Source organism: Lysobacter koreensis (assembly GCF_042677045.1).
Taxonomy (GTDB): domain Bacteria; phylum Pseudomonadota; class Gammaproteobacteria; order Xanthomonadales; family Xanthomonadaceae; genus Lysobacter_K; species Lysobacter_K koreensis.
Window position 1 is genome coordinate 1 of the sequence record NZ_JBHTIH010000003.1, and the last position, 56,200, is coordinate 56,200.

Sequence of the window (56,200 nt, forward strand, 5' to 3'; positions counted from 1 at the left end):
CTTCCTGCTGCGCAACGAGTTCTGGCGCGACGGCGAGCAACTGGCCGCACGCGTCACCAGCGCCGGCGGCTGGCTCGACCTCGCGCTGCGCAAACTGACGACACCGCCCGAAGCCCTGTTGGCAGCATTGCGCTCGCTACCGGTGACGGAAGATTTCCAGGCGTTGGCTTCGAGCATCAAGCCGGCGGTGTAGGGCGCAATAACCGAAGGGCATTGCGCCGGATGCGTGGCGCGGAGCGATTGAACTAGATGGCGGTGGTGCGATGCGCTTTGCTAATTGCGTCTCACGAGTTGACGCAGTCGGGTAGCCACCGGAACATCGATTGCATATCCCGTTTCGGGGTCTGTCAGGCGTTAGACCCGAGGAGTTTCTGCCGATGCCCCAAGATAAAAAGCATGATCTCTATGACTTCATGCAGCAGATTAGTTCTGAGATGGCAGCGGAGTACGACCGGATTCAAAAGCGTGCGACGGAAGATCCAGGGACTGCGGGCGATCAGGGCGAAGAGAATTGGGCAGAGTTGCTACGCGACTGGTTGCCTCAAACCTACGAGGTGGTGACCAAAGGCAGAATCATTAGCCAAGAGGGAGCAACGAGTCCTCAAATAGATGTGCTGGTCCTGCACGAAACCTATCCGAAGAAGCTTCTCAACAAGAAACTATATTTAGCTGCGGGTGTCGCTGCTGCGTTTGAGTGCAAGACTACCCTGAAGGCTGCACACATCTCCGAGGCGATGGAGAACTGCGCAAAAATAAAAAATCTGTATCCAGCGCGCGTTGGCACTCCTTACAAGGAGCTACATTCGCCCCTAGTTTATGGTTTGCTCGCTCATTCTCATTCGTGGAAAGGAGCAAATTCCACGCCGGAACAGAACATAGAGCAAAAGCTGCGCGAGGCTGATGCAGCTTATGTCACACACCCTCGGCTCCAACTAGATTTCCTATGCGTTGCAGACTTGGCGGCGTGGAGTTCTTCTTCGATGACTTTTATTGGCCCCCGTCAAGTGCCTGACTGGTCAAGCCTAGCCTCAGCGTATGGCCCCACCGGCTCAGCTACCACCGCCTACGTGGGTCACGCGCGCGTCAAAGATCAAGTTGATCAGTTCACTCCAATTGGCGTACTGATTTCTTACCTGTCCCAGAAGCTCGCCTGGGAGAATTCATCCTTACGGGGTCTTGCTGACTACTATCGGATAGCAAACATTGCCGGCTCTGGAAGCGGCGAAATGCGAAAGTGGCCAAGCTCAATCTATAGCGACGAAATCCGGGGCCGTGTAGAGGCTGGCCAACTCACCAATGGCAAGCCGTGGGACGAATGGCACCTTGCTTTTCAGTAGCGGATTGCAAATTCATTCAAGCCGAAACCGCTGCGTCGCTTCATTGGAATGTGCTGCAGTTCCATTGCATCAACCCGCCGGCTGACACGTTGCGGCTAGGCCTAGTTCAGGCGTTAGGCATTACACGGAATTTTCGCAGATGCTAAAAGCAACCATTCGCTGGCTCTTCGGTCCCCGGCACACGTGGGCATGCGTGCTAGTCATCGCCGCAGCTCTGGCTATCTGCCTTCGCCAAGACGCGTCGGAGCCGCTCGTGCGTCTTGCCGGGCTTGGTCTAGAGCTATTAGGTGTGTTCACGGTCGTATTGGGACTCGTAGACACGCGCAAGTTCTTTAAGTTGCCACCAATCGTCTCAAGGTTTCGAGACTGGCTTGGCGCAGCTCCTTTCCGCGGCCCTCACGTCGTCGAGGCCACCGGTCACGCTACCCTCGGAGGCGTCACATGCGAAGCGCGTGGCTACGCCACGCATGGTGCCGGCGACAGCCCTACAGCCGAAGGGCGCATAGAGGCACTTGAGCAGAATCTTGTAGCGGTCCACCAACGAATCAGCGGGCTAGAGCGCGAGTACGATGGCCAGCTACGTGGCTTGGCCGACCGCATCCACTCGGAATACAGTTCGCTTTCAAGTGCTCTAACGCAAGCGCAAGTTCGCTTCGAAAATTTCGGAACCGGGGGCATCGCAACTACTGCAATGGGTACTGCTTGGCTGCTGGTCGGGCTATCCTTAGCACCGCGAGCGTAGAGATTGCGGAGCTGCTGGGTAGCGTCTAACAATTCATTCAAGCCGAGCCGCTTCTCGGATCTACTTAATTCAGCGTCCTTCTGCTCTAGCCCGCATCCCGCAACCACGCCCCCGCATCCAGCGCGAAATACGTCAGCACGCCATCGGCGCCGGCGCGCTTGATGCTGGTCAACGCTTCCAACGCGCAAGCGCGTTCATCGATCCAGCCGTTGCCGGCGGCGGCCTTGAGCATCGCGTACTCGCCGCTGACCTGGTAGACGAAGGTCGGGGCGCCGAACTCGTCCTTGGCGCGGCGGACGATGTCGAGGTAGGGAAGGCCGGGCTTGACCATGATCATGTCAGCGCCCTCGTCGAGGTCGAGCGCGATTTCGCGCATCGCCTCGTCGCTGTTGGCCGGGTCCATCTGGTAGGTGTACTTGTTGCCCTTGCCGAGCGCGCCGGCGCTGCCGACGGCGTCGCGGAACGGGCCGTAGAACGCGCTGGCGTACTTGGCGCTGTAGGCCAGGATCTTGGTGTGCACGTGGCCGTCGAGTTCGAGCGCGTTGCGGATCTGCCCGATGCGGCCGTCCATCATGTCGCTGGGCGCGACGATGTCGGCGCCGGCGACGGCGTGCGACAGCGCCTGCTTGACCAGCGCTTCGACGGTGGCGTCGTTGACGACGTAGCCGCTGTCGTCGATCAGACCGTCCTGGCCGTGGGTGGTGTACGGGTCGAGCGCGACGTCGGTGATCACGCCCAAGTCGGGGAAGCGTTCCTTCAACGCGCGCACCGCGCGCTGGCACAGGCCGTCGTCCTGCCACGCCGCTTCGGCGGTCAGCGACTTGGCCTCGGGCGCGGTGACCGGGAACAGCGCGAGCGCCGGCACGCGCAGCTCGCTGGCGCGCTCGGCGACTTTCAGCAGCTCGTCGATCGACAGGCGCTCGATGCCGGGCATCGACGCGATCGCCTCGCGGCCTTTCAATTCGTGCACGAACACCGGGTAGATCAGGTCGTTCGCAGTGAGGACCGTCTCGCGCATCAGCCGGCGCGAGAACTCGTCGCGGCGCATCCGCCGCGGGCGTGTGTAGGGATAGCTCATGGCGGCGAATGATACGCCCCGACGCCATACGCCTCAGCCCAGCGGCTACGATTCACCGATGCGAACGCTGCGTTCCCTGCCCCCCGTCGCCCGCGCCTGCCTGATCGGGCTGGGCGCGCTCGCGTTGCTGTGCTGGCTCGGCCCGGCGCTGAGCCGCTTCGACCCGCACACGCCGGATTGGAGCGCGCTGTCGGTGGCGCCGGGCGTGGCCGGGCACTGGTTCGGTACCGACGCGATCGGCCGCGACGTGTTCGCGCGCACGCTCGCCGGCGGGCGGCTGTCGCTGACGATCGGGCTGCTGGCGAGCGTGGTCGCGCTGGGGATCGGGTTGGCGTACGGCGCGATCGCCGGCCTCGCCGGTGGCCGGGTCGAGCGCGCGCTGCTGCGGGTGCTGGACGTGTTCAGCGCGTTGCCGTTCCTGCTGGTGGTGATCCTGCTGCTGACCCTGTTCGAGCGCTCGCTCGGGCTGCTGCTGGCGGCGATCGGCGGCTACGTCTGGATCGACCTGGCGCGGGTCATGCGCGCCGAGGCCGCGCGCCTGCGCGAGGCGCCGTTCGTGCTCGCCGCGCAAGCCGCCGGTGCGAGCTTCCGCCAGCGCCTGCACTGGCACGTGCTGCCGAACCTGATGCCGCTCGCGTTCGTGTACCTGGGCCTGATCCTGCCGCAGGCGATCCTGGTCGAGAGCTTCCTCGGCTTCCTCGGCCTGAGCGTCGACGAGCCGTCGGCGAGCTGGGGCACGCTGCTCAGCGAGGGCGTGCAGGAACTCGACAGCGCGCCGTGGACGCTGCTGTTCCCGGCCGGCTTCCTGGTGGCGACGCTGGCGGTGTTCCAGTTCCTCGGCGATGGCCTGCGCGACTGGCTCGACGTGCATGGGCAGACCGAGGCGGCCGCGGCATGACGGCGCTGGTCGAACTGCGCGGGCTGCAGGTGGACAGCGGCGCGCGGCGGTTGCTCGGCCCGCTCGACCTGCAGCTGCAGGCAGGCGAATGCGTGGGCCTGGTCGGCGAGAGCGGCAGCGGCAAGAGCCTGAGCGCGTTGGCGCTGCTCGGGCTGGTGCCGCCGGCGTTGTCGACGCGCGGCGGCCTGGCGGTCGACGGCCACGATGTCGCGTTGAATTCGCGCGAGCACGTGGCCTTGCGCGGCCGCGTGCTCGGCTGGGTGCCGCAGGACCCGCTGGCGGCGTTGCATCCGCTGCGCAGCGTCGGCGTGCAGCTGACCGAGACCCTGCGCGTGCTGCGCGGCCTGTCGCGCGCGCAGGCGCAGGCCGAGGCGCTGTCGCTGTTCGCACGCGTGCAGCTGCCCGAGCCGGGCGCGGCGCTGCGCAAGTACCCGCACCAGTTTTCCGGCGGCCAGCGCCAGCGCATCGCGATTGCACTCGCGCTGGCGACGCGGCCGCGCGTGCTGATCGCCGACGAGCCGACTTCCGCGCTCGACGCGCGCATCGCCCGCGACATCCTCGACCTGCTCGACGCGCTGCGCCGCGAGGACGGCCTGGCGCTGCTGCTGATCAGCCACGACCTGCCGCTGGTCGGCGCCTACGCGCAGCAGCTGGTGGTGCTGCAGCGCGGCGCGGTGGTCGAACGCGGGGCGACCCGTGCGCTGTTCGCCGACCCGCAGGAAACCTATACGCGTGAACTGCTGGCGGCCGACACGCTCGCGCCGCTGCCGGCACCGCGCACCGATGCGCAACTACTGCTGCGCGGCGAGCGCCTGCGCGTGCGCTACCCGCGCGCAAGCCGCGACGCGCTCGACGATGTCACCGTCGAGCTGCGCCGCGGCGAAGGCTTGGCGCTGGTCGGCGAGAGCGGCAGCGGCAAGAGCACGCTCGGGCGCGCGTTGCTGCGATTGCTGCGCGGCGCGCACGGGCGGGTGCTGTTGTTCGGCGACGGGCCGGACGCCGTCGATCTGGCCGCCTTGCCGCGGCGCGAGTTGCGACGCCTGCGCGCGCGCATCGGGGTGGTGTTCCAGGACCCGTACGCGTCGCTCGACCCGCGCCTGCGCATCGCGCAGATCGTCGCCGAGCCGCTGCGCATCCACGGCCGCGGCGACGCGGCGTCACGCCGCAGCCGCGCCGCCGAACTGCTGCAGGCGGTCGGGCTCGACCGCGACATGCTCGACCGCTACCCGCACCAGTTCTCCGGCGGTCAGCGCCAGCGCATCGCGATCGCGCGCGCGCTGGCGACCGACCCCGAGCTGCTGGTCTGCGACGAGGCGGTGTCGGCGCTGGACGCGCACCACCGCGCCGCGATCCTCGCGCTGCTGGTGACGCTCAAGCGCGAGCGCGGGCTCGCCCTGCTGTTCGTGACCCACGACCTGGCCGCGGCCGCGGCGGTGGCCGAGCGCATCGCGGTGCTCGAGGACGGCCGGATCGTCGAGAGCGGCGTCACCTTGGAGGTGCTGCGCGCGCCGCGGCATGCGCATACGCGGGCGCTGCTGGCGGCGCGGCCGCAGGCGTAGGGCGGGCTCAAGCCCGCCGTTCTATTCGGCACGGACGCCATGCCATCCGCGTGGCGTGACATTTCCCGGTTTACGCAGCAGTGGGATATGGCGATGGCGGGCTTGAGCCCGCCCTACGCGACTCCGCGCCGCTTGCTCGCCGCACCTACCCGAAACAAAAAAACCGGCGCCACCAGGGCGCCGGTTCGGTCGATCATCAGCTGCGCCGGGTCAGGGCTTCAGGTTCTTCGCCGTGCACAGCAGGATCGTCGCCCCTTCCAGCGGTGTGACCAGCTGGGCCGATCGCAGCCGCTGCTGCAGGTCGACCATGCAGCGCACGTACTGGCCGGGACGCGGCGACGACACCTTGCACAGGTTGTTCCAGGCCTGCACGTTGGCGCCGACGATGAAGCCGCCGGGTTCGAGCACGTCCACCTCGGTGTTGCACTTGCCGATGCGGGCGTTGCCGCCGTTCACCTGCCAGCCCATGTCGCGGTACAGCGCCGGGGTGAGGTCGACGTTGTACTGCGCCTGCACTTCCGGGGTGTCGAACGGTTCCATCAGCGCGTTGGGCTGCAACGCGGTGTCGTAGTGCGAGAACGTGGAACCGGCAGCGACGACGGTCGGCGAGTACAGGCGCACGCGGCCGGCCTGGTCGGCGCCCTGGAACAGCGCCGGGTCGACGAACAGGTTGGCGGTGACCGGCGCGTTCGCCTTCAATGTCGCCCCGTCGGCCTGAGAGACCATCACGCTGGGAATGGTGATGGTGGGGTCCGCCCCGCCCATGTCGATCACGCCGGCGGCGTTGTTGGCGATGATCACGCCCACGGCGCCGTTGAGTTGCGCGTTCTTGGCCTTGACCACGAATCCGCAGGTGCCGCGATCGATCAGCGCGTACTTGCCGGCGACCGCCGCGGCGTTGACGAACGGGGTCTCGCAGCCGTCGCTGGTGCTGGCCGCGGCGACGCCGTCGTTGACCAGGACCGCCTGGTTGCTCGGGAAGTTCGCCGCCGACGCGAACGCCCCGAAGCTGGCGAAGCCGACCTCGTAGCTGCCCGCCGCCGCCGCCGGTGCGGTGACGAGCAGGGCGGTGCGGTTGTCGAGCACCAGCGGCGCCTCGTTGTTGACCCGGGTGCCGGTCCAGACCGTGCGACCGGGCGAACGCATCGCCAGCGCGCGCTGCGCCGGCGTCGAGGCGGGATCGTTGAAGCCGACGTTGGCGACGTTGTCGAACGCGTTCTGGGTGTAGGCGTCGGAACGCGGGCCGAAGCCGTCGAAGTTGCCGAACGCGCCGGTGCTCTTGCTGAGGAAACCCTGGAAGCCCAGGCCGTGGCCGATCTCGTGCATCACCACGTTGAGGAAGTTGATGCTGTTGGCGGGAGTGATGCCGTCCAGGCCGTAGTACCAGTCCAGGCCGGTCAGGCAGTTCGGGTTGACGCCCAGGTCGCCGTTGAAGCGCGAGACGATGTCGGCCGGGTCGGCCGGGTCCGGGTCCAGGTCGATGCCGGCCAGCGAATCGGCGAGCGCGGAGCTGTACCAGATGCCGGCGATCGGCGCGTTGGGGAAATCGCGGTCGATCCAGTTGGCGCCGGCCGAACCGAGCACGCCGCTGGTGGGCGTGCACGCCAGCGCCTGGAACGAGGCCCCGACCTTGATCGGCACGTCGCTCTTGAGCACCGCGCCCCACAGGTCCATCGCGAACAGGTAGGCGATGCGCCGCTGTTCGCCCAGGGTGGTGCCCGGGTTCAGGCCTTGCGGGGCCTTCGGGGTCGGGTCGTCGAGGCCGGTGCCGGTGCCGGCGTCACCGTTGAGCAGCACCAACTGCGCCGCGTTGGCATCGGTGAGGGCGAAGGCGCTGCTCAGCGCCAGCGCGCAGGCGAGGGTGAGCTTGCTCATTTCAGCTCCTCCCGCGCGGCCGCATTGGCGGCGTCGTCGCTGTGCTCGATGTGCAACTTGCCGGCGGCGTCGCGGCGCACGGACACCGTGCTCATCTGGTCTTCCGGCAGCTTCACCGAGACGCCGCCGTGGCCGTGCTGGCGCACGGTCGCGCGTGCGGCGGCCTCGTCGTCGGGCGCGTTGAACGTCCGCGCCATGCCTGGCGCGAACGTCGGCGCGCGGCCCTGGGTCAGCATCTGGTCGAGTTGCGCGCTTTCCTCGACGCTCAGCGGGCGCAGCCGGCCGGTCTTGGCATCGATGCCGACCTTGATGCCGCCAAAGGTGGTTTCAGCAGTGGTGGCTTGCGCCGCCGCTGCCGGCTGGGGCGAGGTTTTCGGCTCGACGGCGTGGGCGTTCATGCACGCGCCCAGGGCCAAGCCCGACAACAACACGCAGGTACCTGTCCGATTCATGGAGTTGGCTCCGGATCACAGTGAGGAACGCCCCCCAACGATGTCGCTGCATCGTGCTGTGTCGACCCGCGGGGGTGCCGTTGTTGGGCCCCCCCAAGCCCGCATCGAGTCTGCGCCCGATTCCGCCGCCAAAACACCCGCGCGCGGCCCTGAACAGGGCGCGCGCACGCATGAAATTCTGAACCGGTTAGCTCACCTGCCGCCCGATCGTCTCGCCGTCAGATCACCCCGCCGCCCAGGCTCAGGCGGGCGATGCCGACCACGATCACGATGCAGTTGAGGATCAGGCCGGCCTTGGCGCGGCCGCGGTTCTCGCTGCGCGTGATCGCGATGCCGATCGCGCCGATCACCGCGCCGATCGCCGCGAACGGGATCAGGAACCAGTTGCCCCAGCCGAGCAGCGGGATCAGCGCGACCACCATCCACAGCATCGCGGCGATGCCCCACAACAAGCTGATCAGTCCCATCGAAAGTCTCCGTGTCCGGTGGCAGATGCCGGCCATGGTGGCACGCGCCGGTGTCGCGCGACGATCGCCGGCGCGGCCATGGAGCTCAGGCGTGGCTGCCGTCGATCTCGACCCGCAGTTCGCGCCGGCACACGTTCGCGTGCAGCACGATGCGCGGCACGTCCGCGCCCAGGCGCGCGTCGAGCAAGGCCGCGACCGCGGCGAGTTCGTCGTGGTCGCGCACGTAGACCTTGAGCCGGGTGCCCGGGCCGAAGCGCGCCGGCAGCGACGGCCGCTGCAGGCGTGCCGCCGCGATCAGGCTGTCGAAGTTGGCCAGGGTCTCGTCGACCTGGGTGGCGACGCAGTCGGCGTGGCGCGACTCGTGGCCGACGATCGCGGCGGTGCCCGACAGCAGCAGCGGCATCGGCTCGGGCGGCAGCAGCGCGCGCGCGAAGCTCGGCGGCTGCGGGCCGTACACGCGCGGGTAGCGGTAGGCACTGAGCTGGCGCGGGTTTTCCAGCGGCGTGCCGGGCGTGCGCGAGGCCAGCCAGTAGACCTGCAGGCTGCCCGCTTGCGACGCGTCGGCGCTGTCGCGCGCCGGGGTGTCGGTGGGACGGCCGATCGCGGTGGCCGCGGGCAGGGTGCCGGCGGGGACATCGCCGAGGCCGCGCGCGCGGCCGACGCAGAAGCGCTTGTAACGCTCGGCGTCGCCGTCGCCGTCGGTGATCGCGTCGAAGTAGTTCCAGATCCGCAGCAGGTGCGGGTAGCCGCGCGCCGCGGTGAACGCGAGCAGGCGCCGGTAGGCCGCCTCGCCGATCCCGTCGATGCCGTCGCCGTCGGCTTCGTCGAGCTGCAGCGCGCCGAACTGCAGCGCGCCGTCCTCGGCCCAGGCGATGCCGTGCTCGCGGCCGCGCGCGACCGGGGCGCCACCGCGCCAGACCTCCAGCGGCGCGGCGCCGCCGTGCGGCTCCAGCGCGACGCGCAGGTAGCGCGGGTCGTCGGCGCGTGGCGCCGCGTGGCCGAAGCCGAACACCGCCAGCGTGTCGGGCGCGGCCAGCAGCGCGTCCAGGGTTTCGTCGCTGTAGTCGACCTGCAGCCGGGCGTGGGGCCCGGACGCGGGGATGGCGTCGCTCATCGGCAGCGCGCTCATGGCTGGCCAGGTTGCAGGGTGTCGCGGTCGCCGCCGAGGCCGACATCGACCCCGACCTGGCGGCGTCGGTGCAGCCAGCCGCGCAGCGCGGTCGGTGCCATGCGCAGCGCGGTCACCGTGTAGATCAGCCGGAACAGGCGCAGCCGGCGCAGCACCGCGCGGTTGTCGAACACGTCGCCGGCGAGCATCGAGATCACGGCCTGCTCGACCTGCCAGTCGTTGCGCGGGCTGTTGAACAGCTGGCGCATCACCGGCGTGTTGAAGCGGTAGATGAACCACTGGAAATGCTTGAGGCCGCGCTTGAGCCGGCGCTCCATAGCGCGCTGCAGCGGCGCCTCGCGCGCGCCGTCGCGCAGCGCGCCGTCGACGACCTGCGCGGCCTGCTCGGCGCTGTTCATGCCCAGGTACACGCCCGAGGAAAACACCGGGTCGACGAACGCGTACGCATCGCCGACCAGCACCCAGCCCGGGCCGGTCATGCGCGTGCAGGTGTAGGAGTAGTTGCCGGTGACGTGCACCGGCGCGACGCGCTGGGCGCCGGCCATGCGCGCGCGCACGGCGGGCTCGGATTCGAGCGACTGCATCAGGAACGCTTCGGTTTCGCCGCGGCGCTGCTTGAGGTACTCGGGGAAGCACACCGCGCCGACGCTCATCACGCCGTCGCGCAGCGGGATCAGCCACATCCAGCCGTGGTCGAAGCGCTGCACGGTGATGTTGCCTTCGTCCTCGCCGTCGCGGCGCTGCACGCCGCTGAAGTGGCTGAAGATCGCCGCCGACTGGTGGCGCGCGTTCTTGCGCTTGAGCTTGAGCTGGCTGCCGAAAAACGCATCGCGGCCGCTGGCATCGACCACGTAGCGCGGCGTCACCTGCAACGTGCCGCCGTCGGCGCTGCGCGCATGCACGCGTTGCGGGCGGCCGTCGGCGCCGAACTCGACGCGCTCGACCTTGGTGTTCTCGCGCGCATCGACGCCGTTGGCCTGGGCGTGGCGGAACAGCAGCTGGTCGAATTCCTCGCGCTTGACCTGGTAGGCGTAACCGAACTGCGGGTTGAGCGCGCGCTCGAAGCGGAAGGTGTTGTAGTCGCGGCCATCGGCATTGGTGCCGCTGCCGGTGATCGGGAACTCGGCACCGGGCTTGAACATGCCGATCGCCTTGACCTGCTCGAGCACGCCCAGCCGCTCCAGGATCGGCAGGTTCATCGGCAGCAGCGATTCGCCGATGTGGAAGCGTGGGTGCGCGGCCTTTTCCAGCACGGTCACGCGCCAGCCGCGGCGCGCGAGCAGGGTCGCCGCGGTGGTCCCGGCCGGGCCGCCGCCGATCACCAGCACGTCGGTGTCGAGCACTTCGGGCGGCGTCGCGGTGGTTGCCTGAACAGGGAAGGCGGATGCGTCGGCGGGGCGGGCAGCGGGCGCCGGCGCGGTGCCGGGCGTGTCGATCGATTGGCTCATCCACAAATCATAGCCCGGCGTCCGCGCCCCCCGCCGGACGCCGCCGCGGCGCGCCGCGGTTGCGCAGGCGCGCGCGATGCCGGATCGTGGCGCCCTCTTTCGCACGATCTGGAACCGCTGGATGTCATCGCCCATGCCCGAACAAACCCCCGCCGAACTCGCGCTCGCCCAGCTGCTGGTCGAGAGCTTGAACCTGGAGGGCGTGGCGCCCGGCGAGATCGACCCGGACGCGCCGCTGTTCGGCGCCGGCCTGGGGCTGGACTCGATCGACGCGCTCGAGCTGGCGCTGGCGATCAGCAAGCAGTACGGCTTCCAGCTGCGTTCGGACAGCGACGAGAACCGGCGCATCTTCGCCTCGTTGCGCGCGCTGTCGGCGCATATCGAACAGCACAAGACCGCGTGACCCGCCGCCGCGGCCCGGGCCTGCGGGCGTGAATCCCGCACCCGCGCGGCTGATGGCGGTCCGGATCGCGTTGGCGGTCGCCTACCCGCTGCTCGCGCATTGGGCCAGCCATCGCGGCGGCGCGCCGGTGGCGGCGCTGGCGTTGTTGGACCTGGCCTTGATCGTGCTGCTGCAGCCGCTTGCGCAGCGGCGCGGCTGGGCCTGGGCGCTGCTGGTGGCGGTCGGGCTGGCGCTGTGGCCGCTGGCGGCGACGCGGGTCCCGTTGCTGCTGTTGCTGGCGCCGCCGCCGCTGTTCACCGGCCTGCTGGCGTGGTGGTTCGGGCGCAGCCTGCGCGCGCCGCGCGAGCCGGTGATCACCCGCATTGTCGCCGCGCTCGAACGCGGCACGCCGGCGCAGCTGGCGCCGGAGCTGTACCGCTACACGCGCCGCCTGACCGGGGCCTGGGCCGCGCTGCTCGCGGGGCTGGCGCTGGCCAACACGGTGCTGGCGCTGGTCGCGGTGCCCGACGGCGTGCTCGCCCAGCTCGGCCACGCGCCCGTGCTGGCGGTGTCGCAGAGCACCTGGTCGTGGTTCGCCAACCTGCTCGACTACGGCATCGTCGCCGGCTTCTTCGTCGCCGAGTACCTGCTGCGCCAGCTGTGGTTCCCGAACCGCTACCGCAGCTTCCTCGACTTCCTGCAGCGCATGGGCGCGCTCGGTCCGGGGTTCTGGCGCCAGCTGTTCGACTGAGGCGCGGGCGGCGCGCAAGCCGCCATGCCCGCACTGCCTTATCCTGTGCCCCCGTGCCGTCGCAGTTCCCGCGCCCATGCGTTTCAGCATTGCCCCCGACCACCCCTGCCTGCCCGGGCATTTCCCGGGGCGCCCGCTGGTGCCCGGGGTGGTGCTGCTCGAGCAGGTGCTGGAGGCGATCGAGGCCGGGCACGGCCCGCTGGGCGCGCTGCGGCTGCCGCAGGTGAAGTTCCTGCAGCCGCTGCTGCCGGGCGAGCCGGCGCGGGTCGAGCTGCGGCCGTTGGCCACGCCCGGCGCCGCGCCGCGCTGGCGCTTCCAGGTGCTGCGCGACGACACCCTGCTGGCCAGCGGCGAAGTCGTCGCCGGAGACCCGGCTTGAGCGCGACCTCCAATTCCCCGGCGCACGCCACGCCGGCGAACGCCGACTGGAAGCAGCGCCCCGAAGGCGGCGGCTGGTTCGCGATCTGGCTGATCCGCACGATCGCCTGCCGCGGCGGCCGCGCGCTCGCGCGCGTGCTGCTGGTGCCGATCACCGCCTACTTCGTGCTGGTGCGCGGGCCCGAGCGCCGCGCCTCGCGCGACTACCTCGCCCGCGTGCTCGGCCGCCCGCCGCGGCTGCTCGACGTCGCCCGCCACGTGCACACGTTCGCGGCGACCATCCTCGACCGCGTGTTCCTGCTCAGCGGCCAGCTGCACCGTTTCGACATCCGCATCGAGGGTCTCGACGCAATCCATACCCAGATCGACCGCGGCCAGGGCCTGCTGATGTTCGGCTCGCACCTGGGCAGCTTCGAGGTGATGCGCGTGCTCGCGCGCCAGCGGCCCGACATCCAGGTGCGGGTGGTGCTCGACAAGGCCCACAACCCGGCGATGACCCAGTTGCTCGACGCGCTCAACCCGGAGATCGCGCGCACCGTGATCGACGCCGGTCAGGACGGTCCGTCGATCGTGCTGGCGATCAAGCAGGCCACCGACGCCGGCGCGCTGGTCGCGCTGCTGGTCGACCGCGCGCGCCCCGGCGAGGCGTGGCTGCCGGCGCCGTTCCTCGGCCGCACCGCGCCGTTCCCGATCGCGCCGTGGCTGATCGCGGCCACGCTCAAGGTGCCGGTCGCGCTCGCGTTCGGCCTGTACCGCGGCGGCAACCGCTACCAGCTCGCGTTCGAGGTGTTCAGCGAGGGGCTAAGCATGGAGCGGCATAACCGCATGCAGGTGATCGCCGCGCTGGTGCAGCGCTACGCCGCGCGGTTGCAGCACCATGCACGCAGCGCGCCGTACAACTGGTTCAACTTCTACGACTTCTGGCATGCCGACGATGCAGCTCAACATGGAACGGATCGACCGCGGGCAATGGACCGACCGCGGGACCAGGAGCCAGCGCCCGAAGCTGGCGTGGCTGTGCGCGCTGGCCCTGGCCAGCGCGCCGCTGTGCGCCGCAGCCACTGAGGCATCGCTGCTCAAGCCACTGCCGGCGCGCGCGCCGCAAACGGCCACGACCCGCGTCGACAGCGACTGGATCCTCGCGCGGCTCGCACGCCCGGCGCCGATGCGCACCGCGTTCGTCGAGCTGCGCGGCTCGGCGCTGCTGAAGGCGCCGCTGCGGATCGCCGGCGAGTACCAGCGGCCCAGCGCCGACACCCTGGTGCGCGAGGTGCGCAGCCCGTACGCCGAGACCACCACGATCCGCGCCGGCGAGGTGCGGATCGCGCGCGGCGACAAGGCACCGCGCACGTTCTCGTTGTCGCGCGCGCCGGAACTGGTCGGCCTGCAGGCGAGTTTCGGCGCGCTGCTGGCCGGTGACCGCGCGTTGCTCGAACAGCACTACCGCGTCGCCAGCCAGGGCACGCGCGCGGCGTGGACGCTGACCCTGACGCCCAGGCACGCCGCGCTCGCGGCCAAGGTGCAGGCGATCGCGCTGTACGGCCGCGGCGCCGAGCTGCGTTGCATCGAGACCCGGCCCGCCCGCGGTGACATCCAACGCACCTTGTTGGCAGGCGCCGCGCGCGCGGCCCAGGACATCAGTGCGGCCGGCGAACTGGTGACGCTGTGTCGCGGCGCCGGCGCCCCCGCTCGATGAGCTCCGCCCGAAACCTCAACGCGCTGACCGCGAACCCTCATGCCGCGCGCGCGGCCGTCGTCAGTAAAGCGGCCACGGTCGTCATCGCGTCATGACGCCACCCGCCCCGGACATCAACTCGCCTGTCGCGAAACCTCATGCCGCGCGCGCGGCCGACGTAAACAACACCGCCGTGGCCCCAACCCCGCCATGACGCGACAAAACCCCAAACCACTGTCGTCGCGCCAACGCCTCGCGCTCGCCTTGCTGTGGCTGGCCCTGCTCGCCGTGGCCGGTTGGGCGATCGGGCAGAAGCTCGAACTCAGCGGCGACCTGCGCAAGTTCATGCCGAGCGCGCAGACGCCGGCGCAGAAACTGCTGATCGACGAACTCGGCGAAGGCCCGGGCTCGCGGCTGTTGCTGGTGGGCCTGGCCGGCGCCGACCCGGAAACCCTGGCCGCGCAATCGGCGGCAATGCAGGCGGTGCTGGCCGCACCGGCGCGCGACGGCCAGGCCACGTTCGCGTTCGTCGCCAACGGCGCCGACAGTGGCCTGGACGCGATCCCCGCGCGCCTGCGCCCGTACCGCTACCTGCTGTCGCCGACGCTCGACAACAAGGCGCTCGACGCCGGCCTGCTCGCCGACGAACTCGCGCAGCGGGTGCAGGACCTCGGCTCGCCCGCGGCGAGCCTGATCGAGCCGCTGCTGGCCAGCGACCCGACCCTGGAGACGCTGAAACTCGCCGAGCGCTGGCAGCCGGCGAACGCGCCGCAGCGCCTGCACGGCGTCTGGTTCGACCGCGCCGGGCGCGAGGCACTGCTGGTCGCGGAAACCACCGCCGCCGGCTTCGACCCGACCGGCCAGCAACGCGCGGTCGATGCGATCGGCGCGGCGTTCGCGCAGGCGCGCGGCGACAGCGCGTCGCAACTGACGATCAGCGGCCCGGGCGCGTTCTCGGTCGAGATCGGTGGCCGCACCGCGCGCGAGGCGAGCCTGATCGGCAGCGTCGACACGCTGATTTTCGTGCTGCTGCTGGCACTGGCCTACCGCAGCTGGAAGGCGCCGCTGCTGGGCGCGTTGCCGCTGGCCAGCGGCGGCCTGGCCGGGCTGGCCGCGGTCGCGCTGGGCTTCGACGGCGTGCACGGCATCACCGTCGCGTTCGGCTTCACCCTGATCGGCGTCGCCCAGGATTACCCGATCCATCTGTTCAGCCACCAGCGCCCGGGGCTGTCGCCGTGGGCGAGCGCGCGCGCGCTGTGGCCGACGCTCGGCACCGGCGTGGCCTCGACCTGCATCGCCTACCTGACGTTCCTGGTCTCCGGCGTCGACGGCCTCAAGCAGCTGGCGGTGTTCACCATCGTCGGCCTGGGCACCGCCGCGTTGACCACCCGGTTCGCGCTGCCGGGCCTGCTCGACAGCTCCGACAACGGCGGCGCGCCGCGCGACGTCGCCGATTCGGCGCGGCTGGCGCGGCTGTGGCGTGCGCTCGCGCGCTGGCCGCGGATGGGCGCGACCGCGTTCGCGGTCGTGGCCACGCTCGCGCTGGCGGTCGCGACGTTCGCGCCCGGCCGCTTCTGGCAGAACGACCTGTCGAAGCTGACCCCGGTCCCGGCGCCCGCGCTCGCGCGCGACGCGCAGCTGCGCGTGGAACTCGGCGCGCCCGACGTGCGCTACGTGATCGCGCTTGAGGGCCGCGACGCCGAGGCCGCGTTGCAGGCCTCGGAGAAGCTGTTGCCGGCGCTGCAGCAGCTGCGCGACCACGGCGCGCTGGCCGGCTACGACAGCGCCGCGTTGTACCTGCCCAGCCGCGCCACGCAACGCGCGCGCCAGGGCAAGCTGCCCGAGCGCGCGACGCTGCAGGCCGCGCTCGACGAGGCGCTCGCGGGCAGCCCCTTCCTGCCCGACGCATTCGCGGTGTTTGTCGACGACGTCGCGCGCGCGCGCGCGGCACCGCCGCTGGGGCCGCGCGATCTGGCCGGCACGCCGCTGGCGACCCGCATCGACGGCCTGCTGCTGCAGCGCGACGGCCACGCCACCGCGCTGGTGTCGCTCAGCGGCCTGGCCGACCCGGTCGCGGTCGCGCACATCGCGCAGCGCCACGGCGCGCAGCTGCTCGACCTCAAGCAGGCCTCCGAATCGCTGGTCGCCGCGTACCGGCAACGCGTGCTGTGGGCGCTGGCGCTGGCCAGCGTGCTGCTGGCCGTGACGGTGTGGGTCGCGCTGCGCGCGCCGCGCCGGGTGCTGCGGGTGCTCGCGCCGATGGCGCTGAGCACGCTGCTGATCCTCGCGGTGCTGCGTGGGCTCGGGATCGAGTTGAACCTGTTCCACCTGGTCGCGCTGATCCTCGCCGCCGGGCTGGGCCTGGACTACGCGCTGTTCTTCGACCACGCCGGCGACGACCGCGCCGAGCAGCTGCGCGCGCTGCACGCGGTCATCGTCTGCAGCCTGACCACGCTGTTGGTGTTCTCGCTGCTGGGGCTGTCGACGATCCCGGTGCTGCGCGCGATCGGCACCACCGTTGCGCTCGGAGTGGCGTGCAATTTCGTGCTGGCGCTGCTGATCGTTCGCCGCCCGGTCGGAGCGGTCTGAGGTGATCGGCCGCGACGAGATCGCCGCGCTGATCCCGCACCAGGGCGGCATGTGCCTGTGGGACGAGGTACTGGCCTGGGACGCGGGCTCGATTCGCCTGCGCGCGCACAACCACCGCGATTCGGGCCATCCGCTGCGCAGCGGCGAGCGGTTGCGCGCGGTGCACCTGTGCGAGTACGGCGCGCAGGCGATGGCGGTGCACGGCGGCCTGCAGGCGAGCGCGGCCGGCGGGGTCGCGGCGCCGGGGGTGCTGGTGGCCCTGCGCGGCGTGCAGCTGCACGTGGCGCGCCTCGACGACCTGCCCGGCGCGCTGGAATGCGAGGCCGAAAGCCTGGCGCAGGCCGCGGACAGCCAGCAGTACGCGTTCCGCATCACCCACGCCGGCACCCTGCTCGCGGAAGGCCGCGCGGCGGTGGTGCTGCAAGCCCCTCTCCCGCCGGGAGAGGGGTTGGGGTGAGGGTTCGGCGGAGCGGCGTCGCTGATAACAGATCGTTCGTTCCGTACTTTCCTTGCGACATTACTATCGACGCTTCGCCGAACCCTCATCCGCCCTCCGGGCACCTTCTCCCGAGGGGAGAAGGGAACAGCAAGAGCAATAGCGAATGACTGACACCCAACTCCGCCGCGCGCTCGTCACCGGCGGCAGCGGCGACCTCGGCAGCGCGATCTGCGCGCGCCTGGCCGCCGACGGCCTGCACATGATCGTGCACGCCAATGCCAACCTCGCGCGCGCCGACGCGGTCGTCGCCGCCATCCATGCCGCTGGCGGCAGCGCCGAGGCGGTCGCGTTCGACGTCGCCGATGGCGGTGCTACGCGCGCCGCGATCGACGGCCTGCTCGCGGCCGGCCCGATCCAGGTCGTGGTCAACAACGCCGGCATCCACGACGACGCGCCGATGGCCGGCATGAGCGACGCGCAGTGGAAGCGGGTGATCGACGTCTCCCTGCACGGCTTCTTCCACGTCACCCAGCCGCTGCTGCTGCCGATGGCGCGCACGCGCTGGGGCCGGATCGTCAGCGTGTCGTCGGTGGCCGCGGTGCTCGGCAACCGCGGCCAGTGCAACTACGCCGCGGCCAAAGCCGCGCTGCACGGCGCCTCGAAATCGCTGGCGCGCGAGATGGCGTCGCGCGGCATCGCCGTGAATGTCGTGGCGCCGGGCGTGATCGAGGGGCAGATGGCCGGCGCGGCGTTCGCGCCGGAGGCGATCAAGCAACTGGTGCCCGCCGCGCGCGCCGGGCGGCCCGACGAGGTCGCCGCGCTGGTCGCGTTCCTGTGTTCGGACGCGGCCGGCTACATCAACGGCCAGGTGATCGGGATCAACGGCGGGATGGCCTGAGCCACCCGTCGCGGCGCGGCGATCCGCGTCACCACGCCGGGTGCGGCCGCAGTTCGTGAACGATTCAGCGGCTTGACGCGCGGCCCGCAGGCACGCGCGTATGCTCGGCGCATTCCCAACGGAGCCTGCCGCCATGTCCCTGGTCTCCCTGCAACGCGTGTGCGTGGCCGTCGCGCTGACCCTGCTCTTGGCCGCGTGCGCCAGCTCGCACGTGCTTACCGGGCGCGCGCGCCCGCCGATCGATCCGGCCCAGGTGCGGGTGTACTTCGCGCCGCCGCCGAACGGCTACGAGGAGATCGCGATCCTCGAGACCGCCAGCGGTGCATTCACCTATGGCGAGCAGAACAAGATGGACTCGGTGATCGGCAAGCTGCGCGCCGAGGCCGCCAAGCTCGGCGCCAACGGCGTGCTGTTCCAGGGCACCGACGAGGGCTACGGCGGCGGTGGCGTCAGCGTCGGTGCCGGCGGTGGCCGTTTCGGCGGGCGCAGCTTCAGTGGCGGCAGCGTCGGGGTCGACATCAGCCCGCGGCAGAAATTCGGGCGTGGGCTCGCGGTGTATGTCGCCAACCCGCCGCCGATGGAAAGCTCGGGCGCGCCACCGCGGCCGTGACCGCGGTGCCGGGCGTGCCCGGCATCGGTTGGCCGTCGTGAGCAGCGTGCCGAGCGGGCTCGGCGCCGTCCCCGGCTTGGAGCAAGGTGCCGAGCAGGCTCGGCACCGCGCAATGACCTAACTCGTGACCGCTTCGCCCACCGCCGTGGGCCTGCCGGCGAACCAGGTTAGCAGCGGCCCGGTCATCACCGTGGTCAGCAGCGCCATCACCAGCAGCATGGTGAACAGCTCCGGGCCGATCAGGCCGGCGTCGAGGCCGACCTTCATCACGATCAGCTCCATCAGCCCGCGTGCGTTCATCAGCGCGCCGGTGGACAGGCTCTCGCGCCAGCCGTAGCCGGCCAGGCGCGCGCCCGCGGCGCCACCGGCGAGCTTGCCGACCACCGCCGCGCCCAGGATCAAGGCCATCGCGCCCAGGCCGGCGCCGACGAACGCATCGCCGGTGGTGTTGAGTCCGGCCAGGGCGAAGAAGATCGGCATCAGCACCACGATCGCGACGTACTCCAGGCGCTCGACCAGGTACTTCAGCAGGCGGTCGTCGCGCGGCAGGCAGGCGCCGAACACGAACGCGCCGAACACCGCGTGCAGGCCCATCCACTCGGTCAGCGCCGCGCACACCAGCATCCCGATTACGATCGCCGCCAGCAGCATCGCGCTGGGTTGCCCGTCGGGCGCATGGGTGCGCAGCAGCCAGGCGTACAGCGGCTTGAATGCGCCGAACACCAGCACGCACAGCCCGACCAGGCCGAGCGTGGTCTTGAGGAAGCCGGCCATGCCGCCGGCGCCGACCAGGGCCACCACCAGCGCCAGCATGATCCACGCGAACACGTCGGCGATCGCCGCCGAACTCAGCGACAGCCGCCCGAGCCGGGTCTGGGTCAGGCCGCGTTCCTTGAGGATCCGCGCCATCACCGGGAACGCGGTGATCGACATCGCCGCGGCCATGAACAACGCGAACGGCCAGAAGCCCACGCCCGCCGGCGCCAGCGGATGCAGCCACGGCGAGATGCCGATCCCCAGTGCCATCGGCAGCAGCACGCTGAGCAGGCCGACCGCGCCGGCGGCCTTGAGCTGGGCGCGCACGCCATCGGGCGCGCGCAGCTCGGCGCCGACGATGAACATGAACAACACCAGCCCGAGCATCGCCAGCGACGACAACGCCGACAGCGACTCCTTCGCGAACAGCAGCGCGTGGAACTCCGGGAACACCGCACCGAACACGATCGGCCCCAGCACCAGTCCGGCCGCCATCTCGCCGATCACCGGCGGCTGCCCGAGGTAGCGCAGCAACAGCCCGCAGGCGCGCGCGGTGGCCAGGATGATCACCAGCTGCAGCAGCAACGGCGAGTGGCTCACGCGGCGAGCTCCTCGAGCGCGGCGCCGGCGGTGTACCACGCCGGTGCCAGCAGCGGCGGCTGCGGCAGCGGTTCGCCTTGCAGCAGCGCGTCCAGGCCGTGGTCGTCGATGCGCGGGTGATCGACGCGCGCGCGGGCGAGGGTTTCGGCCGCCAGCGCACGCATGGTGGCGACGTTGGCGTGGATGCGCGCGGCGAATGCGTCGTCGTCGAGCACGTCGTTCAAGGCGCGGTTGAGTTCATGGAACCAGCCGATGTCGAACTGGTCGAGCGAACGTCCGTCCGCGGCCAGCGGCGCGGTGTTGCGCTGGCCCCAGTCGCGCAGCAGCGTCTGCATCGCCGCGTTGAGCGCGCTGCCCAGCGCGAACGCCTTGCGCAGGCGGCCGAGCATCGCGACATCGGTCTGCCGCTGGGCGAAGAACAGCGGCGCCAATAGCGCCCAGTAGAACGTGTAGTCCCAGATCACCTTGACCGGCATCACCTGGGCGTCGCCGAACAGCGGGTACTGGTCCTGGTAGAGGCTCAGCGTGTTCTCGTAGAAGGAGAAGTACAGCTGCTGGTAGATCGTCGCGAACGGCGCGAACGACAGGCCGGCGCGGTCCTTGCCGATCAGGTCGCAGATGTAGGTGTTGCTCAGCGCGATGAAGTCGCTGCCCGGCGAATAGAACGGGTCGAGGAACAGCCCGGCCTCGCCGGTCAGCGCCCAGCGGTCGCCCGAGAACACCTGCTTGCAGCCGTACGAGAAGTGGCGCAGGAACAGGAAGTCCTGCAGCCCGTGCCCGGATTGCTCGACCGACGCGGCGACCTGCGGCTGGTGCGTGCGCAGCCAGGCCATCGCCTTGTCGTGGGTGTTCATGGTGTCCAGCGGGTGCATCTTCGCGTCGCAGACGATCCCCAGCGAATGCGCGCCCGACGCCAGCGGGATCAGCCAGAACCAGTAGCCCGGCCCGCACATGTGGTTGGTCGAGCGCCAGCGGTCGGGCGGGGTGCAGCGCTGCAGCCAGTCGGCGTCGCTCGACCAGTCGTTGGGGTCGATGTAGCCGTCGATGCGCCACCACACCGCGTTGGCGTCGTGGTCGTTGGCCTGGGCCAGGTCGAGCTTGCGCTTGATCAGGCCGGCGCGGCCGGCGGCGTCGACCAGCCAGCGCGCCTGCAGCTGCTGGGCGTCGCCAGCGCGTTCGTAGCGGATCGTGTGCAGCGTTTCGTCGCCTGGGCCGGCACTGGCCAGGTCGAAGCCGCGCACCACCGAGGCGTCGCGAAAATCCACGCCGAGCGCGCGCGCTCGTTCGCCGAGGAAGTTCTCGAAGCGGCCGCGGTCGAGCTGCCACGACGGCGTCGGCAGCAGCGCGCTGACGCCGATCTCGGTGCAGCGGTCGATGTCGTTGCGGCCTTCGCTGAAGAAGAAGCGGAAGCCGAACTTGCGGATCTGCTCGCTCTCCAGATGCTCGCGCAAGCCGAGCACGTCGGCGAAATAGTGCGCGCCGATCTCGACGGTCGATTCGCCGACCTTGAACGCCGCCTCGCGCACCGGGTGGGCGTGGCGCTCGAGCACCACCACGCCCAGCGACGGCTCGCGCTGCTTGAGCTGGATCGCCAGGCTCAGCCCGGCCAGGCCGCCGCCGAGGATGGCCACGTCGGTGGCGCGGCTTTCGAACTCGCGGGCGGTCTGGTCGGTTGCGGTCATGGCGCCTTCGTGTGCGGGTGGGAGGGGGGCGCGGCGGCGAACTCGCCGCTGGGGTCGTCGATCAGCGGCGGGTGGGCGCGGATGCTGCGGTACACGTCCACAAGACCGCCGCGGCGCAGGCACTGGCCGACGATGTGCGAGGTGATGCGGCTGAAGTCGCGCCACGGCTTGAAGTGGCTGGCGCGGAACTGCTCGTCGGAGTCGACGCACTGGTAGCGCGACTCGATCGGCACCGACACGCAGCGCGTGCCCAGCTGCTGCGCGGCCGAGATCAGGATCTGCGCCTCGAACACGAAGTCCTCGCCGGGCACGTCGTCCAGTGCGGCGACCGCGGCCGGGTACAGGCGCTGGCCGCTCTGGGTGTCGGCGATCTGGTAGCCGGTGCCCCAGGCGATGCCCCAGTCGCCGAAGTGGTTGGCCAGGCGCCGGTAGGTCGGCTGCAGCGCGCGCTTGCGCAGGCGCGCGCCGATCACGATGTGCGCCGGGTAGCGGTTGCCCGCGTCGAGCAGGCGCGGGATGTCGCTGGCCGCGTGCTGGCCGTCGCCGTCCATCGTCAGCACGCCGGCGAAGCCGCGCCGCAGGGCCTCGGCGAAGCCGTCGCGCAGGCTCGCGCCCTTGCCCATGCGCCGCGGGTGGCGCAGCACCGTCACCGGCAGGTCGGCGATGGCCTGCGCGGTGCCGTCGTCGGAGCCGTCGTCGACCACGATCACGTGCGGGCAGTGCGCGAGCGCGTCGGTGACCACGCCGCGGATGCGCAGCGCCTCGTTGAGCGCCGGGATCACCACCGCGACGTTGTCGGGCGTCAGGCGGACGCGGGAATCCGGGTTGATGGCTGCGGGCATGGCGGGTTCGGCAGGGAGGAAGTCAGGCATCGTGCAGGGCCACGCGCAGCACCCGGCCGGGACCGGCCTTGAGCACAGCTCCGGGATCGCCCGCGGCCAATGCATCGAACAGCGGCAGCATCGGCGCCATCGCGTTGCCGCGGGCGTGGCGCGCCAGCGGTCCATCGGCGCGCACCGGTTCGCCGTCGTCGAGGCCGATCGTGATCCGCGGCGCGCCCGGCCGCGGCGTGCGCGCCAGCACCAGCGCCGCACCGAGCAGGCCGTCGCTGCGGGAAACCTGGGCCAGCGGTCCGGCCGAGGCGCTGTCGTAGGCGACCAGCAATATCGCCTGCGCGCCGGTCGCCAGCTGCACCATCGCGTCGAGCAGGCCCTGGGCGAAGCTCGCGTCGTAGGCGCTGATCGCGGTGGCCGGCTGCATCGCACCGGCACCGATGGTCCAGTAGCCGGCCGCGGCGTTGTGCACCGAGTTATGGAAGCGCGTGGGCGACACCGACAGCGGCGTGTCGGCGAGCGCGGCGCACATGTAGTCGGTGATCGCCAGGTCGCCGTGGGTCGAGGCGAACACCGACGGCAACGAGGCTGGCGCGCGTCGCGCGGCGTTGCACGCGGCCAGTGCGACCTCGAGTGCGACCGCGACCGATTCGGGCGCGCGGCGGCGTTCGTTGGGCGCGAGCAACTGCGGCGACGGCCGCGCCGGCGCGTCGCCGGGCAGGGTGGCATCGCGTGCGAACGACCGCGCCGCGTCCCACGACGGCAGCCCGTGGCTCCAGAAGCCGATGCCTTCGATGCTGGCCTGCAGGCGGCTCATGCGGCGCGGCCGAACAGCAGCGAGCAGTTGTTGCCGCCGAAACCGAAGGAGTTGTTCATCGCGTAGCGCAGGCCGTCGGCGCGCGCGTTGTCGAAGCGGATCTGCGCGCCGCACACCGGGTCGCGGGTGGCGCTGTTGAGCGTGCCGGGCAGCTCGCCGTGCTCCAGCGCGAGCAACGCGACCACCGACTCGACGATCCCCGCCGCGCCCAGGGTGTGCCCGGTCCAGCCCTTGGTGGAGCTCGCGTGCAGGGTGTCGGGGAACACCGCCGAAATCGCCAGCGCCTCGGCGTGGTCGTTGGCCGGGGTCGCGGTGCCGTGCAGGTTGAGGTAGCCGACCTGGGCCGCGTCGATGCCGCCGCGCGCGAGCGCATCGCGCATCGCCAGTTGCGCGCCAAGCCCCTGCGGGTGCGGCGCGGACATGTGGTGGGCGTCGCTGGACTCGCCGTAGCCGCACAGCTGCAGGCCATCGGCCTCGGCGTCGCGCGCATCGACCCGCTCCAGCACCGCGAAGCCGCCGGCCTCGCCCAGCGACAGGCCGACGCGGGCCGCATCGAACGGCATGCACGGCTCGGCCGCGACCAGCTGCAACGCGTTGAAGCCGAACAGCACGCTGCCGCACAGGGTGTCGACGCCGCCGACCAGCGCCGCGTCGACCAGCCCCGCCTCGATCAGGCGCGAGGCCTGCGCGAACACCTTGGCGCTCGACGAGCACGCGGTGGCGACGGTGATGCACGGCCCGCGCAGGCCGCTGACGCGCTGTACGAAATCGCCGAGCGAGTGCGGCGTGTGCACGATCGAGCGGTCGAGGTCCGCGGCGAAGCGCGGCGTGCCATCGGGACCGGCTTCCAGGCGCGCATAGGCCTCCTCGGTGGCGCCGATGCTCGAGGTCGAGGTGCCGACCACGACCGCGACCCGCTGCGCGCCGTAACGCGCGACCACCGCATCGAGCGCGTCGGCGATGCCGTCGTGCTGCAACGCCAGCCACGCCAGGCGGTTGTTGCGGCAATCCCAGCCGGCCAGCTCGGCCGGCAGTTCGATGTCCTCGAGCCCGTCGACGCGGCCGATCCAGCACGCCAGCGGCTGGCCGTCCTCGACCCGCGGTCCGAAGTCGTTGCGGCGCAGCCCGCCGCGGCGTTCGCGCAGCGCATCGGCCTGGGCCTGGCGGCCGCGGCCGAGCGCGGTGGTCGCGGTATAGGCGCGCACCGCCAGCGGCGCGATCGGCTGCGCGGCGGACGGGGTGTGGGCGGGTGACGCTGGCAGCGACTCACTGGACGACACGCGCGGTTCCGGTGGCGGGAGGAACCGAAGTATAGCCAGCGCTCCGCGCCGCCAACGCGGCGTAGACTGAACGCCTTCCACCTGAACCACGCGCATGTCCAGCCGCACCGTCCACCGCCTGCGCCTGTTCGGTGACCGCGACGTGCTGCATGCCGCCGCGGTCGCCACCACCGCCTGCGTGCTCAGCGCCGGGCTGGTCTACGTCGGCTACTTCGTGCACGTGCTGCGGATCGCACGGCGCGCGCCGTGCGTGCCTGAACGGGGCGAATGCGTGCTGCTGTTCGGCAAGCATGCGCCGCAGGGCCGGATCGACCGTGATTTCGAGGCGCGCCTGGACCGCGCGGTGTCGCTGTGGCGCGAGCGCCCACCGAGCAGCGTGGTGCTGCTCGGCGGCGGCGCGCTGGACGAACCCAGCGAGGCCGAAGTCGCGCGCCAGGGCCTGTTCGCCCGCGGCCTGGCCAGCGACGCCCCGCTGCGGCTGGAGGCGCAGTCGCGCGACACCCTGCAGAACCTGCGCAACGCGCGCGCGATGCTGCGCGAGGGCCTGGTCGAGCCGGGCCTGCACGCCGACGGCAGCCGCCCGCGCGTGACCCTGCTCAGCAGCCGCTACCATCTCGCGCGCTGCGCGTTGTTCGCGCGCCAGCTGGGCTTCGACGCCGAGCTGTGCGCGGCCGAGCCGGCGCTGCGGGTCGGGCCGCGGATGCTGCTGCGGCTCGCGGGCGAGGCGGGGTACGTATGCCTGAGCGACATCGGCTCGCGTTGGGCGCGGCTGATCGGGCATCGGCGGATGATTGAACGGGTGAGTTGAGCGCGCGCTCGCCTTCGCCCTGTTCTTGTCCGAAAGAAGCAAGAGCAGTTGCCGAAGCAGGATCAAGGGCTTTCGCACGCTGCGCGCGCGAGTCACTTTTGTCCTTGTCAAAAGTAACCAAAACCGCCTGCGCCGGACGCTCGCCGATGCGATGAAGCCGCATCGGTCCCCTGCGCTCCTCGAGCAAAGGGTACGGCGCCCAAACTCGCTGCGCTCAGACAAGGGCGCCTTTTCCCCCTTTGCCCTCCGGTGCTCGGCGAGCTCTACGGCGCGGGTACAGCGAAGAGCCATAGGTCACCAGCAACAGCAACGTCGCTGGATCCCCGCCTGCGCGGGAATGACGAGCAAAAGAGGCGGCCAGCTGGATGCCGGCGCGCACGAAACGCGGCCGGATCGATCCGGCCGCGTCAGCCCACGCGCGTCAGCGCTTGGCCTTCTGCGCCGGCACGAACTCCTCGCGCACCGCCTTGGCCAGCAGGTCCGGCGGCAGCAGGCCCTGGTCGAGCAGGAAGTCGTTGAACGCGCGGCGGTTGAACTTGTCGCCCAGTGCCAGCTCGGTCTCCGCGCGCAGCTGCAGGATCCGCGAGTAGCCGTAGAAGTAGCTGCCGGCCTGGCCCGGCGCGCGCACGGTGTAGCGATCGACCTCCTGCTTGGCCATCGCCTTGGACAGGCCGACCTCCTCGGTCAGCACGCGGGTCGCGGTGGCGCGGTCGATCAGGCCCAGGTTGAGCATCGGGTCGAGCATCGCGCGCGCGTTGCGCATCAGCCGGAACTGCAGCGCGAACAGCTGGCCGTCGAGCGGCTCGTACGGGACCATCTCGGCCTCGGCGTACAACGCCCAGCCTTCGACGTTGACCGAGTTGAACGCGAACAGCGTGCGCGCCAGCGACACGCCGCGCTCGACCATCGCGGTGAACTGCAGCTCGTGGCCGGGACGGCCTTCGTGCGCGGTCAGCGTCCAGGCCACCGACGGGAAGTTGAAGTCGTCGTACGCGCCTTCCGCGCCGGCGTTGGGGTTGCCCAGCGGCAGCACGAACGTGCCCTGCTGGCCGGTGTTGCCGACCAGCGGCGCCGGCAGGAAGTGCGGCGCCGGCTGCGCGGCGCTTTCGGCTTCGCTGCCCAGGCGCATCTGCATCGGCCGCTGCGGCAGCGCGACGATGTCGTGCTGCGCGATCAGGCGGTCGAGTTCGGGCATCACCTGGCCGCGGTAGTGCGGCTCGACCTGTGCCGTGGTGAACTGGGTTTTCTTCAACGCGGCGATCACCTCGCGGTAGTCGCTGGCCTTCAGGCCCTTCTCCTTGGCTACCAGCGGCGCCAGCTGCTGCATCGCCGCGCGGGTTTCCATGTAGCCGACCTGGGCGCGCTCGATCAGCAGCCGCGGGTCGATGTCGATGCCGACCTGCTTGAGCTGTAGCGCGTAGAGCTCGGCCGGCAGCTGGTAGTCGGTGCGCGTGTTCGGCAACACGGTAGCGCGCGTCCACGCGTTGTAGTCGCCGAGCTGCTTCTCGATCGTGTCCAGCGCCGGCGTGGCGCCGGCGATCTGGTATTTGGCGAACAGCTCGCGCAGGCCCTTGACGTAGGTCGGCGCGTTCTCCAGCGACTGCTCGACCGCGATCTTCGTGGGCTTCAGCAGCGCGGTCTCGCCGGCGCGTTCCTCGTAGCGCTGCCGCGCCAGCGTGGTGATCGGGGTGCCGCCGTCGACCATGCCGGCGTAGCGCTTCAGGCGCGTGAGCGCGAGCGCGCGGCGCTCGGGCGGGGTCTGGTCGCTGAGCAACCCCTGCAGGCCCTGGAACACCAGCTGCGGCGCGTCGAACCACGGCTGGGTCAGGCGCTCGTTGACCGCGCTGGCCTCGATCGCGTCGTCGGCGGCCTGGATCAGGATCTGCAGGTCCTGGCGCACGTTGGCATCGCGTTCCACCTGCAGTTTGGCCTGCAGCTGCGTGCGTGCGGCCGCGGTCGCGTCGCGGAAGCGCTTGCCGTTGTCCGGGCCGAGGTCGGCGACCTGGTCGTCATAGCCGGGCACGCCGAAGAACGAGTTCTGCTCCGGCTGGAACGGCCCCTGCGCCTTGAGCAGGATCTGCGCGTAGCCGTTGCTGGTGGTGACCCAGGCCGGTGACGGCTTGACCGCCGCGGCTTTGGTCGCGGCGGCTGGGGTGCCAGCTTTCTGCGCGAGGACGGGCAGCGGCGCCAGCAGCGCCAGGGTGATCGCGAGGACGAGCGGCTTCATCGGCAGGGTTTCCTTCAGGAGTCGGGCGAGCATCCCGTTGCGGCGACCGCCGGCCAAGCGCCGAAGGTCACGTCGCCCGCGGGCGTGGGTCAGGGCGCGGGCTTGAGGCAGCGGTCGAAGAACCCCTGGGTGATGTGCAGCCGGTGCAGCAGGTCCTTGCCCTTGAGGCCGTGCTTCGCGCCGGGGTAAGTCATCAGCTCGAACGGCTGGCCGCGTTGCTGCAGCGCGCTCATCAGCACCGTGGAGTTGCTGAAGAGCACGTTGTCGTCGGCCATGCCGTGGATCAGCAGCAGCTTCGGCGCATCGGCACCGACCAGACCGTCGACGTGCTCGAGCACGCGCGCGGTCTTGTAGCCCTCGACGTTCGCCGCCGGCAGGTTCATGTAGCGCTCGGTGTAGTGGGTGTCGTACAGCGCCCAGTCGCTGACCGGCGCGCCGGCGACGCCGCAGGCGTACGCGTCGGGCGCCTGCGCGAGCAGCATCAGGGTCATGTAGCCGCCGTTGGACCAGCCGTACACGCCGATGCGCTGGCCATCGACCCACGGCTGCGACTTCAGCCACGCCACCCCCTGCAGCTGGTCGGCGACCTCGACCGTGCCCTGCTTGCCGTACAGCGCGCCGCCGAAAGCCGCGCCGCGGCGCGGGGTGCCGCGGTTGTCGAGCGAGAACACCACGTAGCCGTGCTGGGCCAGGTACTGGTTGAGGTCGGGCGCCCAGCTGCGCTTGACGGTCTGCGACGCCGGGCCGCCGTAGACGAAGACCACCACCGGGTAGCGCTTGCGGGCGTCGAAGCCGGCCGGCTTGATCACGCTGTAGTGCAGTTCGGTCTGGCCGTCGGCGGCGGCCAGGGTGCCGAACTCGATTGGTCTATGCGCGGCCTTGTACGGTGCGTACGGGTGCGCGGGGTCGGCGAGGTCGTTGGCGAGCAGCGGCGCGATCAGGCTGCCGTCGTTGCGGTGCAGGGTCAGCTGCGGCGGCGTGGCCGGGTTCGACCAGCTGTCGACATAGACGCTGGCGTTCTTGGCGAACGTCGCCGCGTGCATGCCGTCGGGCTTCGACAAACGCTCGACCGCGCCGCCAGCCAGCGGCACGCGGTAGACCTGCATGTCCAGCGGCGAGTCCTTGCCGGCGCTGAAGTAGACCTGGCCGGCGGCTTCGTCGACCGCGAGCACGCTGTCGACCGGCCAGTCGCCCGCGGTCAGCGCGGTAGCGGTGCCGTCGGCGGCGATGAGATACAGATGCTCGTAGCCGCTGCGCTCGCTGCCCCACAGCAAGCGGCCGTCGGCAAGGAAGCGCAGGTTGTCGTGCAGCGACACCCAGGTCTTCGCGGTCTCGCTGACCAGGGTGCGTTGCTTGCCGGTCTTGAGTTCGGTCTCGATCAGTTCGAGCCGTTTCTGGTCGCGCGACTGGCGCTGGAAGGTCAGGTGCTGCGGGTCGCGCCAGTCGACGCGCGCCAGGTAGATGTCGGCGCCGTTAGTAGGCTCACCTTTGCCCAGGTCGATCCAGCGCGGCTTGGCGCCGGCCTTCGGTGCGATCACGGCGAGCTTGACCAGCACGTTCTTGTCGCCGGCGGCCGGGTAGCGCTGCTCGACCACGTCGGTGCGATCGGGGTAGACCTCGTAGCGCTTCTGCACCGGAACCGGGGTTTCGTCGATGCGCGCGAACGCGATCGCGCTGTCGTCGGGTGCCCACCAGTAACCGGTGTGGCGGCCCATCTCCTCGTCCGCGACGAACTCGGCGACGCCGTTGCCGATCACCGCACTGCCGTCGAAGGTCAGCTGCGCCGGCTTGCCGGTCGCCAGGTCGATCACCCACAGGTTGCGGTCGCGGATGAAGCTAACGAAGCCGCCTTTCGGCGACAGTTTCGGGTCGGTGGCGAAACCTTCGCCGTCGGTGAGCTTGCGCACCGCCTCCAAGCCGGACTTGCGCAGGTCGTACAGGTACAGCTGCCCGCCGAGTGGGAACAGCAGCGACTGCGCATCGGGCGCCCAGTGGTAGTCGACGATGCCGCTCAGCGCGGCGGTGCGCTGGCGTTCGCGGCGCGCCTTCTCCTCGTCGCTGAGCACTTCGACCCCGGGCAGTACCACGTCGGCGTCGACCAGCCGCGCGGTCTGGCCGCTGGCGATGTCATAGGCCCACAGGTCGAGGCGGTTCTTGTCGTCGGGCTTGCCGCGCAGGAACGTCACCCGGCTGCCGTCGGGGGCGATCTTGGGTTTGACCAGGCTCGGCCCGGACAGCGGCGCGTCGCCGGCGAGCGCTTCGAGCGTGAGCTTGCCGGGCGGGGTCGTGGTGGGCGTGTCGGCGAAGGCGGCGGGCATAAGGCTCAAGGCGGTGAGCGCGACGGCGAGGGCGGGCGCGAAGCGGAGTCGGGTCATGGCGAAGGCGGCTGTGGAACCAGGCCCGAGTGTAAGCGCAGCGCCCGGGCGCCCGGCGGCAAACGCCTGGCGCGACGCCGCGGTTCGACCTCCGAGCGGGACCCATCCCTACCCGCAGCGACGCATGCCCCTGGATCCGGGCCTTGGCTGGCTGTGGCGCGGGAGCCTCGTCGCTAGGCGAGGTACCCGCCGTCGACCGTGAACGCAGCACCGGTCACGTAGCCGGCGGCCGGCGTGCACAGGAACGCGATCATCGGCGCGATTTCGTCCGGCTGTGCCACCCGTCCGAGCGGGATCAGCTGCAGCATCGTCTTGAGGATCTTCTCGTTCGAGGTCAGCGCGCCGGCGAACTTGGTGTCGGTCAGTCCCGGCAGCACCGCGTTGACGCGCACGCCCTGCGGGCCGAGTTCCTTGGCGAAGCCCTCGGTCAGCGACACGATCCCGGCCTTGGTCATCGAGTACACGCCCTGGCCCGGGGCGCTGCGACGGGCGTTGACCGAGGCGACGTTGACGATCGCACCGCCGCGCCCGCCGCGCCCGACCCGCGTCATGCGCTGGGCCGCCTGCACCGTCATCCAGAAGTAGCCGCGCAGGTTGACGTCGACGGTCTTCTCGAAGCTCGCCAGCGACTGTTCGCACATCGGACCGAAGTGCGGGTTGGTCGCGGCGTTGTTGACCAGGATGTCGGGCACGAGATCGCGCGCGTCGAGCGCGGCGAACAGCGCCTCGATCGCCTCGGGCTCGCCGATGTGCGCGGCGATCGCGGTTGCGGCGCCGCCGTCGGCGCGGATCGAGGCGGCGACCTGTTCGCAGGCGTCGAGCTGGCGGCTGCTGATCACCACGTGTGCGCCCCAGCCGGCGAGCAGCCGCGCGACCGCCTCGCCGATGCCGCGCGAGGCGCCGGTCACGAGCGCGGTTTTTCCGGCTAGATCGAACAAGTCGGGCTGTGTCATGGTGCAGGCCTGGGCAGGGTGTCCGACCTAGGATGCCGCATCGGCGAGGCGACGACATGGCGGCACGCAGGGTCCTGATCACCGGCGCGGGCAGCGGCCTCGGGCTGGCGCTGGCGCAGCGCCATGCCGCGCGCGGCGACGCGGTGGCCTGCGTCGACCTGGACGGCGAGCGAGCGCAGGCCGCATGCGCGTCGCTGCCCGGCAGCGGCCACGCCGCGTTCACCGCCGATGTCGGCAGCGATGCATCGATGGTGGCGCTGCGCGACGCGGTGCTGGCGCAATGGGGCGGGGTCGACGTGCTGGTCAACAACGCCGGCATCGCCAGCGGCGGCACGTTGCTGGAAAGCAGCATGGCCGAATGGCGCGAACTGCTCGAGGTCAACGTGCTAGGCGTGGTGCGCGGTTGCCAGGCGTTCCTGCCGGGGATGCTCGCGCGGAAGTCTGGGCGGATCCTCAACATCGCCTCGTTCGCGGCGCTGGCCGGCGCTCCGTCGATCATGAGCTACGGGGTCGCCAAGGGCGGCGTGCTGACGTTGTCGGAACAGCTGCGCGCGGAGCTGCACGGCAGCGGCGTGGCGGTGTCGGTCGCGTGCCCGGCGTTTTTCCAGACCAACCTGCTGCAGAACTGGCGCGGCAGCGAGCGCATGAAAGGCCACGCCGCGAAGATGATGACGCGCAGCGCCGACACGCTCGACGATGTTGCCGACAAGATCTTCGCCGCATCCGGGCGCGGCCAGTTCCTGATCCTGCCGACCCGCGGCGTGGCCGCGCGCTGGCGCGTGCGGCGCTGGTTCCCGTCGCTGTATTTCCGCCGATTGATGGCGCAGGTCGCGCCGCGCGCCTCGCGATGACGCTGGCGCCAGCGGCCTGCCCGGCAGCAGCGGCTTCAGCCGCGAGTTTTTTCTCGAGCAAACGTCGTACAACGCAAGAGCTCGCGGCTGAAGCCGCTCCTACAGGAGCTGCGGCTGCAAATGACAATTTCGAAGGAGTCGCACGATGCAGTGGATGATCTACGGCGCCAACGGCTACACCGGCCGCCTGATCGCGCTCGAGGCGCAGCGGCGCGGGCTGGCGCCGGTGTTGGCCGGACGCAGCGCGGACGTCGCGGCGCTTGCGCAGCAACTGGGCTTCAGCCACCGCCGCTTCGACCTCGATGATGCCGCGGCGGTGGCCGCCGGGCTCGCCGGCATCGGCCTGGTGCTGCATTGCGCCGGGCCGTTCTCGGCGACCAGCGCGCCGATGCTCGAGGGCTGCCTGGCCGCCGGCGCGCACTACCTCGACATCACCGGCGAGATCGACGTGTTCGCCCACTGCCACGCGCAGGACGCGCGCGCGCGCGAACGCGGCATCGTGGTGCTGCCCGGCGCCGGCTTCGACGTGGTGCCGACCGATTGCCTGGCCGCGCAGCTCAAGCGCGAACTGCCGACCGCGACCCACCTGGTGCTCGCGTTCGAGGCCGGCGGCGGCCCCAGCCCGGGCACCGCCAAGACCAGCGTCGAAGGCCTGGGCAAGGGCGGGCGCGCGCGCATCGACGGCGTGCTGCAACGCGTGCCGCTGGCGTGGAAGACCCGCACGTTCATCCGCGATGGCCAGGCGCGCAGCGCGATGACGATCCCGTGGGGCGATGTCTATACCGCGACCGTCAGCACCGGCATCCCCAACGTCGAGGTCTACATGGGCGTGCCGCCGGCGACGATCGCGCGGATGCGGCGGCTGCGCCTGCTCGGGCCGCTGCTGGGCACGTCGCTGGTGCAGGGCTTCCTCAAGCGCGGCGTGGCGCGCTCGGTGCGCGGGCCGTCGGACGACAAGCGCGCCGCGACCGTGACCCATGTCTGGGGCGAAGTCAGCGCACCCGGCGGCGCGCAGTGCCAGCGCCACCTCGTGGTTCCCAACGGCTACACGCTGACGGTAACCGCGTCGCTGGGCATCGTCGAACACCTGCTCGGCGGCGGCGCGGCCCCCGGTTACCGCACGCCATCGCAGCTGATGGGCGCCGACTACATCCTGTCGCTGCCGGGCGTATCGATCGCGCAGGACGCCTGACCATGGCGGGCGCGACGCTGTTCCCGCAGTCCCAGCTCTTCCCGCAAAGTGACCGCAGCCGCGCGCTCGGCGCCCGGCTGGCCGCGTTCATGGCCGCGAATGTGCTGCCGGCCGAAGCCGGGCTCGCGGCCTGGGCCGCCGACCCCGCCACGCGCTGGACGCCGCCGCCGCAGCTGGAAGCGCTGAAGGCGCAGGCGCGCGCCGAGGGCTTGTGGAATCTGTTCCTGCCCGATCCTCAGCACGGCGCCGGTCTCAGCAACCTCGAGTACGCGCCGCTGGCCGAACAGATGGGCCGCTCGCTGATCGCGCCCGAGATCTTCAACTGCGGCGCGCCGGACACCGGCAACATCGAGGTGCTCGCACAGTTCGGCAGCCCCGAACAGCAGACGCGCTGGCTGGCGCCGCTGCTCGACGGCACGATCCGCTCCGCGTTCGCGATGACCGAGCCGGAGGTCGCCTCGTCCGACGCCACCAACATCGCGATGCGCTTCCGCCGCGACGGCGACGACTACGTGCTCGACGGCCGCAAGTGGTGGACCACCGGCGCCGGCGACCCGCGCTGCGCGCTGCTGATCGTGATGGGCGTGACCGACCCGGACGCCGCGCCGCATCGCCGCCAGTCGATGCTGCTGGTGCCGATGGACGCGCCCGGCGTGCGCGTCGTGCGGCCGCTGCAGGTGTTCGGCTACGACGACGCGCCGCATGGCCACGTCGAGCTGCAGTTCGAGCAGGTGCGGGTGCCGGTCGCGAACCTGCTGCACGGCGAAGGCCGCGGCTTCGAGATCGCGCAGGCGCGGCTCGGTCCCGGCCGCATCCACCACTGCATGCGCCTGATTGGCCTGGCGCAGCGCGCGCTCGAGGCGATGCTCGAACGCGCGCGCAGCCGGGTCGCGTTCGGCCAGCCGCTGGGCGCGCACGGCATGGCCCAGCAGATGATCGTGGCCTCGCGCTGCGAGATCGAGCAGGCGCGGTTGCTGACCCTGCAGGCCGCCGCGGCGCTCGACGCGCACGGCAACAAGGGCGCGCGCGACCTGATCGGGATGATCAAGGTCGTCGCCCCGGCGATGGCCTGCGCGGTGATCGACCGCGCGATCCAGCTGCACGGCGCCGGCGGCCTGTCGCAGGACCACTTCCTCGCCCATGCCTATGCGAGCGCGCGTGCGCTGCGCCTGGCCGATGGGCCGGACGAGGTGCACATCGCGTCGCTCGCGCGCTCGATGCTGAAGGCCTGAGCGAATGAGCGCCGATGCGTTCGCGTTGCCCGAGGCCGTGCTCGCCGACTACCTCGCCCAGCACGTCGAGGGCTTCCGCGGGCCGCTGACCGCGAGCAAGTTCAAAGGCGGGCAATCCAACCCGACCTACCGCATCGACGCGGCCAGCGGCCGTTACGTGCTGCGCCGCAAGCCGCCGGGCGCGCTGCTGCCGTCGGCGCACGCGGTCGACCGCGAGTTCCGCGTGCTGCGCGCGCTGCACGGCAGCGCGGTGCCGGTCGCGCGCGCCCTGCACCTGTGCAGCGACGAGTCGGTGATCGGCTCGATGTTCTACCTGATGGAGCACGTCGACGGCCGCGTGTTCTGGGATCCGGCGCTGCCGGAGCTCGACCCCGCGTCACGCGGCGCGCACTACGAGGCGATCGTCGCCACGCTCGCGGCGCTGCACGCGGTCGACGTCGATGCGGTCGGCCTGGGCGGCTACGGCAAGCCCGGCAACTACTTCGCGCGCCAGCTCGCGCGCTGGAGCGAGCAGTACCGCGCCAGCGAAACCCAGGCCATCGCGGCCATGGAGACGCTGCTGCTCGAGCTGCCCGCGCGCTGCCCGGCCGACGACGGCCGCGTCGCGCTGGTGCACGGCGACTACCGGGTCGACAACCTGATGTTCGCCGCCGATGCGCCGCGCGTGCTGGCGCTGATGGACTGGGAGCTGTCGACGCTCGGCCACCCGCTCGCCGACCTGGGCTACCTGTGCATGGCGCTGCGCCTGCCCGGGCAGCCGCCGCTGCCGGGCTTGGCAGGCACCGACCGCGCCGCGCTCGGCATCCCCGACGAGGCCGCGCTGCTGCGCCGCTACAGCGAACTCAGCGGCACCCGCGTCGATACGGATTGGCCCTTCGTGTTGGCATTCAGCTTCTTCCGCCTCGCCGCGATCGCCCAGGGCGTGGCCAAACGCGCGCAGCAGGGCAACGCCTCCAGCGACCAGGCCCGCCAGGCCGGACGCATGGCCGACGTGCTCGCGCAACTGGGCGTGCAGGCGCTGCGCGACGGCTGAGCGCGCAAGCCCGATCCATCGGCCAGGCGCGAAAGCGAACCGCGCAGGGAGCGCTGATCGATCAACGCCGGGCGCCCGGCCTCATGGCGCGTCCGGCCTCAGAGCCGGCCTCCGGCCCATCAACGCGCGGCGCAGGCGGACCGCATCGGGCCGGTTCGAGAACTTCAGCACGCCGTCGCGCGTTTCCAGGCCGAGCGCCGCGTAGGCCGCGTCCAGCGGTGGAAACTCGCGCGAGGCGGCATAGCGCCGGTACAGGCGCTGGAAGACCTCGCCGCCGGCGATCGCGTCCAGCTGCGCCACGAACGCCGCCGGCTCGACCAGGCCGGTGCCGCGCAGGCAGCAGCGCGCGTACTGCGACAGCGCCGCGTCGAGGCTGCTGGCATGCTCGCGGCGCAGGGCGAGGTCAGCCTCCAGCCAGTACGCAGCGCCGGCCCAGTAGACCCGCATCGTGCCGCGGTGGCGGCGGCTGAGTTCGTCCAGGCGCGCGCCGCTGGCCTCGCGTCGGCCGCGTGCGAAGCCGGCGTCGAGTTCCTGCCACGCCTGCGCCGGCTCGAGCAGTCCGACCCGCGCGCGCAGCACGTTCTGGTAGTAGCTCGCCAGCCCTTCCGCGAGCCAGCGGCCGTCGCCGCCGAGGTAGGGATGGAACAGGTGCGCCAGTTCGTGCGCGGCGGTCCAGTCCTCGCGCAATTCGCTCAGGCCCGCGTCGGCGCGCACGTACAGCAGCACCGCGACGCCATCGCGGCGCGAGGTCTGCCCCCACGGCACCGGGCTGCGGTCGCGGCTGTCGATCTGTTCGATGCGCACCCGCGCCTGCGGCAACGGGAAGCGCCCGAACGCGGCCAGGGTCGATTCGGCGGTCTGCGCGAGCCAGCGCTGCAGCTCCGCGGCGCGCGCGGGATCGATTGGGCGATCAGGCGCGTCGACCACGCTGACCCGCAGTTCGCTGGCGCCGGCGCGCAGCACGCGCTCGTCGTTGCGCACGGTGCCAGGGATGGCCGGCGTTTCGACGGCCGACGCCTCCGCGGCCTTCGCCGGATAAATGGCGGCCCCGGCGAGCACGAGCAGCAATGGCCAGCGGGGATTCATGGCGAGGCTCCGTTAACGCCAGGAGCAGGCCCGGCCTAAGGGTGTGTGTAGATCCGAGCCTGCTCGGATCGCTTCTCAGGCCGGTCGGAAAGCAATCCGAGCAGGCTCGGATCTACGAAAGCTTCCACACCGGTTTCCGGACAGATTCAGGGAGGCACTCCTGCAGCAGCACCGCGGCTTGTGCCAATCGCGTCGACAGGCTCTTTGAGGCGCGACACCGCGCAAGGTTCCCGTGAGCCCGCCGCTACAATGCACCGATGGACGTATCGCATCTGCTCGACGCACTGAACCCCGCCCAGCGCGAGGCCGTCAGCGCGGCTCCGGGCCATTATCTCGTGCTCGCGGGCGCCGGTTCCGGCAAGACCCGCGTGCTGACCCACCGCATCGCCTGGCTGCATGAGGTGTTCGGCGTGCCGACCCACGGCATCCTCGCGGTCACGTTCACCAACAAGGCCGCCGGCGAGATGCGCCACCGCGTCGAGGCGCAGTTGCCGCGCGGCGCGCGCGGCATGTGGATCGGCACCTTCCACGGCCTCGCCCACCGCCTGCTGCGCCTGCACTGGCAGGACGCGAAATTGCCCGAAAGCTTCCAGGTGCTCGATTCGGACGACCAGCTGCGCCTGGTCAAGCGCGTGGTGCAGGCGCTGGAACTCGACGACGTGCGTTTCCCGCCGCGCCAGATCGCGTGGTGGATCAACGCGCAGAAGGACGAGGGCCGACGCCCGCAACACCTGCAGTCCAGCGACGACCCGTGGGCGGACACCATGCGCCGCGCCTACGAGGCCTATCAGGAGCGCTGCGAGCGCGCCGGCCTGGTCGACTTCGCCGAGCTGCTGCTGCGCGCGCACGAACTGCTGCGCGACAACGCCGCGCTGCTCGCGCACTACCGCCACCGCTTCGGCGAGATCCTGGTCGACGAGTTCCAGGACACCAATGCGATCCAGTACGGCTTCGTGCGCCTGCTCGCCGGCGACACCGGGCGCGTGTTCGTGGTCGGCGACGACGACCAGGCGATCTACGGCTGGCGCGGCGCCAAGGTCGAGAACGTGCAGCGTTTCCTCAAGGATTTCGGCGGTGCCGACGGCAGCGCCGCGCAGACCATCCGCCTCGAGCAGAACTACCGCTCCAGCGCCAACATCCTCGACGCCGCCAACGCGGTGATCGCGCACAACCCGGATCGCCTCGGCAAGAAGCTGTGGACCGACACCGGCGTGGGCGAGGCGATCGACCTGTACGCGGCCTACAACGAGATGGACGAGGCGCGCTTCGTGGTCGAGCGCCTGCGCCAGTGGGTGCGCGACGGCGGCAGCCACGGCGACGTCGCGATCCTGTACCGCAGCAACGCGCAATCGCGCGCGTTCGAAGAAATACTGATCGGCGAGCAGGTGCCGTACCGCGTGTACGGCGGCCAGCGCTTCTTCGAGCGCGCCGAGATCAAGGACACGCTCGCCTACCTGCGCCTGATCGGCAACCGCAGCGACGATGCCGCGTTCGAACGTGCGGTCAACACGCCCGCGCGCGGCATCGGCGAACGCACGCTCGACGAGGTGCGCCGGCGTGCGCGCGCCGACGCGCTGTCGCTGTGGGAGGCCGCACGCCGGGTCACCGGCGAGAACGTGCTCGCCGCGCGGGCGCGCAACGCGATCGTCGGCTTCGTCAACCTGGTCGATTCGCTCGACAGCGAAGTCGCGCCGATGCCGCTGCCGGAGAAGATCGACCACGTGCTCGCGCGCTCGGGCCTGCGCGAGCACTACGCCAACGAGTCGCGCGGCCAGCTCGATTCGCGCACCGAGAACCTCGACGAACTGGTGTCGGTCGCCTCGCGCTTCACCCGCGCCGACGAGGAGGACGCCGCGGCGATGCCGGAGCTGATCGCGTTCCTCAGTTACGCCTCGCTCGAGGCCGGCGAGGGCCAGACCCAGGCCGGCGAGGACGGCGTGCAACTGATGACGCTGCACAGCGCCAAGGGCCTGGAGTTTCCGCTGGTGTTCCTCGGCGGGCTGGAGGAAGGCCTGTTCCCGAGCAGCAAGTCGACCGAGGAACCCGGGCGGCTGGAGGAAGAGCGGCGCCTGGCCTACGTCGGCATCACCCGCGCGCGGCAGAAGCTGGTGCTCAGCTACGCCGAGTCGCGCCGCATCCACGGCCAGGACATGTACGGGGTGCCGTCGCGGTTCCTGCGCGAGATCCCGCCGGCGCTGCTGCACGAGGTGCGGCCGAAGGTGCAGGTGTCGCGGCCGATGTTCAGCCCGCAGCCGCGGCGCGACTACGGCCACGCCGCGATCGAGGCGCCGCCGGTCAAGCTCGGTGCGTTCGTGCGCCACCCGAGCTTCGGCACCGGCACGGTCACCGATTACGAGGGCGTCGGCGCGCATGCGCGGGTGCAGGTCAATTTCGATGACGCCGGCAGCAAGTGGCTGGTGCTCGCCTACGCGAACCTGTCGCCCGCATAGGTTCCTCGCGACCGAGACTGCCTGGTGCGGTGTATCGCGGCGATTGCTGCGGGCGACGGACTTCCTGCGTGGTGCGCCTCCCCGCGTAGGAGCGACTTCAGTCGCGACCGTCGCAGGTGAGGACGCGGGTCGCGACTGAAGTCGCTCCTACGAGTCGCCCGCGTCGGCCGCGTCGCCCGCGCACGCCGCGGCCCGCTCCAGCAGCAGCTCGCGTTGGCGCAGGTTGCGGGTCAGCGCGGCGGCGCGTGCGAACTCGGCGCGCGCCTCCTCGCGGCGGCCGAGCTTGAACAGCAGGTCGCCGCGCACGCTCGGCAGCAGGTGGTAGCTGGCCAGCGACGGTTCGTCGGCCAGGGTCTCGACCAGTTCCAGTCCGGCGGCGGGGCCGAACGCCATCGCCAGCGCGACCGCGCGGTTGAGTTCGACCACCGGCGACGGTGCCAGCTGCGCGAGCGCGTCGTACAGCGCGGCGATCCGCGCCCAATCGGTGTCGTCGGCGGTGCGTGCGCGCACGTGGCAGGCGGCAATCGCGGCCTGCAGCGCGTACGGGCCGCGCGCGCCGCCGAGTTGCTCGGCGCGTTCCAGCGCGGCAAGGCCACGGCCGATCAACAACCGGTCCCAGCGCGAGCGGTCCTGGTCGAGCAGCAGCACCGGCTCGCCGCGCAGTCCGACCCGCGCGTGCATGCGCGAGGCCTGGATCTCCATCAGCGCGACCAGCCCGTGCGCCTCGGCCTGGCGCGGCACCAGTTCTGCCAGCACCCGGCCCAGGCGCAGCGCGTCCTCGCACAGGCCCGGCCGCATCCAGTCGTCGCCGGCGGTCGCCGCGTAGCCTTCGTTGAACACCAGGTAGAGCACCTGCAGCACCGAGGCCAGGCGCGCGTCGAACTCCGCGCCGCGCGGTACCTCGAACGGCACCCGCGCCTCGGCCAGGGTGCGCTTGGCGCGCACGATGCGCTGGGCGACGGTCGCTTCGGGCACCAGGAACGCGCGCGCGATTTCGTCGGTGGTCAGCCCGCCGAGCAGGCGCAGGGTCAGCGCGATCCGCGCCTCCGGCGACAGCGCCGGGTGGCAGGCGGTGAACATCAAGCGCAGCAGGTCGTCGCCGATGTCGTCGTCGAGCTTGTCGACGAGGTCTTCTTCGCGCAGGTCCTGCTGCAATTCCAGTTCGTGGCCGAGCTGCTCGTGCTTGCGCTGGATCAGCTTGCGCCGGCGCAGGCGGTCGATCGCGCGGTGCTTGGCGGTGGCCATCAACCACGCGCCCGGGTTGTCGGGCACGCCCGAACTCGGCCAGCGTTCGAGCGCGGCCACCAGCGCGTCCTGCGCGAGCTCCTCGGCCAGGCCGACGTCGCGCACCATGCGCGCCAATCCGGCGATCAGGCGCGGCGACTCGATCCGCCAGACCGCGTCGATGGTGCGATGGGTGTGCGCGTGCGCGTCGGTCGCGGTCATCGCGCCCGATCAGAGCATCGTCGTTGCGGCCGTGCAAGCCTGCGCTGGCAGCCTCACGCCGGCGGCGCGACGATCACCATCCAGCCCACCCCGAAGCGGTCAACGACCATGCCGAACTGCGGCGAGAAGAACGTCGGACCCAGCGGCATCTGCACCTGCCCACCCTCGGCCAACGCGGCGAACAGGCGCTGCGCGTCCTCGGCGTCGTCGGCGGCGATCGACAGCGAGAAGCCGCGAAACTCGCTCGCACCGACCGTGCCGTCGCACTGGCCATCGGACACCATCAGCGTGGTCTGGCCGATCCGGAATGAAGCGTGCATGACCTTGTCGCCGTTGTCGGCACCGGCCGCGCCCGGTGGCGGCGGTTCGGGGCTGTCCTTGAAGCGCATCAGCATCAGCACTTCGGCGCCGAGCGCGCTGCGGTAGAACTCGATCGCCTCGTCGCAGCGGCCGTTGAAGAACAGGTAAGGTTCGATATGCATTGGGGGTCTCCTGATTCGGGTGGGGGCGTCGCCGTGTTGCGGCGTGCGCCTACTGGCGGGCCTCGACCTGAGCGCGCAGTCGCTCTTCCTGTTCGCGCAGTTCCGGGGTGAACTCGGCGCCGAAGTCCTCGGCCTCGAACACCTGGCGGATCTCGATCTCCGAGTCGCCCGGCATCGGGTTGGGGCAGCGCTTGACCCATTCGATCGCCTCGTCCAGCGATCTCACCTGGATCAGCCAGAAGCCGGCGACCAGCTCCTTGGTCTCGGCGAACGGCCCGTCGACCACGCTGCGTTTGGCGCCGGAGAACCGCACGCGTGCGCCGCGCGAGCTCGGATGCAGGCCTTCGCCGGCCAGCATCACCCCGGCCTTGACCAGCTCCTCGTTGTACTGGCCCATCTGCGTCAGCAGTTCCTCGCTGGGCATCACCCCGGCTTCGGAATCGGCCGTGGCCTTGACCATCACCATGAATCGCATCGTTCGCTCCTGCGGCAGCCAGGCGGCCGGACCATCCGGCAGCGGGAACTGGCTCCTTACCTGTGCGTCGAACGGACGGGCGCGGGATCGACAGGCGGCCGGAGATTTTTTTGTGCGGCGCGGCCCGTCCCGCGCGTGACGCGATCGGCAGCGTCAATGGCCTTGCACGGGTGCGGCATGCGTTGGTCATCAGTAGGGGCGCGACGCAGGCCGTGAACGTCATGGTCGCCGTGATGCAGGCTGTGATGGGCATCAAGGACAAGCGCAGCGGCGTGCCGTTTCATGGCCTCGTTACAGGGGGATCCGTCCATGAACGCAGGAAAGCCGGCCCGGCTCGATCGAGCCGAACGCGTGGTTCGCAGCATGCTCGCCGTGGTGTTGATCGCGGCCGTCGTCTGGGCGCTGGCCGATGGCGGCGCGGGGCCGAGCCTCGACTTGAGTTTCAGCAGCCTGCGCGGCTAGCGGCGGCTTGCCCGGGGGCGGTCGACGCGCGCCGTCACCACTCGAACAGCTTGTACTGCACCGGCGAGATCGGGCCCTCGCCCTTGCTGCTGTCCAGGGTGCCGTCGCCGTTGCTGTCGACCAGGTAGTACACCGGGCCGCGCGCCGGGGTGATCTTGACCACGGTCAACTGGCCGGCGACGCGGTATTCCTCGATCACGTCGCCGCTGCTGTCGGTGCGGGTGCGCACCTCGGCGTTGCTGAGCCCGGCGGTCGGATCGTCGCCGGCGCCCAGCGTCGCGCATGCGGTGAATGCCAGCGGCAGCAACAGGGCGAGTGATGCAAGCGTGGCGCGCATGGCGGTTTCTCCAGGGGGCGGTGAAGCACGGATTCGGACACGGGGCTCGGGCCGCGGATTGCCACCGAGGCGTAGCCGCAGGATACCCGCGGCGACGTGAAACCCCCGCATCGCCGGCGCGACAGCGCCTCGTCGCCGATGGCGCGAAGCGCCCCGTTTCCGGCTCGCAGGCACTGCATACCCGCGGCGTAGAATCGCCGCATGACCGCCACGCCCCCCCGCCTCGTCCTGATCGATGGTTCCAGCTACCTGTACCGCGCGTTCCATGCGCTGCCGCCCCTGACCAACGACGCCGGTGAACCGACCGGCGCGCTGTTCGGCGTGGTCAACATGCTGCGCGCGACCTTGAACGAGCGCCCCGACTTCGTCGCCTACGTGGTCGACGCGCCCGGTCGCACGTTCCGCGATGATCTCTACCCGCAGTACAAGGCCACCCGCTCGGCCATGCCGGACGACCTGCGGGCCCAGGTGCAGCCGATGTGCGACATCGTGCATGCGCTGGGCATCGACATCCTGCGCGTGGACGGGGTCGAGGCCGACGACGTGATCGGCACGCTGGCCGTGCAGGCCGCGGCGCAGGGGATCGCGGTGACGATCTCGACCGGCGACAAGGATTTCGCCCAGCTGGTGCGCAATGCCGATGGCGGCGCCGGGATCGCCCTGGTCAACACCATGAGCGGCAGCCGGCTGGATTCAGACGCGCGGGTGGTCGAGAAGTTCGGCGTGCGCCCGGAGCAGATCGTCGACTACCTGGCGCTGATGGGCGACAGCGTCGACAACATCATCGGCGTCGACAAGTGCGGGCCGAAGACCGCGGCCAAGTGGCTGGCCGAGTACGGCACGCTCGACGCGGTGATCGCCCACGCCGACGCGGTCAAGGGCAAGATCGGCGAGAACCTGCGCGCGGCGCTGCCGCGGCTGCCGCTCAACCGCACGCTGGCGACGATCAAGCTCGACGTCGCGCTCGACCGCACGCCGAACGAGTTGTTGCTGCGCGAACGCCACGTCGACCAGCTGCGCGGTTTGTACGCGCGCTACGGGTTCAAGCAGGCGCTGCGCGAACTCGACGGCGGCGCCGGCGATGCCGGCGCCGCCGGGGTGCGCAACACCGCCGCCGGCTACGCGCGCACGGGCGGAGCCGCGGCCGAAGCGCCCGATGCGGCGCTCGCCGCGCCCGGCGAATACGAGATGGTCACCACGCCGGAGCAGCTCGACGCCTGGGTCGCGCGCCTGCACGCAGCCGACGAGTTCGCCTTCGATACCGAGACCGATTCGCTCGACGCGCTGTGCGCGAACCTGGTCGGCATCAGCCTGGCGGTCGCGCCCGGCCACGCCGCCTACATTCCGGTCGGCCACGACTACCCGGGCGCGCCGGCGCAGCTCGGCCGCGGCGAAGTGCTCGACGCGCTGCGGCCGCTGTTCGCCGATGCCGGCAAGCGCAAGCTCGGCCAGCACGGCAAGTACGACCTGCACGTGCTGCGCTGCCACGGCGTCGACGTGCGCGGCTATGCCGACGACACCATGCTCGAGAGCTTCGTGTTCAACGCCACCGCCAGCCGCCACGACATGGACTCGCTGGCCAAGCGCTACCTGGGCTACGACACCATCAAGTTCAGCGACGTCGCCGGCAAGGGCGCCAAGCAGATCCTGTTCTCGCAGGTCGCACTCGACGACGCCACCCGCTACGCCGCCGAGGACGCCGACGTGACCCTGCGCCTGCACCGTGCATTGGCACCGAAACTCGCGGCCGAGCCGGCGCTGGAGCGCGTCTACCGCGAGATCGAGATGCCGCTGGTGCCGGTGCTCGCGCGGATCGAGGCCAACGGCGTGCTGATCGACGGCGACGAGTTGCGCCGGCAGTCGGCCGACCTCGGACGGCGCATGCTCGCGTTGCAGCAGCAGGCGACCGAGTTGGCCGGGCGCACGTTCAACCTCGACTCGCCCAAGCAGGTGTGCGCGTTGCTGTTCGAGGAGCTCAAGCTGCCGGCGCTGGTGAAGACCCCGACCGGGCAGCCGTCGGCAAACGAGGAGGCGCTGGAGGCGATCTCCGACCAGCACGAGCTGCCGCGCGTGATCCTCGACTACCGCAGCCTGGCCAAGCTGCGCAGCACCTACACCGACAAGCTCCCGGAGATGGTCAACGCCCGCACCGGCCGCGTGCACACCAGCTACCACCAGGCGGGCGCGGCGACCGGGCGGCTGGCGTCGAGCGACCCGAACCTGCAGAACATCCCGATCCGCACCGCCGACGGCCGCCGCATCCGCAAGGCGTTCGTGGCGCCACCCGGCCGCAAGATCGTCGCCTGCGACTACTCGCAGATCGAGTTGCGGATCATGGCGCACCTGTCCGAGGACCCGGCGCTGCTGCGCGCGTTCGGCTCCGGTGCCGACATCCACCGCGCGACCGCGGCCGAAGTGTTCGGCAAGGCCATCGACGAGGTCGGCAGCGACGAGCGCCGCGCCGCCAAGGCGATCAATTTCGGCCTGATGTACGGCATGAGCGCGTTCGGCCTGGCCAAGCAGCTCGGGATCGGCCGCGGCGAGGCGCAGGACTACATCGCGCTGTACTTCGCCCGCTACCCGGGCGTGCGCGACTTCATGGAGCGCACCCGCCAGCAGGCGCGCGAGCAGGGCTACGTCGAAACCGTGTTTGGCCGCCGCCTGTACCTGGAGAACATCGCCGCGCGCAACCAGGGCCTGCGCGCCGGCGCCGAGCGCGCCGCGATCAACGCGCCGATGCAGGGCACCGCGGCCGATATCATCAAGCGCGCGATGATCGCCATCGACGCCTGGCTGGCGGGGCAGGGGGCGGCGGGGCAGGAGGTGCCGGCGCTGATGGTGCTGCAGGTCCACGACGAACTGGTGTTCGAGGCGGATGCGGATTTCGTGCCAACGCTGTTGGAGGCGGTAACCGGCCGCATGTCGGCGGCCGCGGAGCTGCGCGTGCCGCTGGTCGTGGACAGCGGAATTGGCGACAACTGGGACGAAGCGCACTGATGGCTGGCGTTAACGACGTGTTAGCCGAATTTGGCGGAATGAATCGAGACTGAATCCAACAAAACCTTAACCCTTATCTTCACGAACTGTCCATGTCCGGAGTGGTCTTATAGGTCGCGACAGATGCAACGTCTGTCGCAGATCTCTCCCTCCCCTGGAGTGATCCCCGGAGCGTAAGGTCCCTCCCCAGGCCCCCGCTCCACCAGCCCCGCCGGCCCCCCCTGCCTGCGGGGCTTTTTATTGCCTGGGATTCCTGTCGGGTGCTCTTGCCTGCGGTTTTCCCGGTGGTGGGCGCGCCACGCCGGGCGCTGTTTGCACGGCGGTCACGCCCGCAACCGTGACAATCGTCGCGCGGCGCCGATCACGGTCCGTCCGACCGCAGGGAACCACCCATGTCCGAATTGTTCGAGCTGTCGATGCCGTGGTGGCAGTTCGTGCTGCGCGCGGCCGCGGTCTACGCCGTGCTGCTGGTGCTGATCCGCGTGTCGGGCAAGCGCACGATGGGCCAGTTCACCCCGTTCGACATGCTGCTGATCGTGCTGCTGGGCTCGGCGGTGCAGAACTCGCTGCTTGGCGAGGACGTGTCGCTGCTCGGTGGCCTGCTGCTGGCGTCGACGCTGATCGCAGTCAACTGGTGCGTGGCGTTCGTGACCTCGCGCAGCCAGCGCGCCGAGCGCCTGGTCGAAGGCGTGCCGGTGGTGCTGGCGCGCGACGGCCAGCTGTTCCGCAGCGTGCTCAAGCGCGAACTGGTCAGCGAGGACGACTTCAACGAGGCGCTGCGCCAATCCGGCGAGATGACCTTGACCGACGTGCGCATCGCGCTGCTCGAGACCAACGGCATGATTTCCGTGGTGAAGCGCGAAAGCGACAGCGGTGAACCGACCTCGAACGTGCCCGACGAAGCGAATCAGGCCGGCTCCGACCAGGCCAGCTTCGATCGGACCGGTTCCGATCAGGCCAGCTCTGACAACCAGTCGCGGGGCGCGAGGTAGTCGGCCAGCCGCGCCTCGGCGCTGCCCGGCTCGGGCGTGTAGCCGTACTCCCAGCGCACCAGCGGCGGCAGGCTCATCAGGATCGACTCGGTGCGGCCACCCGACTGCAGGCCGAACAGGGTGCCGCGGTCGAACACCAGGTTGAACTCGACGTAGCGCCCGCGCCGGTAAAGCTGGAACTGACGCTCGCGCTCGCCGTATGGCATGTCGCGGCGGCGCTCGACCAGCGGCAGGTAGGCGTCGAGGAAGCCGTCGCCGACCGCGCGCTGGTAAGCGAAGTCATGCTCGAAATCCTCGTGCAGGTCGTCGAAGAACAGCCCGCCGATGCCGCGGGTCTCGCCACGGTGCTTGAGCAGGAAGTATTCATCGCACCAGCGCTTGTGCGCGGCGTAGCGCGCGGCGCCGCCGAACGGCTCGCACAGCGCGCGGGCAGTGCGGTGCCAGTGCAGCACATCCTCGTCGAACGGGTAGAACGGGGTCAGGTCGAAGCCGCCCCCGAACCACCATGCCACGGTCTGGCCGTCGCGCACCGCGCGGAAGTGGCGCACGTTGGCGTGCGTGGTCGGCAGGTAGGGGTTGCGCGGATGCAGCACCAGCGACACGCCGACCGCGCGCCACGAGGCGCCCGCGAGCTCGGGCCGGGCGGCGCTCGCCGACGGCGGCAGGGTGGTGCCGGATACGTCGGAGAAGCCGACGCCGGCCTGCTCGAATACCGCGCCGTCGCGCAGGACCCGGGTGCGGCCGCCGCCGCCTTCCGGTCGCAGCCACGCGTCCTCGACGAAACGCGCGCCGCCGTCGGCGCTCTCGAGCGCGGTGCACAGGCGATCCTGCAGGCCGGACAGGTAGTCGCGGACGCGCTCGAAGTCGGAGGGGGTGTCGGTCATGGCGCGCATTCTACGGGCGCGACCGCCGGCGCCGCTGCGGCCGGGAAGTTCGCAGGAGCCGGCGACGGGCGCGCCCTGCGTGGCGCTCGGTGCCCGGCGGTCGAACTAAGCCGCGATCACGTGCGAGTGGAGGCTGCAGACCTCGCGGAACGATGCGATCGACTCGGCCTTGGTGCGCGGGTAGGCGCACAACAGCGACAACCCGCGTTCGTGGCAGACGCGATTCCACATCTGCTCCAGCCGCCGCGCGCCTTCGCGATTGCCCTCGGCCCACAGCAACGCGACCATTTCGCCGAACGCGCGCGCGCGCCGGCCGCTGGCCTGCACCTCGTCGAGCAGGGAGTCGATGACGCCAATGAACCGCGACTCGTCGGGGACGCCGTCGACGGTAAAGCGCGCCAGGGTCTGGGCCGCGTCCAGCGCCACGTACTCGCCGCGCGCGCGCAGTTCGTTGAGGCTGCAGCCGGCCATCCGCAGCCGGTGCTCGAGCGAGTAGACGTGCGCGGGCGTGGCGATCACCACCACCGTTTCGCCGCCGCGAAAGCCGCCGCGGACGAAGCCCTCGAGCGTGTCGAGGAAGACGTCGTCGCGCTCGTACAGGTGCACCACGTGGTCGCACGCGGTGACGTTGTCCAGGTAGGTATCGGCGTCGATCACCGGGGCGAGCATGGTCGCAGGCGTGGTCATGGCGAGTCCCCGCAGGTCGAGGGAGCCAGCTTAGTCCACCGCGCGGCGGGCCGGCTCTACATAGCTGAACCCGCGGGCTGGAGGGTGCGGTCGAACAGTTCGAGGATCCGCCGGTACTGGTCGTACCAGCTGTCCGGGTGGGTGAAGCCGTGCCGCTCCAGCGGGTACGAGGCCAGCTCCCACTTGTCCTTGCGCAGTTCGATCAGCTTCTGCGCCAGCACCACCGAATCCTTGTAGAACACGTTGTCGTCGATCATGCCGTGGGCGATCAGCAGGTGGTCCTGCAGCCCGGCCGCGTACTCGATCGGCGAGGAGGTCTTGTACGCCTGCGGGTCGAGCACCGGGGTGTTGAGGATGTTGGATGTGTACTCGTGGTTGTACTGCGACCAGTCGGCGACCGGGCGCAGCGCGGCGCCGGCCTTGAACACGCCGGGCTGCTTGAACAACGCCATGAAGGTCATGAAGCCGCCGTAGCTGCCGCCGTAGATGCCGGCGCGGTCCTTGTCGCCCTGTTTGTTGGCGGCGAGCCAGGCCAGGCCGTCGAGGTAGTCTTCCAGTTCCGGCGTGCCCATCTGCCGGTAGATGTCGGTGCGCCAGTTGCGGCCGTAGCCCGAGGACGCGCGGTAGTCGAGATCGAGCACGATGTAGCCGCGCTGCACCAGCAGATTGTGGAACATCTGCTCGCGGAAGTAGTTCGGGTACTTGTCGTGCACGTTCTGCAGGTAGCCGGCGCCGTGCACGAACATCACGATCGGGTACTTGCGGCCGGGCTCGACGGTCTTCGGGCCGTAGTACTTGCCCCAGATGGTGCCGGCGCCGTGCTGGCTGGGCACCTGCACGTATTCGGGTTCGATCCAGTCGCGGTTGCGGAACTCCGGCTTGCGGGTATCGGTGAGCTGGAGGAGCCCGTCGCCGTTGGCATTGACTACCGCCAGCTGCGGCGGCGTGTAGCTGTCGGAGTGGCGTACCAGCAGTTTCGCGCCGTCCGGCGACAGCGCGAAATCCTCGACGCCGTCAAGCTCGGTGATCTCGCGCACGGCGCCGCCGTTGCGGTCCACCGCGCAGACCTCGTAGTCGCCCGGCCACCGGTGGTTGCAAGTGAAGTAGAAGGTGCCGCCGTCGGCGGCCAGCTGCGGCGACGACACTTCCCACGTGCCCGAGGTCAGCGCGCGCGGCGCGCCGCCCGCGCTGACATACAGGTGCGAGTAGCCGCTGTGCTCGGACAGGAACCACAGCGCGCCGTCGCGCAGCCAGCCGAACTCGTTGAAGTTCCAGTTGACCCACTTCGGGTCGGTCAGGCGGTGGCGCACCTGCAGCTTCGCGCCGGCCAGGTCGACGCTGGTCAGCCAGCGGTCCTTGTTGTCGACCGCGCGCACCAGCAGCGCGACCTGGCGGCCGTCGTCGCTCCAGTGGATCGCCGGGCCGCTGCCATCGCCGTCGGTCTCGATGCGCACGTCGCGCGGGCCCTTGAGCGGGTCGAGCTTGGCGGCCTTGCGCAGCGCCGCGAGCGGGTCGTCCTTGATGCCGGGCAGCGCGTCGAACTTCAGCTCGCTGGCCTTGGCGTTGCCGACATCGACCAGCCACAGTTTGTGCGGGCGCGGCGCGTTGCGGCCGACCCGGGTGCGGACCTCCTCGAATTCCTCGTAACCCGACTCGGTCACGTACTTGGGCATCTTGCCGGCGGTGCCGGCGTCGGCGTCCTTGGCCTGGGTCACCACCAGCAGCCACTTCGCGTCGGGCGACAGCGCGCTGTCGACGATCTCCAGGCCTTCGCCGAGGTAGGTCGGCGCCGGCGCGCGGGTCGAATCGCTGCGGCGCCAAGCCTCGTCCTGCTCGCGTGCGGCCTCGCGGCGGGCGCGGTCGTCCTTGAGCGTGCGGATCGTCGCGAGCTGGCGCTCGCGCAGGTCGTCGGGCTTGGGCTTTGCGGCCGGGTCCTTTTCGGCCTTGACGATCGCGGCCTGGCCCACGCCGCTGCCGGCGTGCCACTGAAACCAGTCGTTGCCGACCCGGAACACCAGGTTGCCGCTGCTGCCCCACTGCGGCCGCGCTTCGGCTGCCTCGCTGCGCGTGACCTGGGTCAGCGCGCCGCTGCGCAGGTCGCGCACGAACACGTCGCCGTTGCGCACGAACGCCATGCGCGTGCGCGGGGTGTCGTACACCGGCTGCGCGGCGTCGATGTCGGCGCGCGCGGCGCCGTCCAGCTTGGCCGCGACGCCACCGGCGATCGGTTGCTGGTAGGTGTCGCGGATCGTCGCGCCATCGCGCTTGAGCGTGTAGAACGCGCGCTGGCCGTCCCACGACCACCACGCCTGCTCGACCGGCGGGCCGATCCAGTCGGGGTCGGCCATCACCTGCTGCAGGGTCAGCGGTGGCGCGACGTTGGCGTCCTGCGCCGACGCGATGGACGAAAGCAGCAACACGGACAGGACAGAAGCAAGCGTGGTCGGAGCGAGGCGCATCGGCGGGCCGGATCGAATGGAAACCGGCGCAGGTTAGCAGCCACACCGTGTGCGCAATCGGGCCATCCGGCATGTTCGCCTTTGCCGCGGCCCATGACGCGGCGCACAATATGCGTCGCGGCGCATCCCGCGTGCCGCGGAGGTGCGCTGCGTGGATGCCCTGCTGCTGTCGCGGATCCAGTTTGGCTTCGTTATTTCCTGCCACATCGTGTTCCCGGCGCTGACGATCGGCCTGGCCAGCTGGCTGGCCTTCATCGAGTTCCGCTGGCTGCGCACGCGCGACGCGCTGTGGCGCGACCTCTACTTCTTCTGGCTGAAGATTTTCGCGATCTCGTTCGGCATGGGCGTGGTGTCCGGGATCGTGCTCAGCTTCCAGTTCGGCACCAACTGGGCGGTGTTGAGCGAGCGCGCCGGCAACATCCTCGGGCCGCTGCTGTCGTACGAGGTGCTGACCGCGTTCTTCCTCGAGGCCAGCTTCCTCGGCGTGATGCTGTTCGGCTGGAAGCGGGTCTCGCACAAGCTGCATTTCTTCGCGACCTGCATGGTCGCGCTGGGCACGCTGATCTCGACGTTCTGGATCATCTCGGCCAACAGCTGGATGCAGACCCCGGCCGGCTACACCATCGTCGACGGGATATTCGAACCGGCGAGCTGGTGGGACATCGTCTTCAACCCCTCGTTCCCGTACCGGTTGGCGCACATGGTGCTGGCCGCGTTCATCACCACCTGCTTCGTGATCGGCGGCGTCGGCGCCAGCTACCTGCGGCGCGGCGTGCACGTCGAGGCCGGCAAGCGGATGTTGAAACACGCGGTCGTGTTCGCCGCGCTGGCGGTGCCGGCGCAGGTGTTCGTCGGCGACCTGCACGGCCTCAACGTCGGTGAGCACCAGCCGACCAAGCTGGCGGCGATGGAAGCGCACTGGGAACGCCACGAGGGTGGCGTGCCGCTGGTGCTGTTCGCGGTTCCCAACGAGCGCGAGGAACGCAACGACTACGAGATCGCGATCCCGAAGCTCGGCAGCCTGGTGCTCACCCACACGCTCGACGGCCAGATCCAGCCGCTCAAGGCGGTGCCGGCCAGCGAACGGCCGCCGGTGAAGCCGGTGTTCTACGCGTTCCGGGTGATGGTCGGGCTCGGCCTGGCGATGCTCGCACTGGTGCTGGCCTCGCTGTGGGCGTGGCGGCGCCGGCGCCTGTTCGACTCGGTGTGGCTGTTGAACGGCTGGCGCGCGATGACGCTGTCGGGCTTCGTGGCGATCCTCGCCGGCTGGTACGTGGTCGAGATCGGCCGCCAGCCGTACGTGATCTACGGCCTGCTGCGCACCGCCGACGCGCTCAGCCCCAACGTCGGCGCCGGCAGCGTGCTGGCCTCGCTGATCGTGTTCGTGGTGGTCTACCTGACCGTGTTCGGCGCCGGCATCTGGTACCTGCACAAGCTGGTGCGCACCGGCCCGCTGCCGCACGAGCCGGCCCCGGACACCGACGACGGCGAGAAGACCCCGGCGCGGCCGCTGTCGGTCGGCAACCGCTCGCCGGATACGGCGATCACGGAGGCGCGTACATGAGCATGGAAACCGCGCTGCCGGTGATCTGGTTCGGCGTGATTGGCTTCGGCGTGCTGATGTACGTGCTGCTCGACGGCTTCGTGCTCGGGCTGGGCATCCTCGCGCCGTTCGCCGAGGACGAGCACCAGCTCGACCACATGATGAACACCGCCGCGCCGATCTGGGACGGCAACGAGACCTGGCTGGTGCTCGGCGGCGCGGGGCTGCTGGCGGCGTTCCCGAAGGCCTACGCGATCGTGCTGTCGGCGCTGTACCTGCCGGTGCTGCTGATGCTGATCGCGCTGGTGTTCCGGGGGGTCGCGTTCGAGTTCCGCTTCAAGGCCACGCGCGCGAAAGCGGCCTGGGGCACCGCGTTTTCGTTGGGCTCGATCTGCGCGGCATTCGCGCAGGGCGTGATCCTCGGCGCGCTGGTCGAGGGCATGCCGCTCAACGGCGGCCAGTACCTGGGCGGCGCGTTCGGCTGGTTCAGCCCGTTCTCGATGCTGACCGGGGTGGCGGTGGTGTTCGGCTACGCGCTGTTGGGATCCACTTGGCTGATCCTCAAGACCGAGGGCCGCATGCAGCTGGTCGCGCGCACGCTGACCCGGCCGCTGGTGCTGGTGGTGGTCGCGTTCATGGGCCTGGTCAGCGCGTGGCTGCCGTTTCTCGACTCGCGGATCATGGCGCGCTGGTTCGAGGGCGCGAACCTGCTGTGGCTGGCGCCGGTGCCGCTGCTGGCGCTGGCCAACGCATTCGCGCTGTGGCGCGCGGTGATGCGCGAGGGCCGCGACGCGGCGCCGTTCCTGCTGACGTTGTGCTTCTTCGCGCTCGGCTTCGCCGGGCTGGTGCTCGGCATCTGGCCGAACATCGTGCCGCCATCGCTGACGATCTGGCAGGCCGCCTCGCCGCCGTCGTCGCAGGGCTTCGTGCTGGCCGGGCTGGTGGTGCTGCTGCCGATGATCCTGGGCTACACCTTTTGGTCGTACCGGGTGTTCAAGGGCAAGGTCGCCGCCGACGCGGGCTACCACTGACCGCGACGCGGTGCCCATGGCGACGAGGGAGGGTCCGGCGCCAGGCGCGAAGGAAGTCCTCTTGCGGTACATGAAACGCCCGCGCTGAGCGCTGAACACCGATGTCGCGGCGCGCGGACGGGCGGGTATGCTGTGCACCACGTGACGCTGCGCGGAAATCCCGGCCAGACGGCTCCTGGCCAGCCCTCATGCAAGCCTTTGTCTACAAGAGTCTCCGCAAGGACGACACCTATGTTTTCCTGGCCACGCGCGACGATTTCACGCGCCTGCCCGAGCCGGTGCGCGCGCGGCTGGGGCCCCTGCAGTTCGTGTTCGAGATCGCGCTGACCGCGGAACGCAAGCTCGCCCGCGGCGACGTCGCGGTGGTGCGCGAGAACCTCGCCGCGCGCGGCTTCCACCTGCAGCTGCCGGCCACCGTGCTCGACCCGATGACGGAGGACTGGGGCACCGATGGCTGATCCGACCGCCGCCTCCGCGCCGTTGGCGCGCCATCGTCACGTGCTGCTGTTCGCGCTCGGCGCGCTGCTGGCCGCGCTGGCCGGTTTCGGCGGCGTGGTCGCCGCGTTGTGCGGCACGCTCGCGCAGCCGGCGTTCGCGCTGGCGGTCGCGCATTGGCGCCGTCGCGGCCCGCTCGATGCGCGCGAACTGCAACGCGACGGCGTGGCCTTGCTCGGCCTGTGGGCGGCCGGGGTCGCGGTGCTCGCGGCGCTGGTGGCGTGGCCGCTGTCGTCGCTGCTGCAGACCGGATCGCTGCCGGCGGTGCTCGGCCTGAGCGTGGTGGTCGCCATGGCGCTGCTGGGGCTGTGGCGGCTGTGGCCGCTGTGGCACGGCCTGGAACGCGACGGCGGCGCGCTGCCGCCGCATTGGCGCGGGTTGGGCGAATTCGAGACCGGGTCCTGGCGCGGCCTCGGGGTCGCGTCGATCGTCGCGCTGCTGGCGGCGTGGGTGATCGCGCTGGCGTGGCCGGGCCTGCTGCGCAGCGGTCTGCACTGGCCGCTGGCCGCCGCGCTGGCAATCGCGTCGCCGCTGCTGCACGCGCTGCTGCAACGGATCGCACCGGCGCAGCTGCTGGCCGGCTTCGAACTGCTCGAGGACGACAGCGCCGACGCCGGCGCCATCTACGCCGACGGCGAGCCGCTGGAGGCCGCGGTCTACGCGGCCGCGCGCGCCGGCCGCGTCGAGCAGGCGCTGGAACTGATCGACGCCGGCGCCGACGTGCACGCGCCGCCGCCGGCCGCCGACCGCGACCAGCGCAGCCTGCCGGTGCTGGCCGCGGTGCTGCCCGACCTGCGTCTGCTGCGGGCGTTGATCGCGCGCGGCGTCGATCTCAATGCCGCGCACGCGGGCATGACGCCGCTGCTCGCCGCCACCCGCGACAGCTGGCACGGCCGTCCCGACGCGGTGATGACCCTGCTCGCCAACGGCGCCGACCCGCGCGCGGCCGACAGCGAGGGCAACACCGCGCTGCACCACGCCGCGCACAGCTCCGACCCGGGCGTGGCCGCGTTGCTGCGCGACGCTGCGGCGGAACTGGAAACCCTCAACGCCGAAGGCCTGTCGCCGCTCGGCGTGGCCTGCGCCGCGGGCAACTGGCGGCTGGCGAAGTTCCTGCTCGAGCGCGGCGCGAAGCCCGAGCCCGCCGGCGGCCAGCCGGTGCTGCTGGCCGCGGCCGGCGGCGAGGAAGACGATCCGGCCGGGGTGCAGCTGCTGCTCAAGCTCAAGGCCAAGGTCGACGCGCGCGGCGCCGACCAGCGCAGCGCCTTGCACGAGGCCGCGCTGGCCGGCCACGTCGAGATCACCCAGGTGTTGCTGGCCGCCGGCGCCGACGCCGCCGGCGCCGACGCGCACGGGCGCACGCCGCTGCTGGAGGCCGCACGCGGCGGCCACGCCGGCGTGCTGGAACGGCTGCTCGAACACCTGCCGCGCGGGGGCGCCGCCGAGGCGCAGGCCCGCGACGCGCAAGGCCGCAATGCGCTGGCGCTCGCGTGCGCGGCCGACCAGGCGACGCCGGCATTGGTGCAGCGGCTGCTCGAACTGGGCGTCGATCCCGAACAGCACGACAGCGAGGGCAAGCGCGCGATCGACCGCGCCGCCGAGGCCGGTCGCTGGGCGCTGGTGGCCACCCTCGATGCCGGCTACGTGCTGCCGTCGGCGGTCAGCGATGGCGACAGCGGCCAGGCGCCGCTGCCCGACCGCACACCGGCCGCGCTGCTGCGCGATGGCCTGTGCGAAGGCCGCCGCGACCTAGCCGGACTGGCGAAGCTGCTCAGCGCGGCCGAGCTGGGCGCGTTGCTGCACGACGACGCGATCGCGAACGCGCCGGAGCGGGTGGGCTGGTTGCTCGCCCACGGCGCCGACCCCGACGCGCGCGGCGCGCACGGCAACACCGCGTTGTTCGTGGCGCTCGCGGGCGTGCCGGCGACGATGCCGGTGCTGCACGCGCTGCTGCGCCGCGGCGTGTCGCCGGCCGGCAGCGGCGGGCTCGCGCGCTTTCTCACCGCCTGCGCGATCAGCGACCAGGCCGGGCGCGCGCTGGAAGGCTGCGCGCTGGACCTGCTCGAACGCGGCGCCGATCCGTTCGCCACCTCCGCCGCCGGCGATCCGCCGCTGGCGCTGGCGGTGCGGCTGGGCTGGCCGCGCCTGGTCGAGCGCCTGCTCGCGATCGGCGTCGGCCTCGACGTGCGCGACAGCCACGGCATGAGCGCGCTGCACCTGGCCGCCGCGCTCGGTCGCGAGGCGACCTTGAAGAAACTGGTCGCGCAGGGCGCTTCCCCCGATTTGCTCGCCGCCGACGGGCAGACCCCGCTCGGCGTCGCGCTGTCCTCGGGCCGGCGCGACCTGGCCGACTGGCTCGACTGGCGCGGCTGGCCGTTGCCGCACCGGCCACTGCTCGCCGACGACGTGCCGGCCGCGGCGATCGTCGGCGATGCCGACGCCGTGCGCCGCCTGCTCGACCTCGGCCTGCCGGTCGACGCGGCCGACAGCCAGGGCTGCACCGCGCTGTTGCGCGCCGCCGGTGGCGGCCACCGCGCGGTGGTCGACCTGCTGCTCGCGCGCGGCGCCGACCCGCAACTGGCCGCGCACTCCGGCGCGACCCCGCTGTCGGCGGCGGTCAGCATGCGCCACACCGAAATCGTCGACCGCCTGATCGGCGCCGGCGCCTCGCTCGAGCAACGCCTGCCGGGCGAGCTGACGGTGCTGATGGTGGCCTGCGCGCTGGGCCTGCCGGACATGGCCGCACGCCTGCTCGCCGCCGGCGCCGACGTCCACGCCGCCGACGGCCAGGGCCGCACCGCGCTGCACTGCGCGGCGATGTTCGGCTTCACCGCGCGCGAACGCTCGCGGCTGGCGGCGCTGCTCGACACCCTGCTGCTGGCCGGCGCCGAGGCCGACCTGGCCGCCGCCGGCACCACCCCGCTGCTGCTGCTGCTCGGCGCGCGCGCCGAGCCAGGCACCGCCGCCGACGAGGACATCCTGGTCGCCGCGCTCGACCAGCTGCTCGACCACGACGCCGCCCTGGACG

46 protein-coding genes and 2 pseudogenes (1 of these 48 cut by a window edge) are annotated in these 56,200 nt (G+C 71.0%); 26 read left to right on the top strand and 22 right to left on the bottom strand.

The genetic code is table 11. The features are described from left to right. Both ACFQZQ_RS05385 and ACFQZQ_RS05390 read left to right on the top strand, forming a co-directional pair. Nucleotides 1–193, top strand: a pseudogene (locus ACFQZQ_RS05385) (thioesterase); the annotation flags it as partial. 184 nt (nucleotides 194–377) lie between these two features. Then, a complete protein-coding gene (locus tag ACFQZQ_RS05390) occupies nucleotides 378–1,337 on the top strand; it encodes a DUF6602 domain-containing protein (RefSeq protein ID WP_386811672.1) in 960 nt (319 codons plus the stop codon). 827 nt (nucleotides 1,338–2,164) lie between these two features. Here the strand turns inward: ACFQZQ_RS05390 and hemB are convergent. Further along, entirely contained in the window at nucleotides 2,165–3,157 is a 993-nt protein-coding gene (gene hemB, locus ACFQZQ_RS05395; RefSeq protein WP_386811673.1) for a porphobilinogen synthase, read from the bottom strand. Nucleotides 3,158–3,215: 58 nt separating this feature from the next. On the opposite strand from hemB, the gene ACFQZQ_RS05400 reads away from it, so the two are divergent. Together ACFQZQ_RS05400 and ACFQZQ_RS05405 are read left to right on the top strand one after the other, a co-directional pair. Further along, nucleotides 3,216–4,055 (top strand): ABC transporter permease, encoded by an 840-nt coding sequence (locus ACFQZQ_RS05400; RefSeq protein WP_386811674.1) that lies wholly within the window; start codon nucleotides 3,216–3,218, stop codon nucleotides 4,053–4,055. Beyond that, complete coding sequence (locus ACFQZQ_RS05405; protein ID WP_386811675.1) at nucleotides 4,052–5,614, top strand: dipeptide ABC transporter ATP-binding protein; 1,563 nt, start codon at nucleotides 4,052–4,054, stop codon at nucleotides 5,612–5,614. Before ACFQZQ_RS05400 ends, ACFQZQ_RS05405 begins: the two co-directional genes overlap by 4 nt. Before the next feature lie 210 nt (nucleotides 5,615–5,824). Here the strand turns inward: ACFQZQ_RS05405 and ACFQZQ_RS05410 are convergent, their stop codons facing one another. The 5 genes from ACFQZQ_RS05410 to ACFQZQ_RS05430 all read right to left on the bottom strand — a co-directional run bounded on the left by ACFQZQ_RS05410 (nucleotide 5,825) and on the right by ACFQZQ_RS05430 (nucleotide 10,985). Then, entirely contained in the window at nucleotides 5,825–7,489 is a 1,665-nt protein-coding gene (locus ACFQZQ_RS05410) for a PA domain-containing protein (protein ID WP_386811676.1), read from the bottom strand. Continuing rightward, the gene (locus tag ACFQZQ_RS05415) at nucleotides 7,486–7,941 is read right to left on the bottom strand and encodes a post-PEP-CTERM-1 domain-containing protein (protein WP_386811677.1); all 456 of its coding nucleotides are present in this window, start codon (nucleotides 7,939–7,941) and stop codon (nucleotides 7,486–7,488) included. Before ACFQZQ_RS05415 ends, ACFQZQ_RS05410 begins: the two co-directional genes overlap by 4 nt. Nucleotides 7,942–8,159: 218 nt before the next feature. After that, a complete protein-coding gene (locus tag ACFQZQ_RS05420; RefSeq protein ID WP_386811678.1) occupies nucleotides 8,160–8,408 on the bottom strand; it encodes a hypothetical protein in 249 nt (82 codons plus the stop codon). Between the two features lie 85 nt (nucleotides 8,409–8,493). Beyond that, on the bottom strand, nucleotides 8,494–9,522 hold the full coding sequence (locus ACFQZQ_RS05425) for a chorismate transformation enzyme, FkbO/Hyg5 family (RefSeq protein WP_386812542.1): 1,029 nt from the start codon (nucleotides 9,520–9,522) through the stop codon (nucleotides 8,494–8,496). An 11-nt stretch (nucleotides 9,523–9,533) separates the two neighbouring features. Then, on the bottom strand, nucleotides 9,534–10,985 hold the full coding sequence (locus tag ACFQZQ_RS05430) for an NAD(P)/FAD-dependent oxidoreductase (RefSeq protein ID WP_386811679.1): 1,452 nt from the start codon (nucleotides 10,983–10,985) through the stop codon (nucleotides 9,534–9,536). A gap of 133 nt (nucleotides 10,986–11,118) precedes the next feature. On the opposite strand from ACFQZQ_RS05430, the gene ACFQZQ_RS05435 reads away from it, so the two are divergent. The 9 genes from ACFQZQ_RS05435 to ACFQZQ_RS05475 all read left to right on the top strand — a co-directional run bounded on the left by ACFQZQ_RS05435 (nucleotide 11,119) and on the right by ACFQZQ_RS05475 (nucleotide 18,707). Further along, nucleotides 11,119–11,388 carry a phosphopantetheine-binding protein gene (locus ACFQZQ_RS05435; protein WP_386811680.1) on the top strand — a complete coding sequence of 90 codons (270 nt, stop codon included), beginning with the start codon at nucleotides 11,119–11,121 and terminating at the stop codon, nucleotides 11,386–11,388. Next, nucleotides 11,363–12,118 (top strand): ketosynthase, encoded by a 756-nt coding sequence (locus ACFQZQ_RS05440; RefSeq protein WP_386812543.1) that lies wholly within the window; start codon nucleotides 11,363–11,365, stop codon nucleotides 12,116–12,118. Before ACFQZQ_RS05435 ends, ACFQZQ_RS05440 begins: the two co-directional genes overlap by 26 nt. 76 nt (nucleotides 12,119–12,194) lie before the next feature. Then, nucleotides 12,195–12,497, top strand: a complete 303-nt coding sequence (locus ACFQZQ_RS05445) for a hypothetical protein (protein WP_386811681.1) — start codon at nucleotides 12,195–12,197, stop codon at nucleotides 12,495–12,497. Next, nucleotides 12,494–13,561: an LpxL/LpxP family acyltransferase gene (locus ACFQZQ_RS05450; RefSeq protein ID WP_386811682.1), complete on the top strand. Its 1,068-nt coding sequence runs from the start codon at nucleotides 12,494–12,496 to the stop codon at nucleotides 13,559–13,561. Before ACFQZQ_RS05445 ends, ACFQZQ_RS05450 begins: the two co-directional genes overlap by 4 nt. Beyond that, the gene (locus tag ACFQZQ_RS05455; protein WP_386811683.1) at nucleotides 13,443–14,192 is read left to right on the top strand and encodes a LolA-related protein; all 750 of its coding nucleotides are present in this window, start codon (nucleotides 13,443–13,445) and stop codon (nucleotides 14,190–14,192) included. Before ACFQZQ_RS05450 ends, ACFQZQ_RS05455 begins: the two co-directional genes overlap by 119 nt. Nucleotides 14,193–14,381: 189 nt before the next feature. Next, nucleotides 14,382–16,760, top strand: coding sequence for an MMPL family transporter (locus tag ACFQZQ_RS05460; RefSeq protein ID WP_386811684.1), 2,379 nt, complete (start codon nucleotides 14,382–14,384; stop codon nucleotides 16,758–16,760). A 1-nt stretch (nucleotide 16,761) separates the two neighbouring features. Further along, nucleotides 16,762–17,217, top strand: coding sequence for a phosphotransferase (locus tag ACFQZQ_RS05465; protein ID WP_386811685.1), 456 nt, complete (start codon nucleotides 16,762–16,764; stop codon nucleotides 17,215–17,217). Nucleotides 17,218–17,362: 145 nt separating this feature from the next. Next, entirely contained in the window at nucleotides 17,363–18,097 is a 735-nt protein-coding gene (gene fabG / locus ACFQZQ_RS05470; protein ID WP_386811686.1) for a 3-oxoacyl-ACP reductase FabG, read from the top strand. Nucleotides 18,098–18,230: 133 nt separating this feature from the next. After that, nucleotides 18,231–18,707, top strand: a complete 477-nt coding sequence (locus ACFQZQ_RS05475; protein WP_386811687.1) for a hypothetical protein — start codon at nucleotides 18,231–18,233, stop codon at nucleotides 18,705–18,707. Nucleotides 18,708–18,824: 117 nt separating this feature from the next. Here the strand turns inward: ACFQZQ_RS05475 and ACFQZQ_RS05480 are convergent, their stop codons facing one another. From ACFQZQ_RS05480 to ACFQZQ_RS05500, 5 genes are read right to left on the bottom strand one after another with little or no spacing between them, the layout of a single operon-like run. Then, complete coding sequence (locus tag ACFQZQ_RS05480) at nucleotides 18,825–20,063, bottom strand: cation:proton antiporter domain-containing protein (protein ID WP_386811688.1); 1,239 nt, start codon at nucleotides 20,061–20,063, stop codon at nucleotides 18,825–18,827. Beyond that, the gene (locus ACFQZQ_RS05485) at nucleotides 20,060–21,745 is read right to left on the bottom strand and encodes an NAD(P)/FAD-dependent oxidoreductase (protein ID WP_386811689.1); all 1,686 of its coding nucleotides are present in this window, start codon (nucleotides 21,743–21,745) and stop codon (nucleotides 20,060–20,062) included. The genes ACFQZQ_RS05480 and ACFQZQ_RS05485 overlap by 4 nt, the downstream gene beginning before the upstream one ends. Beyond that, complete coding sequence (locus ACFQZQ_RS05490) at nucleotides 21,742–22,587, bottom strand: glycosyltransferase family 2 protein (protein WP_386811690.1); 846 nt, start codon at nucleotides 22,585–22,587, stop codon at nucleotides 21,742–21,744. Before ACFQZQ_RS05490 ends, ACFQZQ_RS05485 begins: the two co-directional genes overlap by 4 nt. A gap of 22 nt (nucleotides 22,588–22,609) precedes the next feature. Next, entirely contained in the window at nucleotides 22,610–23,395 is a 786-nt protein-coding gene (locus ACFQZQ_RS05495; protein WP_386811691.1) for a beta-ketoacyl synthase chain length factor, read from the bottom strand. Continuing rightward, entirely contained in the window at nucleotides 23,392–24,615 is a 1,224-nt protein-coding gene (locus tag ACFQZQ_RS05500) for a beta-ketoacyl-[acyl-carrier-protein] synthase family protein (RefSeq protein ID WP_386812544.1), read from the bottom strand. Before ACFQZQ_RS05500 ends, ACFQZQ_RS05495 begins: the two co-directional genes overlap by 4 nt. Nucleotides 24,616–24,769: 154 nt before the next feature. Between ACFQZQ_RS05500 and ACFQZQ_RS05505 the strand changes: the two genes are divergently transcribed. Continuing rightward, nucleotides 24,770–25,483, top strand: coding sequence for a YdcF family protein (locus tag ACFQZQ_RS05505; protein WP_386811692.1), 714 nt, complete (start codon nucleotides 24,770–24,772; stop codon nucleotides 25,481–25,483). Between the two features lie 421 nt (nucleotides 25,484–25,904). Here the strand turns inward: ACFQZQ_RS05505 and ACFQZQ_RS05510 are convergent, their stop codons facing one another. From ACFQZQ_RS05510 to ACFQZQ_RS05520, 3 genes are all read right to left on the bottom strand, one after another. Beyond that, nucleotides 25,905–27,710 carry a DUF885 domain-containing protein gene (locus ACFQZQ_RS05510; RefSeq protein ID WP_386811693.1) on the bottom strand — a complete coding sequence of 602 codons (1,806 nt, stop codon included), beginning with the start codon at nucleotides 27,708–27,710 and terminating at the stop codon, nucleotides 25,905–25,907. A gap of 89 nt (nucleotides 27,711–27,799) precedes the next feature. Continuing rightward, on the bottom strand, nucleotides 27,800–30,085 hold the full coding sequence (locus tag ACFQZQ_RS05515; RefSeq protein ID WP_386811694.1) for a S9 family peptidase: 2,286 nt from the start codon (nucleotides 30,083–30,085) through the stop codon (nucleotides 27,800–27,802). A 173-nt stretch (nucleotides 30,086–30,258) separates the two neighbouring features. After that, the gene (locus ACFQZQ_RS05520; protein WP_386811695.1) at nucleotides 30,259–31,038 is read right to left on the bottom strand and encodes a glucose 1-dehydrogenase; all 780 of its coding nucleotides are present in this window, start codon (nucleotides 31,036–31,038) and stop codon (nucleotides 30,259–30,261) included. Between the two features lie 56 nt (nucleotides 31,039–31,094). Here ACFQZQ_RS05520 and ACFQZQ_RS05525 point away from each other — a divergent pair, with 56 nt between their 5' ends. The 4 genes from ACFQZQ_RS05525 (at nucleotide 31,095) to ACFQZQ_RS05540 (ending at nucleotide 35,346) form a co-directional block, all read left to right on the top strand. Then, nucleotides 31,095–31,889, top strand: a complete 795-nt coding sequence (locus ACFQZQ_RS05525; RefSeq protein WP_386811696.1) for an SDR family NAD(P)-dependent oxidoreductase — start codon at nucleotides 31,095–31,097, stop codon at nucleotides 31,887–31,889. Between the two features lie 145 nt (nucleotides 31,890–32,034). Further along, nucleotides 32,035–33,081: a saccharopine dehydrogenase family protein gene (locus ACFQZQ_RS05530; protein WP_386811697.1), complete on the top strand. Its 1,047-nt coding sequence runs from the start codon at nucleotides 32,035–32,037 to the stop codon at nucleotides 33,079–33,081. A gap of 2 nt (nucleotides 33,082–33,083) precedes the next feature. Continuing rightward, the gene (locus tag ACFQZQ_RS05535; RefSeq protein ID WP_386811698.1) at nucleotides 33,084–34,313 is read left to right on the top strand and encodes an acyl-CoA dehydrogenase family protein; all 1,230 of its coding nucleotides are present in this window, start codon (nucleotides 33,084–33,086) and stop codon (nucleotides 34,311–34,313) included. Between the two features lie 4 nt (nucleotides 34,314–34,317). Further along, complete coding sequence (locus ACFQZQ_RS05540) at nucleotides 34,318–35,346, top strand: phosphotransferase family protein (RefSeq protein WP_386811699.1); 1,029 nt, start codon at nucleotides 34,318–34,320, stop codon at nucleotides 35,344–35,346. Nucleotides 35,347–35,427: 81 nt separating this feature from the next. Here ACFQZQ_RS05540 and ACFQZQ_RS05545 read toward each other — a convergent pair whose 3' ends face one another. Next, nucleotides 35,428–36,432: a M61 family metallopeptidase gene (locus ACFQZQ_RS05545; protein WP_386811700.1), complete on the bottom strand. Its 1,005-nt coding sequence runs from the start codon at nucleotides 36,430–36,432 to the stop codon at nucleotides 35,428–35,430. Nucleotides 36,433–36,689: 257 nt separating this feature from the next. On the opposite strand from ACFQZQ_RS05545, the gene uvrD reads away from it, so the two are divergent. Beyond that, nucleotides 36,690–38,882, top strand: coding sequence for a DNA helicase II (gene uvrD / locus ACFQZQ_RS05550; protein WP_386811701.1), 2,193 nt, complete (start codon nucleotides 36,690–36,692; stop codon nucleotides 38,880–38,882). Nucleotides 38,883–39,029: 147 nt separating this feature from the next. Here the strand turns inward: uvrD and ACFQZQ_RS05555 are convergent, their stop codons facing one another. From ACFQZQ_RS05555 to ACFQZQ_RS05565, 3 genes are read right to left on the bottom strand one after another with little or no spacing between them, the layout of a single operon-like run. Beyond that, nucleotides 39,030–40,328: an RNA polymerase sigma factor gene (locus tag ACFQZQ_RS05555; RefSeq protein ID WP_386811702.1), complete on the bottom strand. Its 1,299-nt coding sequence runs from the start codon at nucleotides 40,326–40,328 to the stop codon at nucleotides 39,030–39,032. A gap of 53 nt (nucleotides 40,329–40,381) precedes the next feature. Next, nucleotides 40,382–40,810 carry a VOC family protein gene (locus ACFQZQ_RS05560; RefSeq protein ID WP_386811703.1) on the bottom strand — a complete coding sequence of 143 codons (429 nt, stop codon included), beginning with the start codon at nucleotides 40,808–40,810 and terminating at the stop codon, nucleotides 40,382–40,384. A 49-nt stretch (nucleotides 40,811–40,859) separates the two neighbouring features. Beyond that, nucleotides 40,860–41,285 carry a YciI family protein gene (locus ACFQZQ_RS05565; protein WP_386811705.1) on the bottom strand — a complete coding sequence of 142 codons (426 nt, stop codon included), beginning with the start codon at nucleotides 41,283–41,285 and terminating at the stop codon, nucleotides 40,860–40,862. Nucleotides 41,286–41,594: 309 nt separating this feature from the next. Here ACFQZQ_RS05565 and ACFQZQ_RS05570 point away from each other — a divergent pair, with 309 nt between their 5' ends. Next, complete coding sequence (locus ACFQZQ_RS05570; protein WP_386811707.1) at nucleotides 41,595–41,747, top strand: hypothetical protein; 153 nt, start codon at nucleotides 41,595–41,597, stop codon at nucleotides 41,745–41,747. A 34-nt stretch (nucleotides 41,748–41,781) separates the two neighbouring features. Here the strand turns inward: ACFQZQ_RS05570 and ACFQZQ_RS05575 are convergent, their stop codons facing one another. Beyond that, nucleotides 41,782–42,084, bottom strand: a complete 303-nt coding sequence (locus ACFQZQ_RS05575) for a DUF2782 domain-containing protein (protein ID WP_386811709.1) — start codon at nucleotides 42,082–42,084, stop codon at nucleotides 41,782–41,784. 201 nt (nucleotides 42,085–42,285) lie between these two features. Here ACFQZQ_RS05575 and polA point away from each other — a divergent pair, with 201 nt between their 5' ends. Both polA and ACFQZQ_RS05585 read left to right on the top strand, forming a co-directional pair. Further along, nucleotides 42,286–45,081, top strand: a complete 2,796-nt coding sequence (gene polA / locus ACFQZQ_RS05580; RefSeq protein ID WP_386811710.1) for a DNA polymerase I — start codon at nucleotides 42,286–42,288, stop codon at nucleotides 45,079–45,081. A gap of 392 nt (nucleotides 45,082–45,473) precedes the next feature. Beyond that, nucleotides 45,474–45,944: pseudogene (locus tag ACFQZQ_RS05585) on the top strand (DUF421 domain-containing protein); the annotation flags it as partial. An 89-nt stretch (nucleotides 45,945–46,033) separates the two neighbouring features. On the opposite strand, the gene hemF reads toward ACFQZQ_RS05585, so the two are convergent. From hemF to ACFQZQ_RS05600, 3 genes are all read right to left on the bottom strand, one after another. After that, the gene (gene hemF, locus ACFQZQ_RS05590; protein ID WP_386811711.1) at nucleotides 46,034–46,957 is read right to left on the bottom strand and encodes an oxygen-dependent coproporphyrinogen oxidase; all 924 of its coding nucleotides are present in this window, start codon (nucleotides 46,955–46,957) and stop codon (nucleotides 46,034–46,036) included. Between the two features lie 105 nt (nucleotides 46,958–47,062). Further along, a complete protein-coding gene (locus tag ACFQZQ_RS05595) occupies nucleotides 47,063–47,644 on the bottom strand; it encodes an MEDS domain-containing protein (protein ID WP_386811713.1) in 582 nt (193 codons plus the stop codon). A 56-nt stretch (nucleotides 47,645–47,700) separates the two neighbouring features. Continuing rightward, nucleotides 47,701–50,103, bottom strand: a complete 2,403-nt coding sequence (locus ACFQZQ_RS05600; protein WP_386811714.1) for a S9 family peptidase — start codon at nucleotides 50,101–50,103, stop codon at nucleotides 47,701–47,703. Nucleotides 50,104–50,254: 151 nt separating this feature from the next. On the opposite strand from ACFQZQ_RS05600, the gene ACFQZQ_RS05605 reads away from it, so the two are divergent. From ACFQZQ_RS05605 to ACFQZQ_RS05620, 4 genes are all read left to right on the top strand, one after another. Further along, the gene (locus ACFQZQ_RS05605; RefSeq protein ID WP_386811715.1) at nucleotides 50,255–51,667 is read left to right on the top strand and encodes a cytochrome ubiquinol oxidase subunit I; all 1,413 of its coding nucleotides are present in this window, start codon (nucleotides 50,255–50,257) and stop codon (nucleotides 51,665–51,667) included. After that, on the top strand, nucleotides 51,664–52,677 hold the full coding sequence (cydB, locus tag ACFQZQ_RS05610; protein ID WP_386811716.1) for a cytochrome d ubiquinol oxidase subunit II: 1,014 nt from the start codon (nucleotides 51,664–51,666) through the stop codon (nucleotides 52,675–52,677). The genes ACFQZQ_RS05605 and cydB overlap by 4 nt, the downstream gene beginning before the upstream one ends. Nucleotides 52,678–52,865: 188 nt before the next feature. Then, entirely contained in the window at nucleotides 52,866–53,135 is a 270-nt protein-coding gene (locus ACFQZQ_RS05615) for a YcgL domain-containing protein (protein WP_386811718.1), read from the top strand. Further along, nucleotides 53,128–56,200, top strand: the 5' portion of a protein-coding gene (locus ACFQZQ_RS05620; protein WP_386811720.1) for an ankyrin repeat domain-containing protein. The gene runs 233 nt beyond the window's last position; the window shows 3,073 of its 3,306 coding nt (coding positions 1–3,073); its start codon is at nucleotides 53,128–53,130; the stop codon falls past the right edge of the window. Before ACFQZQ_RS05615 ends, ACFQZQ_RS05620 begins: the two co-directional genes overlap by 8 nt.

Coding starts and splice junctions, on each gene's coding strand:
- ACFQZQ_RS05390 (WP_386811672.1), top strand. CDS start 378: ATGCCCCAAGATAAAAAGCATGATCTCTATGACTTCATGCAGCAGATT.
- hemB (WP_386811673.1), bottom strand. CDS start 3,157: ATGAGCTATCCCTACACACGCCCGCGGCGGATGCGCCGCGACGAGTTC.
- ACFQZQ_RS05400 (WP_386811674.1), top strand. CDS start 3,216: ATGCGAACGCTGCGTTCCCTGCCCCCCGTCGCCCGCGCCTGCCTGATC.
- ACFQZQ_RS05405 (WP_386811675.1), top strand. CDS start 4,052: ATGACGGCGCTGGTCGAACTGCGCGGGCTGCAGGTGGACAGCGGCGCG.
- ACFQZQ_RS05410 (WP_386811676.1), bottom strand. CDS start 7,489: ATGAGCAAGCTCACCCTCGCCTGCGCGCTGGCGCTGAGCAGCGCCTTC.
- ACFQZQ_RS05415 (WP_386811677.1), bottom strand. CDS start 7,941: ATGAATCGGACAGGTACCTGCGTGTTGTTGTCGGGCTTGGCCCTGGGC.
- ACFQZQ_RS05420 (WP_386811678.1), bottom strand. CDS start 8,408: ATGGGACTGATCAGCTTGTTGTGGGGCATCGCCGCGATGCTGTGGATG.
- ACFQZQ_RS05425 (WP_386812542.1), bottom strand. CDS start 9,522: ATGAGCGACGCCATCCCCGCGTCCGGGCCCCACGCCCGGCTGCAGGTC.
- ACFQZQ_RS05430 (WP_386811679.1), bottom strand. CDS start 10,985: ATGAGCCAATCGATCGACACGCCCGGCACCGCGCCGGCGCCCGCTGCC.
- ACFQZQ_RS05435 (WP_386811680.1), top strand. CDS start 11,119: ATGCCCGAACAAACCCCCGCCGAACTCGCGCTCGCCCAGCTGCTGGTC.
- ACFQZQ_RS05445 (WP_386811681.1), top strand. CDS start 12,195: ATGCGTTTCAGCATTGCCCCCGACCACCCCTGCCTGCCCGGGCATTTC.
- ACFQZQ_RS05455 (WP_386811683.1), top strand. CDS start 13,443: ATGGAACGGATCGACCGCGGGCAATGGACCGACCGCGGGACCAGGAGC.
- ACFQZQ_RS05460 (WP_386811684.1), top strand. CDS start 14,382: ATGACGCGACAAAACCCCAAACCACTGTCGTCGCGCCAACGCCTCGCG.
- fabG (WP_386811686.1), top strand. CDS start 17,363: ATGACTGACACCCAACTCCGCCGCGCGCTCGTCACCGGCGGCAGCGGC.
- ACFQZQ_RS05475 (WP_386811687.1), top strand. CDS start 18,231: ATGTCCCTGGTCTCCCTGCAACGCGTGTGCGTGGCCGTCGCGCTGACC.
- ACFQZQ_RS05485 (WP_386811689.1), bottom strand. CDS start 21,745: ATGACCGCAACCGACCAGACCGCCCGCGAGTTCGAAAGCCGCGCCACC.
- ACFQZQ_RS05490 (WP_386811690.1), bottom strand. CDS start 22,587: ATGCCCGCAGCCATCAACCCGGATTCCCGCGTCCGCCTGACGCCCGAC.
- ACFQZQ_RS05495 (WP_386811691.1), bottom strand. CDS start 23,395: ATGAGCCGCCTGCAGGCCAGCATCGAAGGCATCGGCTTCTGGAGCCAC.
- ACFQZQ_RS05505 (WP_386811692.1), top strand. CDS start 24,770: ATGTCCAGCCGCACCGTCCACCGCCTGCGCCTGTTCGGTGACCGCGAC.
- ACFQZQ_RS05510 (WP_386811693.1), bottom strand. CDS start 27,710: ATGAAGCCGCTCGTCCTCGCGATCACCCTGGCGCTGCTGGCGCCGCTG.
- ACFQZQ_RS05515 (WP_386811694.1), bottom strand. CDS start 30,085: ATGACCCGACTCCGCTTCGCGCCCGCCCTCGCCGTCGCGCTCACCGCC.
- ACFQZQ_RS05520 (WP_386811695.1), bottom strand. CDS start 31,038: ATGACACAGCCCGACTTGTTCGATCTAGCCGGAAAAACCGCGCTCGTG.
- ACFQZQ_RS05525 (WP_386811696.1), top strand. CDS start 31,095: ATGGCGGCACGCAGGGTCCTGATCACCGGCGCGGGCAGCGGCCTCGGG.
- ACFQZQ_RS05530 (WP_386811697.1), top strand. CDS start 32,035: ATGCAGTGGATGATCTACGGCGCCAACGGCTACACCGGCCGCCTGATC.
- ACFQZQ_RS05535 (WP_386811698.1), top strand. CDS start 33,084: ATGGCGGGCGCGACGCTGTTCCCGCAGTCCCAGCTCTTCCCGCAAAGT.
- ACFQZQ_RS05540 (WP_386811699.1), top strand. CDS start 34,318: ATGAGCGCCGATGCGTTCGCGTTGCCCGAGGCCGTGCTCGCCGACTAC.
- ACFQZQ_RS05545 (WP_386811700.1), bottom strand. CDS start 36,432: ATGAATCCCCGCTGGCCATTGCTGCTCGTGCTCGCCGGGGCCGCCATT.
- uvrD (WP_386811701.1), top strand. CDS start 36,690: ATGGACGTATCGCATCTGCTCGACGCACTGAACCCCGCCCAGCGCGAG.
- ACFQZQ_RS05555 (WP_386811702.1), bottom strand. CDS start 40,328: ATGACCGCGACCGACGCGCACGCGCACACCCATCGCACCATCGACGCG.
- ACFQZQ_RS05560 (WP_386811703.1), bottom strand. CDS start 40,810: ATGCATATCGAACCTTACCTGTTCTTCAACGGCCGCTGCGACGAGGCG.
- ACFQZQ_RS05565 (WP_386811705.1), bottom strand. CDS start 41,285: ATGCGATTCATGGTGATGGTCAAGGCCACGGCCGATTCCGAAGCCGGG.
- ACFQZQ_RS05570 (WP_386811707.1), top strand. CDS start 41,595: ATGAACGCAGGAAAGCCGGCCCGGCTCGATCGAGCCGAACGCGTGGTT.
- ACFQZQ_RS05575 (WP_386811709.1), bottom strand. CDS start 42,084: ATGCGCGCCACGCTTGCATCACTCGCCCTGTTGCTGCCGCTGGCATTC.
- polA (WP_386811710.1), top strand. CDS start 42,286: ATGACCGCCACGCCCCCCCGCCTCGTCCTGATCGATGGTTCCAGCTAC.
- hemF (WP_386811711.1), bottom strand. CDS start 46,957: ATGACCGACACCCCCTCCGACTTCGAGCGCGTCCGCGACTACCTGTCC.
- ACFQZQ_RS05595 (WP_386811713.1), bottom strand. CDS start 47,644: ATGACCACGCCTGCGACCATGCTCGCCCCGGTGATCGACGCCGATACC.
- ACFQZQ_RS05600 (WP_386811714.1), bottom strand. CDS start 50,103: ATGCGCCTCGCTCCGACCACGCTTGCTTCTGTCCTGTCCGTGTTGCTG.
- cydB (WP_386811716.1), top strand. CDS start 51,664: ATGAGCATGGAAACCGCGCTGCCGGTGATCTGGTTCGGCGTGATTGGC.
- ACFQZQ_RS05615 (WP_386811718.1), top strand. CDS start 52,866: ATGCAAGCCTTTGTCTACAAGAGTCTCCGCAAGGACGACACCTATGTT.